The sequence below is a fragment of the Alloalcanivorax venustensis ISO4 genome, assembly GCF_015356855.1.
Taxonomy (GTDB): domain Bacteria; phylum Pseudomonadota; class Gammaproteobacteria; order Pseudomonadales; family Alcanivoracaceae; genus Alloalcanivorax; species Alloalcanivorax venustensis.
Window position 1 is genome coordinate 114080 of sequence record NZ_ARXR01000002.1, and the last position, 55616, is coordinate 169695.

At 65.8% G+C, this 55616-nt stretch carries 55 protein-coding genes and 1 tRNA gene (2 of these 56 running past the window's edge); 27 read left to right on the top strand and 29 right to left on the bottom strand.

From position 1 onward, the window contains the following. Nucleotides 1-558, top strand: the 3' end of a protein-coding gene (locus tag ISO4_RS01755; protein WP_194854940.1) for a penicillin-binding protein 1A. It extends 1980 nt beyond the left edge of the window; 558 of the gene's 2538 nt are visible here — the last part of the coding sequence; its start codon lies beyond the left edge, outside the window; its stop codon occupies nucleotides 556-558. A gap of 84 nt (nucleotides 559-642) precedes the next feature. Here ISO4_RS01755 and ISO4_RS01760 read toward each other — a convergent pair whose 3' ends face one another. Next, nucleotides 643-1917: a malic enzyme-like NAD(P)-binding protein gene (locus ISO4_RS01760; protein ID WP_142948255.1), complete on the bottom strand. Its 1275-nt coding sequence runs from the start codon at nucleotides 1915-1917 to the stop codon at nucleotides 643-645. 131 nt (nucleotides 1918-2048) lie between these two features. Next, nucleotides 2049-2270: a 50S ribosomal protein L31 gene (rpmE, locus tag ISO4_RS01765; protein WP_067612876.1), complete on the bottom strand. Its 222-nt coding sequence runs from the start codon at nucleotides 2268-2270 to the stop codon at nucleotides 2049-2051. A 142-nt stretch (nucleotides 2271-2412) separates the two neighbouring features. On the opposite strand from rpmE, the gene ISO4_RS01770 reads away from it, so the two are divergent. From ISO4_RS01770 to tatC, 13 genes are all read left to right on the top strand, one after another. Continuing rightward, complete coding sequence (locus ISO4_RS01770) at nucleotides 2413-4614, top strand: primosomal protein N' (RefSeq protein WP_194854941.1); 2202 nt, start codon at nucleotides 2413-2415, stop codon at nucleotides 4612-4614. Nucleotides 4615-4688: 74 nt separating this feature from the next. Beyond that, nucleotides 4689-6455: an arginine--tRNA ligase gene (gene argS / locus ISO4_RS01775; protein ID WP_194854942.1), complete on the top strand. Its 1767-nt coding sequence runs from the start codon at nucleotides 4689-4691 to the stop codon at nucleotides 6453-6455. After that, nucleotides 6455-7081 carry an SPOR domain-containing protein gene (locus ISO4_RS01780; protein ID WP_142948252.1) on the top strand — a complete coding sequence of 209 codons (627 nt, stop codon included), beginning with the start codon at nucleotides 6455-6457 and terminating at the stop codon, nucleotides 7079-7081. Before argS ends, ISO4_RS01780 begins: the two co-directional genes overlap by 1 nt. A 78-nt stretch (nucleotides 7082-7159) precedes the next feature. Then, on the top strand, nucleotides 7160-7696 hold the full coding sequence (gene hslV, locus ISO4_RS01785; RefSeq protein ID WP_194854943.1) for an ATP-dependent protease subunit HslV: 537 nt from the start codon (nucleotides 7160-7162) through the stop codon (nucleotides 7694-7696). Next, a complete protein-coding gene (gene hslU, locus ISO4_RS01790) occupies nucleotides 7696-9027 on the top strand; it encodes an ATP-dependent protease ATPase subunit HslU (protein ID WP_067609724.1) in 1332 nt (443 codons plus the stop codon). Before hslV ends, hslU begins: the two co-directional genes overlap by 1 nt. Before the next feature lie 208 nt (nucleotides 9028-9235). After that, nucleotides 9236-9943, top strand: coding sequence for an FFLEELY motif protein (locus ISO4_RS01795; protein WP_194854944.1), 708 nt, complete (start codon nucleotides 9236-9238; stop codon nucleotides 9941-9943). Beyond that, nucleotides 9936-10694, top strand: a complete 759-nt coding sequence (gene ubiE, locus ISO4_RS01800) for a bifunctional demethylmenaquinone methyltransferase/2-methoxy-6-polyprenyl-1,4-benzoquinol methylase UbiE (protein ID WP_194854945.1) — start codon at nucleotides 9936-9938, stop codon at nucleotides 10692-10694. The genes ISO4_RS01795 and ubiE overlap by 8 nt, the downstream gene beginning before the upstream one ends. Then, on the top strand, nucleotides 10694-11320 hold the full coding sequence (locus tag ISO4_RS01805) for a ubiquinone biosynthesis accessory factor UbiJ (RefSeq protein WP_194854946.1): 627 nt from the start codon (nucleotides 10694-10696) through the stop codon (nucleotides 11318-11320). Before ubiE ends, ISO4_RS01805 begins: the two co-directional genes overlap by 1 nt. Then, nucleotides 11320-12936 carry an AarF/UbiB family protein gene (locus ISO4_RS01810; protein WP_194854947.1) on the top strand — a complete coding sequence of 539 codons (1617 nt, stop codon included), beginning with the start codon at nucleotides 11320-11322 and terminating at the stop codon, nucleotides 12934-12936. Before ISO4_RS01805 ends, ISO4_RS01810 begins: the two co-directional genes overlap by 1 nt. A 62-nt stretch (nucleotides 12937-12998) precedes the next feature. Further along, nucleotides 12999-13337, top strand: a complete 339-nt coding sequence (locus ISO4_RS01815) for a phosphoribosyl-ATP diphosphatase (protein WP_067609203.1) — start codon at nucleotides 12999-13001, stop codon at nucleotides 13335-13337. A 2-nt stretch (nucleotides 13338-13339) separates the two neighbouring features. Further along, on the top strand, nucleotides 13340-13567 hold the full coding sequence (tatA, locus tag ISO4_RS01820; RefSeq protein ID WP_142948245.1) for a Sec-independent protein translocase subunit TatA: 228 nt from the start codon (nucleotides 13340-13342) through the stop codon (nucleotides 13565-13567). Between the two features lie 21 nt (nucleotides 13568-13588). Continuing rightward, the gene (gene tatB, locus ISO4_RS01825; RefSeq protein ID WP_142948244.1) at nucleotides 13589-13951 is read left to right on the top strand and encodes a Sec-independent protein translocase protein TatB; all 363 of its coding nucleotides are present in this window, start codon (nucleotides 13589-13591) and stop codon (nucleotides 13949-13951) included. Further along, nucleotides 13944-14726: a twin-arginine translocase subunit TatC gene (gene tatC / locus ISO4_RS01830; RefSeq protein WP_194854948.1), complete on the top strand. Its 783-nt coding sequence runs from the start codon at nucleotides 13944-13946 to the stop codon at nucleotides 14724-14726. The genes tatB and tatC overlap by 8 nt, the downstream gene beginning before the upstream one ends. On the opposite strand, the gene ISO4_RS01835 is transcribed toward tatC, so the two are convergent. The 4 genes from ISO4_RS01835 to dtd all read right to left on the bottom strand — a co-directional run bounded on the left by ISO4_RS01835 (nucleotide 14714) and on the right by dtd (nucleotide 18578). Beyond that, the gene (locus ISO4_RS01835; RefSeq protein ID WP_194854949.1) at nucleotides 14714-15670 is read right to left on the bottom strand and encodes an alpha/beta hydrolase; all 957 of its coding nucleotides are present in this window, start codon (nucleotides 15668-15670) and stop codon (nucleotides 14714-14716) included. The genes tatC and ISO4_RS01835 overlap by 13 nt on opposite strands. Further along, a complete protein-coding gene (locus ISO4_RS01840; RefSeq protein WP_194854950.1) occupies nucleotides 15655-17475 on the bottom strand; it encodes an Lnb N-terminal periplasmic domain-containing protein in 1821 nt (606 codons plus the stop codon). Before ISO4_RS01840 ends, ISO4_RS01835 begins: the two co-directional genes overlap by 16 nt. Before the next feature lie 68 nt (nucleotides 17476-17543). Next, on the bottom strand, nucleotides 17544-18023 hold the full coding sequence (locus ISO4_RS01845) for a DUF3015 domain-containing protein (protein ID WP_194854951.1): 480 nt from the start codon (nucleotides 18021-18023) through the stop codon (nucleotides 17544-17546). A 117-nt stretch (nucleotides 18024-18140) separates the two neighbouring features. Beyond that, nucleotides 18141-18578, bottom strand: coding sequence for a D-aminoacyl-tRNA deacylase (gene dtd, locus ISO4_RS01850; protein WP_194854952.1), 438 nt, complete (start codon nucleotides 18576-18578; stop codon nucleotides 18141-18143). A 106-nt stretch (nucleotides 18579-18684) separates the two neighbouring features. Between dtd and ISO4_RS01855 the strand changes: the two genes are divergently transcribed. Beyond that, nucleotides 18685-19230: a DUF3261 domain-containing protein gene (locus tag ISO4_RS01855; RefSeq protein WP_194854953.1), complete on the top strand. Its 546-nt coding sequence runs from the start codon at nucleotides 18685-18687 to the stop codon at nucleotides 19228-19230. On the opposite strand, the gene pip is transcribed toward ISO4_RS01855, so the two are convergent. Further along, nucleotides 19205-20125 carry a prolyl aminopeptidase gene (pip, locus tag ISO4_RS01860; protein ID WP_194854954.1) on the bottom strand — a complete coding sequence of 307 codons (921 nt, stop codon included), beginning with the start codon at nucleotides 20123-20125 and terminating at the stop codon, nucleotides 19205-19207. The two genes, ISO4_RS01855 and pip, sit on opposite strands and share 26 nt — an antisense overlap. On the opposite strand from pip, the gene ISO4_RS01865 reads away from it, so the two are divergent. After that, nucleotides 20124-20582 carry a nuclear transport factor 2 family protein gene (locus ISO4_RS01865; RefSeq protein ID WP_194854955.1) on the top strand — a complete coding sequence of 153 codons (459 nt, stop codon included), beginning with the start codon at nucleotides 20124-20126 and terminating at the stop codon, nucleotides 20580-20582. The two genes, pip and ISO4_RS01865, sit on opposite strands and share 2 nt — an antisense overlap. Nucleotides 20583-20633: 51 nt before the next feature. Here the strand turns inward: ISO4_RS01865 and ntrC are convergent, their stop codons facing one another. From ntrC to ISO4_RS01905, 8 genes are all read right to left on the bottom strand, one after another. Beyond that, entirely contained in the window at nucleotides 20634-22058 is a 1425-nt protein-coding gene (ntrC, locus tag ISO4_RS01870) for a nitrogen regulation protein NR(I) (RefSeq protein WP_194854956.1), read from the bottom strand. Beyond that, nucleotides 22055-23152 (bottom strand): nitrogen regulation protein NR(II), encoded by a 1098-nt coding sequence (gene glnL, locus ISO4_RS01875; protein ID WP_194854957.1) that lies wholly within the window; start codon nucleotides 23150-23152, stop codon nucleotides 22055-22057. Before glnL ends, ntrC begins: the two co-directional genes overlap by 4 nt. Nucleotides 23153-23475: 323 nt before the next feature. After that, nucleotides 23476-24009, bottom strand: a complete 534-nt coding sequence (locus ISO4_RS01880; RefSeq protein ID WP_194854958.1) for a DUF4124 domain-containing protein — start codon at nucleotides 24007-24009, stop codon at nucleotides 23476-23478. A 348-nt stretch (nucleotides 24010-24357) separates the two neighbouring features. Next, nucleotides 24358-25764, bottom strand: a complete 1407-nt coding sequence (gene glnA, locus ISO4_RS01885; protein ID WP_194854959.1) for a glutamate--ammonia ligase — start codon at nucleotides 25762-25764, stop codon at nucleotides 24358-24360. Between the two features lie 222 nt (nucleotides 25765-25986). Then, on the bottom strand, nucleotides 25987-26238 hold the full coding sequence (locus ISO4_RS01890; RefSeq protein ID WP_067610026.1) for a sulfurtransferase TusA family protein: 252 nt from the start codon (nucleotides 26236-26238) through the stop codon (nucleotides 25987-25989). Nucleotides 26239-26254: 16 nt separating this feature from the next. Beyond that, the gene (locus ISO4_RS01895; RefSeq protein WP_194854960.1) at nucleotides 26255-27364 is read right to left on the bottom strand and encodes a tRNA (5-methylaminomethyl-2-thiouridylate)-methyltransferase; all 1110 of its coding nucleotides are present in this window, start codon (nucleotides 27362-27364) and stop codon (nucleotides 26255-26257) included. An 86-nt stretch (nucleotides 27365-27450) separates the two neighbouring features. Next, the gene (locus ISO4_RS01900; protein WP_142948230.1) at nucleotides 27451-28440 is read right to left on the bottom strand and encodes an alpha-L-glutamate ligase-like protein; all 990 of its coding nucleotides are present in this window, start codon (nucleotides 28438-28440) and stop codon (nucleotides 27451-27453) included. Continuing rightward, nucleotides 28440-29978 carry an inactive transglutaminase family protein gene (locus tag ISO4_RS01905; RefSeq protein WP_194854961.1) on the bottom strand — a complete coding sequence of 513 codons (1539 nt, stop codon included), beginning with the start codon at nucleotides 29976-29978 and terminating at the stop codon, nucleotides 28440-28442. Before ISO4_RS01905 ends, ISO4_RS01900 begins: the two co-directional genes overlap by 1 nt. A gap of 375 nt (nucleotides 29979-30353) precedes the next feature. On the opposite strand from ISO4_RS01905, the gene typA reads away from it, so the two are divergent. After that, complete coding sequence (gene typA / locus ISO4_RS01910; protein ID WP_142948228.1) at nucleotides 30354-32162, top strand: translational GTPase TypA; 1809 nt, start codon at nucleotides 30354-30356, stop codon at nucleotides 32160-32162. 98 nt (nucleotides 32163-32260) lie between these two features. On the opposite strand, the gene ISO4_RS01915 is transcribed toward typA, so the two are convergent. Then, a complete protein-coding gene (locus ISO4_RS01915) occupies nucleotides 32261-32608 on the bottom strand; it encodes a putative signal transducing protein (protein WP_142948227.1) in 348 nt (115 codons plus the stop codon). A gap of 79 nt (nucleotides 32609-32687) precedes the next feature. Here ISO4_RS01915 and trmL point away from each other — a divergent pair, with 79 nt between their 5' ends. Continuing rightward, nucleotides 32688-33152 carry a tRNA (uridine(34)/cytosine(34)/5-carboxymethylaminomethyluridine(34)-2'-O)-methyltransferase TrmL gene (gene trmL / locus ISO4_RS01920; RefSeq protein WP_142948226.1) on the top strand — a complete coding sequence of 155 codons (465 nt, stop codon included), beginning with the start codon at nucleotides 32688-32690 and terminating at the stop codon, nucleotides 33150-33152. A 9-nt stretch (nucleotides 33153-33161) separates the two neighbouring features. Here the strand turns inward: trmL and secB are convergent, their stop codons facing one another. From secB to ISO4_RS01935, 3 genes are read right to left on the bottom strand one after another with little or no spacing between them, the layout of a single operon-like run. Beyond that, nucleotides 33162-33632 carry a protein-export chaperone SecB gene (secB, locus tag ISO4_RS01925; protein WP_142948225.1) on the bottom strand — a complete coding sequence of 157 codons (471 nt, stop codon included), beginning with the start codon at nucleotides 33630-33632 and terminating at the stop codon, nucleotides 33162-33164. A 24-nt stretch (nucleotides 33633-33656) separates the two neighbouring features. Further along, the gene (gene grxC / locus ISO4_RS01930) at nucleotides 33657-33911 is read right to left on the bottom strand and encodes a glutaredoxin 3 (RefSeq protein WP_194854962.1); all 255 of its coding nucleotides are present in this window, start codon (nucleotides 33909-33911) and stop codon (nucleotides 33657-33659) included. Further along, complete coding sequence (locus ISO4_RS01935; RefSeq protein ID WP_067610044.1) at nucleotides 33911-34327, bottom strand: rhodanese-like domain-containing protein; 417 nt, start codon at nucleotides 34325-34327, stop codon at nucleotides 33911-33913. The genes grxC and ISO4_RS01935 overlap by 1 nt, the downstream gene beginning before the upstream one ends. A 69-nt stretch (nucleotides 34328-34396) precedes the next feature. Here ISO4_RS01935 and ISO4_RS01940 point away from each other — a divergent pair, with 69 nt between their 5' ends. Together ISO4_RS01940 and ISO4_RS01945 are read left to right on the top strand one after the other, a co-directional pair. After that, nucleotides 34397-35581, top strand: a complete 1185-nt coding sequence (locus ISO4_RS01940) for a murein hydrolase activator EnvC family protein (protein ID WP_194854963.1) — start codon at nucleotides 34397-34399, stop codon at nucleotides 35579-35581. Between the two features lie 32 nt (nucleotides 35582-35613). Further along, nucleotides 35614-36930, top strand: a complete 1317-nt coding sequence (locus ISO4_RS01945) for a S41 family peptidase (protein ID WP_194854964.1) — start codon at nucleotides 35614-35616, stop codon at nucleotides 36928-36930. Between the two features lie 18 nt (nucleotides 36931-36948). On the opposite strand, the gene ISO4_RS01950 is transcribed toward ISO4_RS01945, so the two are convergent. The 7 genes from ISO4_RS01950 to hisB all read right to left on the bottom strand — a co-directional run bounded on the left by ISO4_RS01950 (nucleotide 36949) and on the right by hisB (nucleotide 41680). Then, the gene (locus ISO4_RS01950; protein WP_194854965.1) at nucleotides 36949-37830 is read right to left on the bottom strand and encodes a bile acid:sodium symporter family protein; all 882 of its coding nucleotides are present in this window, start codon (nucleotides 37828-37830) and stop codon (nucleotides 36949-36951) included. 80 nt (nucleotides 37831-37910) lie between these two features. After that, nucleotides 37911-38327, bottom strand: coding sequence for an alternative ribosome rescue aminoacyl-tRNA hydrolase ArfB (arfB, locus tag ISO4_RS01955; protein ID WP_194854966.1), 417 nt, complete (start codon nucleotides 38325-38327; stop codon nucleotides 37911-37913). 22 nt (nucleotides 38328-38349) lie between these two features. Next, entirely contained in the window at nucleotides 38350-38796 is a 447-nt protein-coding gene (locus tag ISO4_RS01960; RefSeq protein ID WP_194854967.1) for a YaiI/YqxD family protein, read from the bottom strand. 18 nt (nucleotides 38797-38814) lie between these two features. Beyond that, nucleotides 38815-39588: an imidazole glycerol phosphate synthase subunit HisF gene (gene hisF / locus ISO4_RS01965; RefSeq protein WP_142948218.1), complete on the bottom strand. Its 774-nt coding sequence runs from the start codon at nucleotides 39586-39588 to the stop codon at nucleotides 38815-38817. Then, on the bottom strand, nucleotides 39585-40367 hold the full coding sequence (gene hisA / locus ISO4_RS01970; RefSeq protein ID WP_142948217.1) for a 1-(5-phosphoribosyl)-5-[(5-phosphoribosylamino)methylideneamino]imidazole-4-carboxamide isomerase: 783 nt from the start codon (nucleotides 40365-40367) through the stop codon (nucleotides 39585-39587). The genes hisF and hisA overlap by 4 nt, the downstream gene beginning before the upstream one ends. 45 nt (nucleotides 40368-40412) lie before the next feature. Then, nucleotides 40413-41057 carry an imidazole glycerol phosphate synthase subunit HisH gene (hisH, locus tag ISO4_RS01975; protein ID WP_067608969.1) on the bottom strand — a complete coding sequence of 215 codons (645 nt, stop codon included), beginning with the start codon at nucleotides 41055-41057 and terminating at the stop codon, nucleotides 40413-40415. Nucleotides 41058-41074: 17 nt separating this feature from the next. Then, nucleotides 41075-41680 (bottom strand): imidazoleglycerol-phosphate dehydratase HisB, encoded by a 606-nt coding sequence (gene hisB, locus ISO4_RS01980; protein WP_142948215.1) that lies wholly within the window; start codon nucleotides 41678-41680, stop codon nucleotides 41075-41077. A gap of 90 nt (nucleotides 41681-41770) precedes the next feature. On the opposite strand from hisB, the gene ISO4_RS01985 reads away from it, so the two are divergent. Next, a complete protein-coding gene (locus tag ISO4_RS01985; RefSeq protein ID WP_194854968.1) occupies nucleotides 41771-42073 on the top strand; it encodes a GNAT family N-acetyltransferase in 303 nt (100 codons plus the stop codon). A gap of 169 nt (nucleotides 42074-42242) precedes the next feature. Here ISO4_RS01985 and ISO4_RS01990 read toward each other — a convergent pair whose 3' ends face one another. Then, the gene (locus ISO4_RS01990; RefSeq protein ID WP_194854969.1) at nucleotides 42243-44156 is read right to left on the bottom strand and encodes a sensor histidine kinase; all 1914 of its coding nucleotides are present in this window, start codon (nucleotides 44154-44156) and stop codon (nucleotides 42243-42245) included. A gap of 146 nt (nucleotides 44157-44302) precedes the next feature. Here ISO4_RS01990 and ISO4_RS01995 point away from each other — a divergent pair, with 146 nt between their 5' ends. From ISO4_RS01995 to ISO4_RS02020, 6 genes are all read left to right on the top strand, one after another. Further along, nucleotides 44303-46528: an AsmA family protein gene (locus ISO4_RS01995; RefSeq protein ID WP_194854970.1), complete on the top strand. Its 2226-nt coding sequence runs from the start codon at nucleotides 44303-44305 to the stop codon at nucleotides 46526-46528. Beyond that, nucleotides 46525-47601, top strand: coding sequence for an A/G-specific adenine glycosylase (gene mutY / locus ISO4_RS02000; protein WP_194854971.1), 1077 nt, complete (start codon nucleotides 46525-46527; stop codon nucleotides 47599-47601). Before ISO4_RS01995 ends, mutY begins: the two co-directional genes overlap by 4 nt. A 22-nt stretch (nucleotides 47602-47623) precedes the next feature. Then, the gene (locus ISO4_RS02005; RefSeq protein WP_067612674.1) at nucleotides 47624-47908 is read left to right on the top strand and encodes an oxidative damage protection protein; all 285 of its coding nucleotides are present in this window, start codon (nucleotides 47624-47626) and stop codon (nucleotides 47906-47908) included. Between the two features lie 50 nt (nucleotides 47909-47958). Next, nucleotides 47959-48034 (top strand) — tRNA-Phe (locus tag ISO4_RS02010). A gap of 354 nt (nucleotides 48035-48388) precedes the next feature. Further along, nucleotides 48389-49690 (top strand): PstS family phosphate ABC transporter substrate-binding protein, encoded by a 1302-nt coding sequence (locus tag ISO4_RS02015; protein WP_194854972.1) that lies wholly within the window; start codon nucleotides 48389-48391, stop codon nucleotides 49688-49690. 71 nt (nucleotides 49691-49761) lie between these two features. Further along, nucleotides 49762-51045, top strand: a complete 1284-nt coding sequence (locus tag ISO4_RS02020; protein ID WP_194854973.1) for a PstS family phosphate ABC transporter substrate-binding protein — start codon at nucleotides 49762-49764, stop codon at nucleotides 51043-51045. 71 nt (nucleotides 51046-51116) lie between these two features. On the opposite strand, the gene ISO4_RS02025 is transcribed toward ISO4_RS02020, so the two are convergent. Together ISO4_RS02025 and ISO4_RS02030 are read right to left on the bottom strand one after the other, a co-directional pair. Then, nucleotides 51117-51905 carry a helix-turn-helix transcriptional regulator gene (locus ISO4_RS02025; protein WP_194854974.1) on the bottom strand — a complete coding sequence of 263 codons (789 nt, stop codon included), beginning with the start codon at nucleotides 51903-51905 and terminating at the stop codon, nucleotides 51117-51119. 112 nt (nucleotides 51906-52017) lie between these two features. Continuing rightward, nucleotides 52018-55616, bottom strand: partial view of a filamentous haemagglutinin family protein gene (locus ISO4_RS02030; protein WP_194854975.1) — the end only. Its footprint extends 8515 nt past the window's final position; only the last 3599 of its 12114 coding nucleotides appear in the window; its start codon lies off the right edge, out of view; the stop codon is at nucleotides 52018-52020.

The following is a 55616-nucleotide window of genomic DNA, read 5'->3' on the forward strand; positions in this document are numbered from 1 at the left end:
GCGGTGGTCACCGCCGACAGCGAGGTCGCCGCGGAGCCGGAAACCGACGAAGACGGCAAACCGATCCAGCCACCGCCGACCATGGCGCCCCGGGTGATCGACGAAAACACCGCCTGGCTGATGCATTCCATCCTCCAGGACGTGGTCAAGCGCGGCACCGGCAGCGACGCCCGTCGCCTGGGCCGCTCGGACCTGGCCGGCAAAACCGGCACCACCAATGACCAGGTGGACGCCTGGTTCTCCGGCTATTCACCGGAGCTGGTGGCCACCGTGTGGGTGGGTTTCGACAACCCGGCTTCCCTGGGTAACGGCGAGTACGGCGGCCGCGCCGCCCTGCCCACCTGGATCGACTACATGGGCGTGGCCCTGGAAGGGGTCGAAGAGGTCCAGCCGCCGCAGCCGCCGGGCGTGGTGTCGGTGCGCATCGACCCGGACAGCGGCCTGCAGGCCCGCCCGGAGAACGAGGCCGCGATCTTCGAATACTTCCGCGAGGACAATGTGCCCGAGCTGGAAGCGCCGCACAGCGGCGACGGCCGCTCGCCGGAACAGATCTTCTAGGCGGCGGAGGCCGCTCCCACAGAAGCATAAAAAAGGGCCGGCAATGCCGGCCCTTTTCGATTGGCGCTTAGCGAGCGGTCCGCTTTACAGCTCGGGGAAGATCTCGTCGAGCGAATTGAGCGGGTAGTGGGACGGGTAACCCTTGCGGGCCACGCCGGATTCCACCGCCGCGTTGGCCACCGCCGCCGACACCCGGCCCAGCAGGCGCGGGTCGTTGGGCTTGGGAATAATGTATTCCGGCCCGAAGTTGAGCGGCTCGCCGCCGTAGGCGTCCAGCACTTCCTTGGGCGGCGCTTCGCGCACCAGCTCGGCGATGGCGTGCACCGCCGCCAGCTTCATCTCCTCGTTGATCGAGGTGGAGCGCACGTCCAGGGCACCGCGGAACATGTACGGGAAGCACAGCACGTTGTTCACCTGGTTCGGGTAGTCCGAACGGCCGGTGGCGATGATGGCGTCGGAGCGCACTGATTTGGCCACTTCCGGGCGGATCTCCGGGTCCGGGTTGGCGAGCGCGAAGATGATCGGCTTGTCGGCCATCTTCTTGACCATCTCCGGCGTCAGCATGTCCGGGCCGGAGACACCGATGAACACATCGGCGCCTTCCACGGCATCGTCCAGGGTGCGCTTGTCGGTGTCGTTGGCGAGCGCCGCCTTGTACTGGTTGAGGTCGTCGCGGCGGCTGTGGATCACGCCCTTGCGGTCGAGCACCAGGATGTTTTCCTTGCGCGCGCCCATCTCGATCAGCAGCCGCACGGAGGCGACACCGGCGGCACCGGCGCCCACGCACACCACTTTGATGTCCTGGATGCGCTTCTTCTGGATCTCCAGCGCGTTGAGCAGGCCGGCGCCCACCACGATGGCGGTGCCGTGCTGGTCGTCGTGGAACACCGGCACGTCGCACAGTTCCTTGAGCACGCGCTCGATCTCGAAGCATTCCGGCGCGCGGATGTCTTCCAGATTGATGCCGCCGAAGGTGCGGTGGATGCGCACCACGGTATCGATGAAGGCCTGCGGGTCCTCGGCGTCCACTTCGATATCGAACACGTCGATGCCGGCGAACAGCTTGAACAGGATGCCCTTGCCTTCCATCACCGGCTTGGATGCCAGCGCGCCCAGATTGCCCAGGCCAAGGATCGCGGTACCGTCGCTGATCACCGCCACCAGGTTGCCCTTGGAGGTGAAACGATAGGCCAGTTCCGGTTCCCGGGCGATTTCACGCACGGGCTCCGCCACGCCGGGGCTGTAAGCCAGGCTGAGGTCGCGGCTGGTCTTGGCCGGCTTGGTCACCTCAACGCTGATCTTCCCCGGACGCGGTTTGGCGTGATATTCCAGGGCCGCCTTTTTTAAATCCTCGGACATGGTGGTCTCCGCTTCCCGCTCTGGGACAAAGCCAGTCTAGGCTGATAAAAGAGTATGACGCGTGATTCCGAACGCAAAAAGCACCCTGGCGGGTGCTTTTTGCAGGCAAGAAACAGTGGAAGCAGACTCGCTTACTTTTTCTTGCCTGAGCTGATCACGCCGAAACGTTGCTTGAACTTGTCGACCTGGCCACCGCTCTCGGCCTGCTTCTGCTTGCCGGTGTAGAACGGGTGGCACTGCGAGCACACGTCCACCTCGAAAGAGCCGCCACGAGTGGAACGGGTTTCGATCACATTCCCGCAGCTGCAGGTAATGGACACGTCCTGGTAATCGGGATGAATCTCTGATTTCATAGCAAAGCTCCTTCAGGTGTCGCCACCCGAACCTGCGCTGGACTGCGCTCTGTCGGGCACCACACTTGCTTGCGCCGGGCAAAAGTGAGCGCGAATCATAACAGCTTGACACCGATGCGCAAGAGATAAACCGGAACCTTCCGTGCCTTCTGAGTCCATCATACAGGTCGCCCTGCCGGTGCCCCTGCCGGGATGCTTCGACTACCGCCTGCCGGCGGGATCGCCGACGCCGCCCCGAGGCGCCCGCGTGCAGGTGCCGTTCGGCCGCCGCACCCTGGTGGGGCTGGTCCACGGCCACCAGCCCAGCCAGTTCACCAAACTCAAGAACGTACAGCGCGTCCTCGACCAGGAAGCGGTCATCGACGAGGCGCTCTATACCCTTTGTGAGCGGGCCGCCCGCTACTACCACCACCCGCTCGGCGAAGTGCTGGGGTTCGTGCTGCCGGCGCTGCTGCGCCAGGGCCAGCCGGCGCTGGCCGGCGGCGAGGTGCGCTGGCGGCTCACCGACCGTGGCCACCACGTCAGCGACGACCGCCTGACCCGCGCACCCCGCCAGCTACAGGCGCTCACCGTATTAAAGGAACACCCGGACGGCCTGACCCCGGCGATGCTGGAGGCGCTGTCGGTCTCCAAATCGGCGCTGCAGGCCCTGCGCGACAAGGAATGGGTGGAACGGGTGGAGCTGCAGCCGGAGGCCGCCGGCACCCCCGCCGAAGTGCTCGCCGAGCCGGCCCTGGCCGCCAACCCGGAACAGCGCGCCGCCATCCACGCCATCGTCGACGCCCAGGGCTTCCAGCCGTTCCTGCTCGACGGCGTCACCGGCAGCGGCAAGACCGAGGTCTACCTGCAGGCCATGGCGCCGGTGCTGGCCGCCGGCAAACAGGTGCTGATGCTGGTGCCGGAGATCGGCCTGACGCCCCAGACCCTGCGCCGCTTCCGCCAGCGCTTCGCGGTGCCGGTGACGGTGCTGCACTCCGGGCTCACCGACCGCGAGCGCCTGGACGCCTGGGTGGCCGCCCGGGACGGCCGGGCGCGCATTATCATCGGCACCCGCTCGGCGGTGTTCACGCCGCTCGCCCACCCGGGGCTGATCATCGTCGACGAAACCCACGACGCCTCCCTGAAACAGCAGGACGGCTTCCGCTACCACGCCCGCGACCTGGCCACCTGGCGCGCCCAGCAACTGGCGGTGCCGGTGGTGCACGGCAGCGCCACCCCGGCGCTGGAGACCCTGCACCTGGCCCGCACCGGCCGCTACCACTGGCTGCGCCTGACGCGCCGCGCCGGCGACGCGGGCGCGCCGCCCATCGAGCTGCTCGACGCCCGCGACACCACCCCGGACCGGCCGCTGCTGCCCACCGCCCTCAAGGCGATCCGCGACACCCTGGCGCGCGGCGAGCAGGCGCTGGTGTTCCTCAACCGGCGCGGCTTCGCCCCGGTGATTCTGTGCCGGGACTGCGGCTGGCAGGACGAATGCCCGCGCTGCGACAGCCTGATGACCTGGCACCGCAGCGAACAGCAACTGCGCTGCCACCATTGCGGCCACCAGCACCGGGTGCCGCAGCGCTGCGGCGACTGCGGCTCCACCAACCTCACCGACGCCGGCGCCGGCACCGAAAAACTGGAAGCGCTGCTGGAAAAGGAGTGCGAGCAGGTCAAAGGCGGCGCGCCGGTGGTGCGCATCGACCGCGACACCACCCGCCGCAAGGGCAGCCTGGACGCCAAGCTGGCGCAGATCCAGAAAGGCGAGCCGGCGGTGCTGGTGGGCACCCAGATGCTCGCCAAGGGCCACCACTTCCCGCGCCTGAGCCTGGCGGTGATCACCAATATGGACGCCGGCTTCCTGAGCGCCGACTTTCGCGGCCCGGAGCAGGCCGCCCAGCTGCTGCTGCAGGTGGCCGGCCGCAGCGGCCGCCAGGACCGCCCCGGGCGGGTGCTGATGCAGAGCCGCCACACCGACCACAACCTGGTACAGCTGGCCGCCGCCGGCGACTATCAGGCGCTCGCCAATACCCTGCTGGAAGAACGGCGCGGCGCCGGCTGGCCGCCGTTCGGCCACCTCGCCCTGCTGCGCTGCGAGGCGATGACCATGGCCCAGGCGCTCACCTTCCTGGACGAGTGCGCCGCCGGGCTGCCGGCGCTGGACAACGTCCATGTGCTGGGGCCGGTGCCGGCGCCGATGGAGAAGCGCGCCGGCCGCTACCGCGCCCAGCTGCTGCTGCAAAGCAACCAGCGCCCGGCCCTGCACGGCCTGCTCGATGCGCTGATGGAACACGCCCGCGCCCTGCCTTCCGGGCGCCGCTGCCGCTGGCACCTGGACGTAGACCCGATCGACCTATTGTGAACGGGGCCTAGGGGGCGGCATTCCCTTTCCGATTGCCGTACAATCGCCCGTCCATCCAATGGCCGCGATGAAGCATGAAAGACCGCCTGATACCCCTGATCGAACACGCTCTGGACACCCTGCGCGACAACGGCACCCTGCCCGGCGATGCCCGGCCTCCAGTGCAGATTGATCGCACCAAGGACAAAAGCCACGGCGACTTCGCCACCAACATCGCCCTGATGCTGGCCAAGCCCGCCGGGCTCAAGCCCCGCGATCTGGCCCAGTCCCTGATCGAGGCGCTGCCCGATGACCCGGCGGTGGCCAAGGTGGAAATCGCCGGCCCCGGGTTCATCAATTTCTTCCAGGCGGCCCAGTGGCTGAACGGTCAGCTGGAAGCGGCGCTCGACGATCCCTACCTGGCGGTGCCGCGCCCGGAGAACGCGCAAACCGTGGTGGTGGACTATTCTTCGCCCAACCTGGCCAAGGAAATGCACGTCGGCCATCTGCGCTCCACCATCATCGGTGACGCCGTGGTGCGCACGCTTTCCTTCCTGGGCCATAAGGTGGTGCCGCAGAATCACGTCGGCGACTGGGGCACCCAGTTCGGCATGCTGCTCGCCTACCTGGAAGAGCAGAAAGACCAGGAGAGCGGCGAGCAGCTCAACCGGGAACTGGGCGATCTGGAGAACTTCTACCGCGCCGCCAAGCAGCGCTTCGACGAGTCACCGGAGTTCGCCGACCGGGCCCGCGCGCTGGTGGTCAAGCTGCAGTCCGGCGACGATTACTGCCTGTCCCTGTGGCGCGAGTTCAACCAGGTGTCCCTGAGCCACTGCGACGCAGTCTACCGCCGCCTGGGCGTCACCCTGGGCCCCGACGACGTGCGCGGCGAAAGCGCCTACAACGACGACCTGGCCCGGGTGGTCGCCGACCTCGACAAGGCCGGCCTGCTCACCGAGGACCAGGGCGCCCAGTGCGTGTTCCTGGACGAGTTCAAGAACAAGGACGGCGACCCGCTGCCGGTGATCGTGCGCAAGGCGGACGGCGGCTACCTGTACGCCACCACCGACCTGGCGGCGCTGCGCTACCGTGCCGGTACCCTGGGCGCCGACCGCATCCTGTATTTCGTCGACCAACGCCAGGCGCTGCATTTCCAGCAGATTTTCACCGTCGCCCGGCGCGCCGGCTTCGTCGGCGAAGGCGTGGACCTGGCGCATATGGGCTTCGGCACCATGAACGGTCCGGACGGCCGCCCCTTCAAGACCCGCGACGGCGGCACCGTCAAACTGATCGACCTGCTCGACGAAGCGGAGCAGCGCGCCTATGACCTGGTGCGTTCGAAAAACGCGGATCTGGAAGACGGCGAGCTGCGCGACATCGCCCGCTCGGTGGGCATCGGCGCGGTCAAATACGCCGACCTGAGCAAAAACCGCAGCAGCGACTACATCTTCGATTTCAATCAGATGCTCAGCTTCGACGGCAATACCGCGCCCTATTTGCTGTACGCCTACACCCGGGTGGTGAGCGTGTTCCGCAAGGCCGGGCTGGCGCTGGACCAGGTGCAGAGCCAGGTGAGCGGCGATTTTCAGCTTGAGCACGACGCGGAGCAGGCGCTGGCCGCCCGCCTGGTGCAGTTCGGCGAGGTGATCGGTCAGGTGGCCGACAAGGGCCAGCCGCACTTCCTGTGCGCCTACCTGTACGATCTCGCCGGCCTGTTTTCCGCCTTCTATGAACACTGCCCGATTCTCGCCGTGGACGACCCGGCGATCCGCGCCAGCCGCCTGAAACTGGCGGCGCTCACCGCGCGTACCCTGTCACGGGGCCTGGCGCTGTTGGGCCTGACACCCCTGGAGCGTATGTAATGGCGAAGAACACCTCGCGCCGTGGCGCCAGTCGCGGCGGCTCGAAAAAGCAGTCGCGCCAGGTACCCGGCTGGGTCTGGCTGTTCACCGGCGTCATCGGCGGCCTGTTCGTGGCGTTTCTGGTCCATCTCGCCCAGGTGCAGATGGAACAGGGCCGCACCGGCGGCGGTGACCGCACCGCGGTCGAGAAACCGCAACCCGAGGAAAAAGACAGCGACGGCGCCGCCAAGGACGACCAGCCCAAGTTCGACTTCTACGCGGTCTTGCCGAAGATGGAAGTGATCGTGCCCAAGGGCGAAGGCGACGAGCAGGAAGCCAGCCGGGGCGGCGGTGACGATACCGCCGAGGGCGAAAAGACCGCCGACAAGCCGGTGGCCGGACGCCACGACAAGCGCTTCCTGCTGCAGGCCGGCAGCTTCCGCAACGAGAAGGACGCCGACCGGCGCCGCGCGGAGCTGATCCTCAAGGGTTACCAGGCGCGCATTCAACCGGTGGACATGGACAACGGCGACACCTGGCACCGGGTGATGATCGGCCCCTATGACAACATCAACACGCTGCACCGCGCCCAGGACAAACTGGCCGCCAACGGCGTGGAGACTCTGCCGATTCAGTTGAAAGACTAACAGGCGTCTGAAAACCCGCGCTTGAAAACCTCCTGCCCCACCCGCACATCCTGTTCAAATCAGGATAAGGAGGTTTCCGTGGAGCAATATCACGGCACGACCATCGTCTCGGTTCGACGCGGCAATAACGTCGTGATCGGCGGCGACGGCCAGGTAACGCTGGGCAATACCATCATGAAGGGCAACGCGCGCAAAGTGCGCCGCCTCTACCACGGCAAGGTGATCGCCGGTTTCGCCGGCGGCACCGCCGACGCCTTCACGCTGTTCGAACGCTTCGAAGCCCAGCTGGAAAAACATCAGGGCCACCTGGTGCGCGCCGCCGTGGAGCTGGCCAAGGACTGGCGCACCGACCGCGCCCTGCGCCGCCTGGAAGCGCTGCTCGCCGTGGCGGACAAGGAAAACTCCCTGATCATCACCGGTAACGGCGACGTGGTGGAGCCCGAAGAGGGGCTGATCGCGATCGGCTCCGGCGGCCCGTTCGCGCAATCCGCCGCCAGCGCCCTGCTGCACAACACCGACCTGCCGGCCCGCGACGTGGTGGCGCAAAGCCTGAAAATCGCCGGCGACATCTGCATCTACACCAACCAGAATCACACCTTTGAGGAGATCGAATAGTGTCCTCCTTGTCTCCCCGTGACATCGTCAGCGAACTCAACCGGCACATCGTCGGCCAGGAAAACGCCAAGAAGGCGGTGGCCCTGGCCCTGCGCAACCGCTGGCGGCGCATGCAGCTGCCGGAAGAGATGCGCGCCGAAGTGGCGCCCAAGAACATCCTTATGATCGGCCCCACCGGCGTCGGTAAAACCGAAATCGCGCGGCGCCTGGCGAAACTGGCCGACGCGCCCTTCCTGAAGATCGAAGCCACCAAGTTCACCGAGGTGGGCTATGTGGGCCGGGACGTGGAATCCATCATCCGCGATCTGATGGAAGTGGCGATCAAATTGCTGCGCGAAAAGGAAATGGCCCGCGTGCGGCACAAGGCGGAAGACGCCGCCGAGGACCGGGTGCTCGACGCCCTGCTGCCCAACGCCCGCGGCGAGCAAGCCGACAATGATTCCAACACCCGCCAGATCTTCCGCAAAAAACTGCGCGAAGGCGAACTGGACGACAAAGAAATCGAAGTCGAAGTCAGCGCCAACCCGCAAGGGGTGGAGATCATGGCGCCGCCGGGCATGGAAGAAATGACCAGCCAGCTGCAGCAGATGTTCTCGCGCATGGGCGGCAGCGGCCGCAAGAAATCGCAGAAGCTGAAAGTGCGCGAAGCGCTGCGCCTGCTGCGTGACGAGGAAGCGGCCCGCTTCGTCAACGAAGACGAGCTCAAGGTGCAGGCCATCGACGTGGTGGAAAACCACGGCATCGTCTTTATCGATGAGCTGGACAAGGTGGCCAAGCGCTCCGAGACCGGCGGCACCGACGTGTCCCGCGAAGGCGTGCAGCGCGATCTGCTGCCGTTGATCGAAGGCTCCACGGTGAGCACCAAGTACGGCATGGTGCGCACCGACCACATTCTGTTCATCGCCTCCGGCGCCTTCCACCTGGCCAAGCCCAGCGACCTGATCCCGGAGCTGCAGGGCCGCCTGCCGATCCGCGTCGAGCTGAGCGCGCTCACCCCCGAGGAATTCGAGCGCATCCTTACCGAGCCCAAATGCTCGCTCACCGAGCAGTACAAGGCGCTGCTCGCCACCGAGGGGCTCAACCTGGAACTCACCGACGACTGCATCCGCCGGATCGCGGAAGTGGCCTGGCAGGTCAACGAGCGCACCGAGAACATCGGCGCCCGCCGCCTGCACACGGTGATGGAAAAGCTGCTCGAGGAAATCAGCTACGACGCCGACGACCTGGCCACCCAGTACCACGACAAACCGCTGGTGCTGGACGCCGAAGCCGTCGACCGCTACCTCGGCGAACTGGCCTCCGACGAAGACCTGAGCCGCTACATCCTCTAGCGGCTTGTAGGAGCGGGCCTGTGGGAGCGGGCCTGTGGGAGCGGGCCCCGCCCGCGAAAGGGAGCGAAGCTCCCGGCAGGATCCCAGAGACCTACCCAAGCACGCTACCAATAAGGCCTCTGGTATCCTGCCGGCCGGCTTTGCCGGCCTTTCGCGGGCAAGGCCCGCTCCTACAATTCTGCTATCATCGCCCGCCGGAGGATCCGTCATGAACGCCGGCGAGCAACTGCAAAATCATCTGGAACGTTTCTTCGCGCTGCGCCAGCACGGCGATGATGCGCTGTTCCTGGCCCGCCTGGGCCGGGTGCAGGCGTTCCAGCGCCAGCGCCTGATGGACACCCACCAGGCGTTGCTCGAGGACCCGGCGCTGCGCCCCGGCGTCACCTTCCTGCTCGACGACGTCTACGGCGGCCGCGACCTGCTGCCGGTGGCGCGCGAGATCCGTCGCGCCCTGCCCAAGGCCATGCGCCTGCTGCCGGAAAAAGTGATGGCCACCTCCGCCGACGCGCTGGAAGCGGCGATCATCACCCAGGAGCTGGACGAAGCCCTGGTCGGCGTGCTCGGCGAGCGCCTCGATTTGCCGCTGGACGACCACGCCTACGGCGAGGGCTACCGGGCCGCCGGCCACCCCGAACAGCGCCGCCGGCAACTCCAACTGGTGGCCGGTTTAGGGCATCATATCGACCGCTACGTGCGCTCGCGGATGGTCCAGACCACCTTCCGGCTGGTGCGCCGCCCGGCCCATGCGGCGGGCTTCGCGAACCTGTATGATTTCATGGATCGCAGTTTCCGAGTGATGAAACCGGTACCCAGCGTGGGCCGCCTTCTCGAGCGCATCGCCGCCCGAGAAACGCGCATCATGGACCGGCTGTTCGACCGGCATCCCGCTCCCTTCAAGGACGTCCCCAATGAGTAACAACGACGACAACAAGGTCACCCACTTCGGCTATCAGCAAGTGCCGTGGCAGGAGAAACAGCAGCGGGTGGCGGGCGTGTTCCGGTCGGTGGCGGCCAAGTACGACGTCATGAACGACCTGATCTCCATGGGCAGCCACCGGGTGCTCAAGCGCATGACCCTGGAGCTGGCCGGCGTGCGCCCCGGCCACAGGGTGCTGGATCTGGCCGGCGGCACCGGCGATCTGGCGATCAAGTTTTCCCGGCTGGTGGGCGACACCGGCCAGGTGGTGCTGGCCGACATCAACGACGCCATGCTGTCGGTGGGCCGCGACCGCCTGATCGACGCCGGTTGCGGCCACAATACCCAGGTCGCCCAGGTCAACGGCGAGTGCCTGCCGTTCGAGGACAACAGCTTCAATTGCATCACCATCGCCTTCGGCCTGCGCAACATCACCGATAAGGACGCCGCCCTGCGCTCCATGCTGCGGGTGCTCAAGCCCGGCGGCCGGCTGCTGGTGCTGGAGTTTTCCCACCCGGTGCACAAGCCGCTGTCCAAGCTTTACGACCTCTACTCCTTCGCGGTCTGGCCGCGGCTGGGCAAGCTGGTGGTCAACGATTCCGAAAGCTACCGCTATCTCGCCGAATCGATCCGCATGCACCCGGATCAGGACACCCTGAAGGGCATGATGACCGAAGCCGGTTTTCAGCGTAGCGAATACTTCAACATGCTGGGCGGCATCGTCGCCCTGCACCGGGGGTTCAAGGTCTGATGCGCGAGCCCGGTCTTATTTCCACCACCGCCATTGCCAGCGTGGAGCGCGCCATCAACGCGGCGCTGCGCTCCGATCCGGCCACCGCCGCGCGGCTCAGCCGCCACGCCGGCCGTCTGCTGGCGGTGCATCTGACGTTGCCGCCGCTGCGCCTCTATGCGCTGATCGTCGAGGAGGGCGTGGAGCTCTACCTGCGCAGTGACGCCGAGCCGGACGTGAGCGTCACCGGCAACCCGGTGGATCTGGCCGCCCTGCTGCTCGACTGGCGCCGCCAGCCCAATGTGATCGGCGGCGCCCTGCGCGTGGAAGGCAACCGGGAACTGCTGCAGGACGTGCGCGACCTGGCCGCCGACCTCGACCTGGACTGGGGCGCCCTGCTGGAACCGGTGATCGGCGGCGAGCTGGCCCAGCAGCTGGACCAGGGCGCGCGGCGCCTGTTCGGCTGGGCCCGCCAGGCGTTCGACCGCCTCGGCCACCAGATGGGTGACTACATCGGCGGCGAGTCCGGCCTGCTGGCGCTGCGCCGCGACGTCTACGAGTTCTACCAGGACGTGGACGAGCTGCGCGGCGACGTGGACCGGCTGGACGCCCGGATACAACGCCTGAAAGGGAGCCCGCGCCCCTGATGCCGCCGATCAGCCGCCTGCTGGTGGTCGCCCATGTGGCGTGCCGCTACCGCCTGTTATCCCTGCTGCCGCCCCACCCGGCCCGTCCTTTTCTGGTGCTGCTGCAGTATCTGGTGCCCTCCAGCTGGCTGGGCACCGGCCAACTCACTGAGGGCGAGCGCCTGAAGCTGGCGCTGGAGCGCCTGGGCCCGATTTTCATCAAGTTCGGCCAGCTGATGGCCACCCGCCGGGACATGCTGCCACCGGAATGGACCGAGGCCCTGGCGCACCTGCAGGACCGGGTGGCGCCGTTCGACGGCGCCCAGGCCCGACGGCTGGTGGAGGCCAGCCTGCCGCGTCCGCTGGACGAGGTCTTCGAGCATTTCGACGACACGCCGCTGGCCTCCGCCTCGGTGGCCCAGGTGCACCCCGCCACCCTGCTCGACGGCGGCCAGGTGGTGGTCAAGGTGCTGCGCCCGGGCGTCGAGCAGCGCGTGGAGCGCGACCTCAAGGTGATGGGCTTCGGCGCCCGGCTGCTGGAAGCGCTGTGGGCGGACTCGCGCTACTTCCACCCGCGCAAGGTGGTGCACGACTATCAGACCGTGATCCGCGCCGAGCTGGACCTGGAGCGCGAAGCAAGCAACAGCGAGGCCATGCGCCGGCACTTCCTGTTCAGCCCGCTGCTGTACATCCCCGCCGTGCACCTGGCGCTGTCATCGCGCCGGGTGATGGTGTCCGACCGCATTCACGGCATCCCGGTCAACGACATCGAAGCGATCCGCGCTGCGGGCATCGACCCGCGCGTGCTCGCCGAACGCGGCGTGGAGATCTTCTTCGCCCAGGTGTTCCGGCATAACTTCTTCCACGCCGACATGCACCCGGGCAACATCTTCGTTAACCCGGAGCACCCGGAGTCACCGCAGTACATGGCGGTGGACTGCGCCATCGCCGGGCGCCTCTCCAAGCAGGACCTGAACGTGCTGGGCCGCATGGTACTGGCGGTGATGCGCGAGGATTACCCGGGCCTGGTGGACCAGGTGATCCGCGCCGGCTGGGCGCGCGGGCCGGTGGACCGTCACCGCTTCGAGCAGGCGGTCACCGAGATCATCGCGCCGGTGCGCGGCGCCGACCTGGAGAGCATGGAGTTCGCGCCGCTGGTGCTGCGCCTGTTCGACCTGGCCCGGGATTACCACATCGAAGCGCCGGTGCAGTACATCCTGCTGATGAAGACCCTGGTGCACATCGAAGGCCTGGGGCGCAGCATCTACCCGCGGCTGGACATCTGGACCGTGGGCCGGCCGCTGCTGGAAGCCTGGATGATGGAGGAGTACGGCCCCGCCGCCACCGCCAACAAGCTGCGCAACCGGCTGCCGGAGTGGGCGGCGCAGCTGCCGGACATGCCGGAGCTGCTGCGCGACGGCCTGGAGAGCCTGCGCCACCAGCCCCAGCAGCAGCGGGAAATGGCGCACTACTTTGAAACCGGCCTGCGCCGCCACCGGCACAAGATGCTGGGCGGCCTGGGCGGCCTGGGCCTGGCCGCGCTGGCGGCGGTGGACGCCCTGCACGGCGCCGGCCAGTGGGCCTGGCCGATGGCCGCCGGCGCCCTGGTGCTGCTGGCCTGGGCCTGCCGGCGCTAGTCATGTCCACGTTAGGGTCTGGCGCCGGCCGGTGCTAAACTGGCGCTGTATTTGGAGACACCATGTCCGATATCCTCAACCAGCTTCACCAGGTCCTGGAACAGCGCAAAGGCGCCGCGCCGGATTCGTCCTATGTGGCCAGCCTGTACGATAAGGGCCTGAACAAGATTCTCGAGAAGGTCGGCGAGGAAGCGGTGGAAACCCTGCTCGCCGCCCGCGACACCGACGCCGGCGGAGACCCCAAGGCGCTGATCAACGAAACCGCCGACCTGTGGTTTCATTCGCTGATCATGCTGGCCCATCTGGGGCTCGGTCCGGACCAGGTCCTGGCAGAGCTGGAGCAACGCTTCGGCCTGTCCGGCCATGACGAAAAAGCCGCTCGTAGCGAGCGAGGAGACTAACCATGTTTTCCGGTATCAGTATCTGGCAACTGCTCATTATCCTGGCCATCGTGGTGCTGCTGTTCGGCACCAAGAAACTGCGCAACATCGGCAACGATCTGGGCGGCGCGGTCAAAGGCTTCAAGGATTCGGTCAAGGACGGCGAGGACGAGCAGAACAGCAAGCGCCTGGCCGACGACGACAGCGAGACGCACACCAGCAAGCAGGAAAAACACAAGGACCAGGTCTGATACGCCACGGAGCGACGGCCCATGTTTGATATCGGCTTTTCCGAACTGGCGTTGATTTCCATCATCGGTCTGGTGGTGCTGGGCCCGGAGCGTCTGCCCAAGGCGGCGCGCACGGTGGGCTATTGGGTCGGCCGGGCGCGCTCCACCTTCAACCATCTGCGCAATGAGCTGGAGCGCGAAGCGCTCAACCAGGACATGCGCGAACGGATGGAAAAGCAGATGCGCGAAATGGGCCTGGACGAAGACAGCATCCGCGAGGCCCGCGACAGCCTGCTGTCGCCGGACGAAGTGGCCCGCGCCCGGCGCCGGCCGGAGACCCTCGACCAGCCCGACAACCAGGACAACGGCCAGACGCCGGAGGCCGAGAAGAAACCGAATGAGTGAAGAGCGCCGCGACGACCAACGCCCCGATGACACCCCGCAAACCCTGGTCAGCCATCTGCTCGAACTGCGCAACCGCCTGCTGAAAACCCTGGTGGTGGTGTTGGTGATCTTCCTGGGGCTGTTCTACTTTTCCCGCGACCTCTACACCCTGGTGGCACGCCCGCTGATGGACGCCATGCCGGCGGGCACCAACATGATCGCCACCGGCGTGGCGTCGCCCTTCCTGGCGCCGTTCAAGCTGACGCTCTACCTGAGCATCTTCGTGGCGATGCCTTTCATTCTCCACCAGGCCTGGGCGTTCGTGGCGCCGGGCCTGTACCGCCACGAGAAAAAGCTGGCGGTGCCGCTGCTGGCCAGCAGCGTGCTGCTGTTCTACGGCGGCGCCGCCTTCGCCTACTTCGTGGTGTTCCCGCTGATGTTCCAGTTCTTCACCACCATTGCCCCGGAAGGGGTGGCGGTGACCACCGACATCAGCAGTTATCTGGATTTCGTGCTGGCGCTGTTTCTGGCCTTCGGCGTCGCCTTCGAGCTGCCCATCGCCATCGTGCTGATGGTGGCCACCGGCATCACCACGGTGGAAAAGCTGGCCGCGTCACGGGCCTACGTGGTGGTGGCCTGCTTCGTGATCGGCATGATGCTGACGCCACCGGACATCATCAGCCAGACCCTGCTGGCGGTGCCCATGTGGCTGCTGTTCGAGATCGGCCTGGTGTTCGGGCGCATGGTGCGCCGCCAGCAACTGGACCGGGAACAGGAAGACCCTCAGAACCGGTAGCCCGACGCCGGCGTGGCCCGGGCCTCGACGCCGGACTCCGACACCGGGGCCGGCGCCCGATCCGGCTCGGCCGGGGTGGAAGCCGGCGCCTCCGCCGGCGCCGGGGGACGCGCCGCGCATTCGTTATCCTGCATGAACGCCACCAGACGATCACGCACCGCCGGATCGCGAACGCTCTGGGTATGCCCGCCCTTCAGGGGTTGGAACGTCTTGGGTGGCCGAGCCGCCGCATAGAGCCGACGGCCCTGCTGGTAAGGCACCACCGGATCCTCCTTGCTGTGCAGGATCAACAGCGGCCGGGGCGCCAGATCCGCCACGTGGCGCTCGGGATCGTTGGCGCGCGCCGGCAAGGTGGGCAGCACCATCCAGCGCAGCGGCCAGAGCAGCCAGCTGCGCGCCATCACGTCCGAGGCCACGTCCCGGTAGCTGGCGAACGGCGCCTCCAGCATCACGCAATCGACAAAGCCGTCGTTACGCTCGCGGGCCAGCACCCCGGTGGCCATGGCGCCGCCCAGGCTTTGCCCGAACAGCACCAGCGGCGCCCCCTCCAGGCGGCGCGATTGCGCCAGCCAGTCCAGGCCCAGCTGAATATCGGCCTGGGCGCCCTTCAGATCCGGATCCCCCTCGGACAAGCCGTAACCCCGGTAGTCGAGCAGGAAGACGTTATATCCCCGCTCCGGCAACCAGTGCACGTTCATCAGATGGGTGCTGATGTTCTGGGCATTGCCGTGCAGGAAATAAACCGTCCCGCGGGCGGTGCCCCGGGCGGGCAGCCACCAGCCGTGGATACGCAGGCCGTCGGGGTGTATCAGCACCACGTCTTCATAGTCGAGCCCCTGGCGGGCCGGGTTCTGGACCCAGGGCTCCATGGGGTAGAAGAACAGGCTGCTGCAACCCTGGAGAAGCAAGGCCAGACAAACGGCCGGAATCAGTCGAAATACCATCGCCACTGTACTTTGAATTCGGTTTCGCCGTCGCCGCGCCAACCCTCGCGCTCCAGTGAGGCGCGCAGGCCGTGCTCACGGGCCAGGGCATACTGTACCGCCAAGGTGGAACGGTGGCGGTACACGTCATTACTGAAATAGTGGCCGGCACTGCTCAACTGCCACTGCCAGCGACCGGCATGATACAGCATCCCGGCTTCGGCGCCGCCGCCGGGCGTGATCAGGGGGCCGAAATCACTGTTGTTCTCCGCCCGGACGCTGGCCAGCAGATAGGGCTGCCAGGGTCCGCTGCGCCAGCTGCCGCCGGCCCCGCCCTGCACATAACGGGTCAGCCGCCGCCGTCCGGCCCAGGCCCGTTCCAGGCCGCCCTCCACATACCAGCTCAGCGGCTTGGAGAAGCGGCCACGCGGCGACAGCGAGCGAATGCTCACCAGGTCCAGCTCTTCAAGCCGGGCGGCGCCGGATTCGGTGCTGCGCAGGGTGATGCCCAGGCCCTGGATCTGGGCGCCGTCCAGAAAGCCGCGGCGGTTGTCCAAAAGGTCGTGGTAGGTAAGCCGGTAGCTGACTTCACCGAAGTCGTCACTGCCCCGCTGGCCACCGGACGCCGCCAGCATCTGCGACCCGTGGCCGGATTCCGGCGGCGCTTTATCCGGCAGCTCCGGGTCCTCCACCGAGGGCAGCCGGTTGACCAGCGTCAGCAACGCGAAGGAACGGCCGGCGATGTCCTCGGTGCGTGCCGCCTTGCGGTTAACGAAGCGCACGTAGCTGTAGGCGGTACGCGCCATCATCGCCTGCCGCCGGGGCGGCCGCGACTGAAAGGCGTCACTCTCCGCCACCGCCGGGTCCGCCGCCAGGCGCCGGGCCAGCGCCTGCTCCTGGTCGTCGAGCCGGTCACGCAAAGCGGCCAGCTCCACTTCCTTGGAGGGCCGGTAGTGGCGCTCCGTCACCAGGCCGCGCTGATCCAGCGCGCGCACCGTATTCACCGGCAGCTCGGCGAAACGCAGCTCATCCAGCAGCCCGCTTTGCGGACGCGCCACCTGAATCAGCTCGAGCAGACGGAAAGAGCAGTTCTCGTCAAAGAAGTAGTAGTCGAAGTTAATATCCTTCAGCTCCCAGAGGTGGTCGATCATCCAATCGATCTGGCTCTGGTCCAGCTTCAGGGTGTACTCCCAGATATCCCGGCTCTCCATGTTCGAGTACTGCTGGATCTTCTGAACATAGGGCACCAGGTTGAAGCGGCCCGGATAGCCGCCCGCCAGCCCCCGGTAAATATAGAACAGCGAGTTATCCTGCTCGGTGGTCACGGCGCCGAAGTTGATCGCCCAGGACAGCCACACGGCGCCGTCGTCATCGCCCTGGTCCAGCCGCAGCAGGGTATGACCGAACATCGAGGACGGGCTGTTCAAATAGGAGGCGGGGAAAACCAGCACCGCGCGCTTGGCGTGCACCGAGCGACGCCACTCCTGATACTCCGCGCAATGGGCGAACGGCTCCGCTTCCCGCCAACCGAGTGCTTCGGCGACGAAACGATAGCGGGCGGGAAAGCGGCAACGGGCCGGGGCGGCTTCCTGCTTCAGCGCCTCCACCGTGGACGCCAGCTCCGAGACCGGATTGGCGGCGCCGTCGGCGGCCAGGAAAAAGTCCGCGTCATCCACATAGCTGCGCTGGCGGTCGCGCAGGGTGGCGCCGGGGTTGATATGCAAAAGCGCCTGCCAGCGTGGCTGTTGTGCAAGCTGTTCCAGGTCCCGGGCCTGGGCGACGGTTGTGCAAAACAATACCAGGACGCACAGCAAGGCGGCACGCATGCGAATTCCATCTTCAGGTGGGGACTTAAAACCCGCCTCCGGACGGAGGCGGGCTCATGGGGCAGTTTTTATACGTACTTAGCCAGTTTTTGATCGTTCTGCATGACGGCGGTGATCTGCTGCATCACTTCACCGGCGCTGACGTCCTGACGGGGAAAGATGGACGCGAAGTTTTCGTGCATCACGCTGTTGAAATAAGCGCGGTCGTCACCGGAAACGCCGATGGAAACGGACAGCGCGGTCAGGGCTTCGCCCTCGCCGGTGGCCATGTCCTGAGCCACTTCTTCCAGCACGCCGTTCATGCTGAGCAGGCTTTCGCCGCTGTAGGTCAGCGCACCGTTGGTGTCACAACCGTTGGTGCCACTGGTCATACCGAAGGTGGCGTTACCGGAGGTGCCGTTAACGATGGTCGCCAGCAGGTGTACCGGCATGCCGGACTTGCCTTCAAAAATCAGGTTACCCCAACCACAGCCGGGACCACCCGGAGCGACGGCTTGAGCGGAAACGGAAGCGCCCAGCAGCGCTGCTGCCAATAATACTTTTTTCATAAATATCTCCATTTATTTACGCTTTCTGGTTGCGCCCCCATGCGGTTTCCCCCGGGAGCTTAAAATTCATCATAAAGCAGGGTCACGTCTTTGCAACATAAGGGGACAGCAACGGCGTCACAGATTGATAAGGAAGGTTACCGGCCCGTCGTTGACCAGGCTCACCTGCATATCGGCGCCGAATTCCCCCTCGGCGACCGGCAGCCCCGAATCACGCAGGCCGGCGGCCAGCGCATCGCACAGGCGCCGTGCCTCCTGAGGCTCCGCGGCCCGGGAAAAACTGGGCCGCAGGCCTTTCCCGGTGTCCGCCGCCAGGGTGAACTGCGACACCAGCAGCACCGAGCCGCCGACATCGCGCACGCTGCGGTTCATCCTGCCCTGCTCATCGGCGAACATCCGGTAGCCGGCGATCCGGCCGGCCATCCGTTCCACGCTGGCGTCGTCATCGCCACGCTCCATGCCCACGAACGCCAGAAGCCCGGAATCGATCGCGCCGACCACCCGGCCGGAAACCCGCACTTCCGCCGACGTTACCCGCTGCAATAAAACTCTCACCCGGCCTCCTTAATTTGCACGCCTTGAACCCGATCGCCGGGCCATCATTGCCCGTCCGTTATGGGCGCACCATAATCGGTTCTGGTTCCCACTGCTATTGAGGCCTATGCCGCACCGACCGCTGTTTCTCATCGCCCTGCTCGTGTCACTCTTCGGCTGCCAGTTATGGGCGCCGCCCGACGAAGGCAGCCGCCTTCCGGCGCCGCCGTTCGGCGAGTACCGGGAGATTCAGCGGGGCCTGGAAATGCGCGTCGGCGACGACATCCATGCCGCCCGGGCCCGCTTCAGCCTGACGCCGGACAGCACCCATATCGTGATCACCAATGAGCGTGACGAACTGATGGTGGAAATGCGCTACCAGCAGAAGCGCCTGCAGGTTCGCCGCACCCCGCGGCTGCCGCCAGCGATATCCGCCGACGATCTGATCGCCGATCTGCAGCTGGCGCTGTGGCCGCTGGAACGGCTGCGCGCCGGGCTCACGCCGGGCTGGACCCTGGCCGCCGACGACGAGGGGCGGATACTGCGGTTCAACGGCACCACCGAGGCCCAGGTGGACTACCAGAGCGACGAGCCGTCCAGCCGGCCGCTGCCGGTGTATAACGCCCGCCACGATTACCTGCTGATTCTCAGCCCCGCCGACCCAGGCGCCTGACCGCCGCCACCAGCGCCTCGGCGATGGCCGGCTCGGCGCTGCTGTGCCCCGCCGCCGGCACCCAGTTGAGCCGGCTGTCAGGCAGCGCCTGGTGCAGCAGCCAGGCCTGCTCCGGCGGGCACACCATGTCATAGCGGCCGTGCACGATCTCCACCGGGCAGGTGAGCGCGCCGGCGCGGGGCAGAATCGGGCGTTCCAGAAAGCCGCCGTTGACGAAGTAATGGGTTTCCAGCTGCGCCATGGCGCGGGCGTTGTGGTCGACGTTGATCTCCGGCGGCGGATCCAGGCTCGACAGACGCGCTTCCCAGAGCGTCCACTCGCGGGCCAGACGTTCGCCGTCCGGCCCCGGCAAGGCGCGGTGATAACGGGTGACCAGGTCGCCCTCGCCGGGCGGCAGCGCTTCCAGCAGGCGCGCCCACAGGTCCGGGTAAAAGCGCGCCGCGCCCCGGTCGGTGTAGAGCCAGTCGATGTCCTGTTGCCGGCACAGGAACACGCCGCGCAACACCAGCGACGCCACCCGCGAAGGGAAATCCAGGGCGTAGGCGAGCGCCAGGGTGACGCCCCAGGAGCCGCCCAGCACCACCCGCCAGCGGGGAATCATCAGGTGCTCGCGGATGCGCTCCAGGTCGGCGACCAGATCCGGCAGAGTGTTATGCTCGGTGCTGGCGTAGGGGCGGCTGCGCCCGGCGCCGCGCTGGTCGAACACCACGATGCGGTAGCGTTGCGGGTCGAACAGCCGCCGCAGCAACGGCGAGCTGCCGCCGCCGGGGCCGCCGTGCAGGGCCACCACCGGCTCACCGTCCGGGTTGCCGCTCTGCTCCACATACAATAAATGGTCGTCGCCCACATCCAGGTACTGGCGATGGTAGGGCTCGATTGGGGGGAATAATGACATGCGTGACATCCGCCGCTGGGCTCGGCTGACAGCATACTGTCTGCTGGTGGCCCTGCAACCGCTGCTCACCGGCTGCGAGACGCCGCCGCCGGAAGCGGCCCTGCGCGAGGCCGTCGCGGAACTGGAAAGCGGCCTGGAAGGCGGCGACGTGGGCGCGGTGATGGACCGGCTGGCGGCGGATTTCCGCTACCGGGACCTGGACCGCAAAGCGGCCGGCCGCCGTCTGGTGGGGGTGTTCCTGCGCTACCCCAAGCGCCAGGTCAGTTTTCTCAACGTGGACGTGGCGCTTGATCCGGTGACGCTGCGCGAGGCGGAGGTCACGTTCAACGCTCTGGTGTGGGGCGGTCGCGCCACGCTGCCGGAGGACGCGGACAGTTTCCGGGTGCGGAGTCGTTGGCGCGAAGCGGGTGGGGATTGGGTGTTGGTGGATCTGGAGGCGCGGGGGTTGGGCGAATAGAGGGCCCGCTCGCACAGGCCCTGCCCTCATGGGCCACTGGCATCCGAGCTGCTAGTCGTCGCCGCTGAACTCCGCTTCCATGTCCAGCTCCTTGATCTTGCGGGTAAGGGTGTTGCGCCCCCAGCCGAGCAGCGCCGCCGCGTCCCGTTTGCGGCCGCCGGTGTGCTGTAGCGCCACCTCGATCATGGTGCGCTCGAACTCCGGCACCGCCTGCTCGAGAATCCCGCGGTCGCCACGGGCCAGAGCCCGGTCGGCCCAGTGGCGCAGGAATTTCAGCCAGTCGCCACCGGTTTCCGTGGGCTTGCTGCCGCCCTGGCGCAGCTCAGGCGGCAGGTCGTCGACCAGCACTTCCCGGCCGGAGGCCATCACCGTCAGCCAGCGGCAGGTATTTTCCAGCTGCCGCACGTTGCCCGGCCAGGGCATGGCGGCCAGGTACTTTTCCGTGTCCTTGTGCAGCACCTTGGGGTCGACCCCCAGCTCCTGGGCGGCGTGCTGGAGAAAGTAGCCGGCCAGAGCGGGAATGTCCTCGCGGCGCTCGGCGAGACGCGGAATGTGAATGCGGATCACATTGAGGCGGTGGAACAGGTCCTCCCGGAAGTCGCCGTCGCGCACCAGTTTTTCCAGATCCTGGTGGGTGGCGGCGATGATGCGCACGTCCACGTGGATCGGGGTGGTGCCGCCCACCCGGTAGAATTCGTTTTCCTGCAGCACGCGCAGCAAGCGGGTTTGCGCTTCCAGCGGCATATCGCCGATCTCATCAAGAAACAGAGTGCCGCCGTTGGACTGCTCAAACCGCCCGACCCGCTGGCTGTTGGCGCCGGTGAAAGCGCCCTTCTCGTGGCCGAACAGTTCCGATTCGATCAGGTCCTTGGGGATCGCCGCCATATTCAGCGCCACGAAGTTCTTCTCGCGGCGCATGGAGTGGCGGTGCAGGGCCCGGGCCACCAGCTCCTTGCCGGTGCCCGACTGGCCGTTGATCAGCACCGTCACGTTGGAGTGGCTGAGCCGGCCGATGGCGCGGAACACCTCCTGCATGGCCGGCGCCTCGCCGATGATCTCGGTGGGCGTTTCCGCCGCCGGCGCCACGAACTCCTCGTCGTTCTCCTTGCGGTGCTTGATGGCCCGCTTGACCAGCGCCACCGCCTCGTCCACGTCGAACGGCTTGGGCAGGTATTCGAACGCGCCGCCCTGGTAGGACGCCACCGCCGAGTCCAGGTCGGAATGGGCGGTCATGATGATCACCGGCAGATTGGGGTTCTTGCGCTGCAGGATCTTGAGCATGCGCAGGCCGTCGGTGCCCGGCATGCGCACGTCGGAGATCAGCACATCGGGCTCGGCGCCGCCCTCGTCGAGGCGGTTGAGGGCCTCGTCGGCGTCTTCAAAACATACCGGCTGGTAGCCTTCCTGGCCGAGCGCCTTTTCCAGCACCCAGCGAATGGAGCGGTCGTCGTCGATCACCCAAATGGTTGCGGTCATGATCCTTTGCTCTCCGTTGTATCCACCGGTTCCATGGGCAGCAGCAGGCTGAAGCAGGTGCGCCCGGGCTCGCTGTCGCACTCAATCAGACCCTGGTGCTGGCTGATGATCGACTGGGCGATGGACAGCCCCAGCCCCGAGCCGTTGGCCCGGCCGCTGACCATGGGATAAAAAATCGTTTCCTGGAGCTCCTGGGAGATCCCCGGGCCGTTGTCTTCGATGTCCACCCGCAGCACCAGCCGGTGGCGCTGCACGCCGATGGTGAACTGGCGCAGCGCGCGGGTGCGCATCACCACGCGGGCGTCCTCGGTGCCGGCTTCCAGCAACGCCTGCATGGCGTTGCGCATCAGGTTCAGGAGCACCTGAATCAGCTGGTCCCGGTCGGCGATCACTTCCGGCAGGCTGACGTCGTAATCGCGGCGCAGCAGCACCCCTTCCGGGTACTCCGCCAGCAACAACTGGCGCACATGCTCCAGGCATTCGTGAATATTGACCGGCGCGAACGCCGGCGGCTTGCGCGGGCCCAGCATCCGGTCCGCCACCGAACGCAGGCGGTCCGCCTCGTCGATGATCACCCGGGTGTACTCCGCCAGCTCCGGATCCGGCAGCGCCCGCTCGAGCAGCTGGGCGGCGCCGCGAATGCCGCCGAGCGGGTTCTTGATCTCATGGGCGACGCCCCGCACCAGCGCGCGGGTGGCCTGGTGGGCGTGCATCAGCCCCTCTTCCCGGGTAATCCGCAGCAGCCGGTCCAGGGACTGCATCTCCACCAGCAGCGCCATGTTCTGGCCACGCTCATGGATCGGGCTGACGCTGTAATCGACCATCGCCTGCTGCCCCGGCGCCACATTGAGCCGGGCTTCGCGGCGGGTGAACGGGTGCCCCTCGTCCATGCACTGTTGCAGAGCACCCCGCGCGTCCTCGTCATCGAAAAAGTACTCCGGCAACCGCTGCCCGATTATTCGAGAGGCACTGGTGGCCAGCAGCATTTCCGCCGCCGGATTGAGGTAGCGCACGCGCAGGTCGCCGTCGAGCATCATTACCGCGGTACGGAGATGATCCAGCAGCCGTTTTTGCAGCACCGTGTCTGTCGTCATAGTTCGGGCCATAACAGGGCATAAGCAATTATCAGGCCACCCGTGAGAGCGCCTTCACAGGGCAGCAGGCGGGTGGAGGACGTGTCCTTCACGGTGCAGTCTAGGAGGTATGGCGGGAGGGTGCACACTTTTGGTGCAGAAGGGTTCAGTCGTCGGAGGGGCGGATAACGCGCTGGGCACTGCCGCCCACCGCGGCACCGCCGCCACGCTCCGCGCCGGCGCCCCGGTCGGCGCCGCTGCCGGTGGTGGCGGAGCCGCCACGTTCGGCCCGGCCACCGAAGGTGGGAAAGGCGGAGCCTTTGCCCTGGCCTTGGCCGCCGCCGCTATCGGCGGGGGTAGAACAGCACCGGCTCGGATTCGATCAGCACTGTGCCGTCACCGTCACGCACCTGCGCCACCAGGGTGTGCTCGCCGGGATTGGGAAAGTCCATGGCGGTGCCCTCGAGCGGCGTGCCGTTGTCGAGAATCACCAGCCGGTGCCCGCTTTTCAGCGACGGCGACAGCGATACCTGAACCTGGATCGGGTTGTCCTGGGGAAGGCGCAGGTTGGCGCCGGCGTCCGGCGCGGTGATCGACACCGCCTCATAGCCCGTATCCGGCGGCTCCGGCGGTTCCGGCGGCGCATCGCCCCGGGATGCGGCGCGCCGCTCCACCGGCGGACTGTCCATGGTGTTGGTGGGGCCCACCTTCACTTCCTCGGCGCGCTTCTTGTCCGGCGGGTTATCGGTGAACACCACGTTGCCGTCGGCGTCCAGCGTCCGGTAAATACCGTTTGAGCCGCTGTCCGGCCGGTCGGTGGTCTGCGCCACGGCGAGTATCGGCACGGTAAGCAGCAGTAGTGGCCACCAGGTTTTCATCAGGCTCATCCTTGTTGGGTGTTGCCTCGATTCTGACGCCGCGGCCCCGACAAAAAAAGGGGCTTCATCGCACTTTAGCGGGAAGGTCTCTCCAGCCGGGGTCGGACCTCTCTTCAGAGCCTCGTTGGCCAGTTGGCACCACTCGGGAGGTTCGGTCTCGGTGCCGATGTCCAGGACTGTGTGAGGCAGGGAGCCGAACACAAGCCTACAGGGACGTATTCACGGCGGGTCCTGGACATCGGCACCGAGACCGAACCGGCTACGGAGCCACAACACGGGCTGCCCACCAAAACAAAAAAAGCCCGGCGCGAAGGCCGGGCTTTTCGGGGACTGCGGTCGCCGTGAGGCTTAGCAGCTGTAGTACATGTCGAACTCGACCGGATGCGGGGTCATGTTCAGACGCTCCACTTCGCTGCGCTTGAGCTCGATGTAGCCTTCCAGCATGTCCTTGGTGAACACGTCGCCCTGGGTCAGGAACTCGTGATCGGCTTCCAGGGCATCCAGCGCCATGGTCAGGGTGTGCGCCACGGTGGGGATGTCCTTGGCTTCTTCCGCCGGCAGATCGTAGAGATCCTTGTCCATGGCGTCGCCCGGGTGGATCTTGTTCTTGATGCCGTCCAGGCCGGCCATCATCAGTGCCGCGAAGCACAGGTACGGGTTGGCGGCCGGGTCCGGGAAGCGGGTCTCGATACGACGCGCTTTCGGGTTGCTCACCCACGGAATCCGGATGGAAGCGGAACGGTTACGGGCGGAGTACGCCAGCATTACCGGGGCTTCGAAGCCGGGCACCAGACGCTTGTAGGAGTTGGTGGAGCCGTTGGTGAAGGCGTTCAGGGCGCGTGCGTGCTTGATCACGCCACCGATGTAGAACAGCGCTTCTTCGGACAGGCCCGCGTACTCGTCACCGGCGAACAGGTTCTTGCCGTCTTTGGCCAGGGACATGTGCACGTGCATACCGGAACCGTTATCACCGATCAGCGGCTTGGGCATGAAAGTGGCGGTCTTGCCGTAGGCGTGGGCCACGTTGTGCACGCAGTACTTGAGGATCTGCACTTCGTCGGCTTTCTTGGTGAGGGTGTTGGCGCCCACACCGATCTCGCACTGGCCCGCGGTGCCCACTTCGTGGTGATGCACTTCGATTTCCAGGCCCATCTGCTCCATGGCGGAACACATGGCGCCACGCAGGTCGTGCAGGCTGTCCACCGGGGGTACCGGGAAGTAGCCGCCTTTGACGCCGGGGCGGTGACCGATGTTGTTCTTCTCGAACTCATCGGCGGATACCCAGGCCGCTTCTTCGGAGTAGATGTTGTACATGGCGCCGGACATGTCGGACTTCCACTGTACCGAATCGAACACGAAGAATTCCGGCTCCGGACCGAACAGGGCGCTGTCGGCGATACCGGTGGACTTCAGGTATTCCTCGGCGCGCAGCGCCACGGAGCGCGGATCACGCTCGTAACCCTGCATGGTGGTCGGCTCAACGATGTTGCAACGCAGGTTCAGCGTGGCCACGTCGGTGAACGGGTCGAGAACGGCGGTTTCGTCTTCGGGCAGCAGAATCATGTCGGATTCGTTGATGCCTTTCCAACCGGCGATGGAGGAACCATCGAACATCTTGCCGTCCTGGAAGAAGTCGTCGTCGATCTCGCCGACGGGAAGGGTCACGTGCTGCTCTTTACCATGGCTGTCGGTAAAACGCAGATCCACCCACTTCACGTCGTTATCTTTAATCAGTTTCAGCGTCTTTTCAGACATTGTTGAGCATCCTCCTGGAACGGGTATGTGTCTGGCTACTCGCCTGCGCCGGAGCTACCAGCGAAGAGCCGCTATTCTCGGCCACCGGGGCCTGCATGCCAATAGGTCAGCAAATACTGTGCCAGCCCTTTTTTGGCGCAGTAGCGTGTACTGAGCCCGCTTAGCGCACTGAGAAGCGGCTGAAACGCACCAACTTGGGGCCTGCATCGAATTTATGCACCTTTACAGTGCAACGGAGGGTGCCCCAACGCGCAGAGTGACCACCACTTCCAGATCACCTTCCTCGGTGGCCAGCACTTCATGACCATTGATTCTGCACCAGGCGGGAATGTCGTTGAGGGCCCCCGGGTCCGTGCAGGTTACCCTCAGCACCTCCCCCTGCGCCAGTTCGGCGACCTTGTTCTGGGTCTTGATCACTGGAATGGGGCACAGCTGACGGCGCACATCCAGCTCATGAAGGGTTTCGTCGCTCATTGAGGGTTCCATGTGGCTAAGCCACCAACCAGTTCTTGGGGATATCATCGGGCCGCGCCGGCGCCACGCGCACCTCGCGGGCCACGCCGCCGGGGTCCTTCACTTCCACGGTGACACTTTCGTCGCCGCGGCCCTTGGAGTAGCGCGCCACGATGGCGGCGGCCTGCTCCAGCTCCGCTTCCGATTCGAAGCGCCCGTCCACCAGCGCCAGCGGGCCGGGGCAACTGACCGTGGTGAGACTGGTGAACTGGTAGCGGTAGCCCTCCAGGAAGCGGTTCTCCCCTTCCTCGCGGCTGATGATCAGTTTCAGGTGCGGCTGCGGGCGGATGTGGCGGCCCACTTTCAGCAGCATGATGTCGTCCAGCTCGTAACGGCGTTCGTTGCGGGCCTGCCACAGGTCGGCGAGCTTGCGGGAGTAGGATTCGTCGGTCAGGAAGCAGCAGCCGCCGGAGGGCTGGGCGTAGTCCTCCAGGCCGAAACGGCGCGCCAGCTCGATCTGCGGCTTGCGGTTGCGGCCGGAGAAATCGTGCAGCCGCGAGCGGTCCACCCAGCCCTCGCGCTCGGGCAAAGTCTCGGGCAGGTTGAGCGCGCTGAGCGGGCGCAGCAGGCGGTCGTCGGCGCCGGACTCGCTGCTGATGATGGGCATGGTTTCCTTGCGCTGGCTCTTGGGCCGCTGGCCCACCACCTCGCCGGTGATGATGAAATCGAAGCCCTTCTCGCCGGCCAGCTCACGGGCCTTGTTCAGCATCAAGGTGGCCTGGTTGACCATGAAGATCTTGCAGTCCAGGCAGGGGTTCAGATGGGCGCCGTAGCCGTGCTTGGGGTTGAGCACCACATCCTTGTACTCCTCGGAGATATCAATGATGTGCAGCTTGATGCCCAGCTCCTCGGCCACCCAGAGGGCGTTGTTGCGCTTGTTCTTGTCCTTGTCTTTCTTGCGGATCGCGTGGGTGTGGCCCTCCACGCAGAAGCCGGTGAAGAAGTTCACCCCTTCCACGTGAATGCCCTGCTCCTGCATCACTTTTACCGCCAGCATGGAGTCCAGCCCGCCGGACACCAGCGCGATGGCGCGGCGCTGGAGCGGGTCGGCGCTGGGCCGGGTGACGGGTGCGACTGCCTCGGACATAACAATACTCGCCCTGTTTTAAAGGAGATGGTCGGAAACGGGCGGCAGAGTATAGCAAATCACGCTTTGTTGACGAAGCGCCGGGGTCAGGGCGCTTCGGGGGCTTCCGGCAGGCGGGCCACGGCGAACTCGCGCTTGGCAAGCGTCAGCCGGCGGGCCACCGGCTCCAGCTTCCAGTCCAGGCCGTCGAGATGATCCTCGACGATGCGGCAGCGGCGCAGCAGGCCGTCGTCGTTGGCGATCTGAATGTTCAGCCCGGGGCGGGCGTTGAGCTCCAGCATCAACGGGCCCTTGTGCTTGTCCATTACCAGATCCACGCCCAGATAACCCAGCCCGGTGAGCTCATAGCAGCGCGCCGCCAGCTCCAGGCAGGCTTCCCAGTCGGGAATCTGCACGCCGGCCACCGGATGGGCGGTGTCCGGGTGCCGGTCGATTTTCAGGTTGTGCCAGGTGCCGCTCAGGGTGACACCGGTGGCGATGTCCACGCCCACGCCGATGGCGCCCTGGTGCAGGTTGGCCTTGCCGTCGGACTGGCGGGTGGGCAGGCGCAGCATGGCCGCCACCGGGTAGCCCTTGAGCACGATGATGCGCACGTCCGGCACGCCGCCGATGCTGATGCGGTCGAACAGGTCGGTGGAGCGCACCCGGTACTCGATCAGGGCGCGGTCGCGGTGGCCGCCCAGGGAATAGATGCCGGAGATGATCCCGGAAATGTGAAACTCCAGCTCCTCGGGGCTGATCATGCGGCCGGAGGCGCCCCGGTAGTAGCCCTCGAAGCGGTCCGAGATCACCATGATGCCGTCGCCGCCGGCACCCTGGGCCGGCTTGATCACGAAGTCGCCGTGGGTCTCGACGATGTGCTGGAGCTTGCTGATGCCCTGCTCGGTATCAATGATGCCGTACATGTCCGGCACCTGGATGCCGGCGTCCAGGGCCAGCTTCTTGGTGCGGATCTTGTCGTCCACCAGCGGGTACAGGCGCCGGTCGTTATAGGCCAGCACATAGTCGCCGTTGCGCTGGTTGATGCCCATCACGCCACGGCGGCGCAGGGCCCTCCAGGTGCGGATCCCGAACATCAGCGGCCACCTTCATCGGTCATCGCCCGGAAGCGCATCAGCTCCGCCAGGCGGTAACCCCGGTAATGGCCCATCAGCACCATCACCGCCGCCAGCACCAGCAATACGCCGGGGAAGGTGAACACGAAGTACACCAGCGGCTGCCAAACCATCAACAGGTGACACAGCACCGCCGCGATCAGGGTGCCGATGGCCACCTTCAGCGACTGGGTGCCGCCACGCTCCTCCCAGACGATCGAGATACGCTCGATCACCATGGTCAGAATCACCATCGGGAACAGCGCCACCGACAGGCCGGTGGAGAGCCCCAGCTTGTAGCCCACCAGGCTGATCAGCGCCATCAGGATCACCACGAAGGTGAGCACGATCGACAGCCGCGCCAGTAACTGTAATTTCAGGTGTTCCAGATAGCCGCGCACCGACAGCCCGATGGCGGTGATGAAGGTGAACAGCAGCACGCCCCAGATCACCTCGGTTTCGCGGAACGCCAGCGCGATCAGCACCGGCGTGAAGGTGCCCAGGGTCTCCATGCCGACCAGGGAGCGGATCAGCAGCACCAGCAGGACGCCCACCGGAATCATCATCAGGATGCGGAACAGCTGCTGGGACGGCACCGGCAGCTCGTAGAGGGAGTAGTCGATAAAGCTGCTCTGGTCCTGGAACCGCAGCGACTGGGCCAGCTGCAGCGCGCTCATCTCATTGCGGTGAACGCCGAAATCCACATCCGCGTTGCGGGCGCCCTCCAGCGCCAGCAACGGCTTGTCGCCGCTCCACCACACCAGCCGGTCATCGGGCAGCCCCTGGCGGCCGTCCAGCGGGTTGAAATACAGCCAGCTTTTGCCGTTGTAGGTGCGCAGCCACAGCTCCGGCTGCTGGTCGCGGCTCTCGTTGAGCTCCAGGGTGTGCACCGGCTCGGCGGGAATATGCGCCACCGCCAGCAGCAGGTCGACCACCCGAGCGCGGTTCTCCGGGCTGCGGTCGCCGGCGAGCAGCAGGCGCACGTTATCGCTTTCCATGTTGTTAACGCGCTTGATGGTCTCGCTGACGAAGGTCTCCACGTCCGCGGAGTGCTGGCGGATCGGCGCCAGCAACGCATCGGCGGCCAGCCGCTCCGGGCCCTCCAGCGGCGGCGCCGCGCGGAACTGGGGGCCGTCCTCGGGCACCGACGCCGGCTCGGCGAAGCGCGAGGTGAGCATCAACCGGTAATACAGGTTCTGCCGCCCCTCGGCCCGGCGCGCCGACCAGGTGACCACCCGGTTGCCGTTCTCCCGGTTGACGTTGACGCCGTAGTTGTTGGAAATAAAGCTTTCATTGAGGGCGGTGAAACCGCTCTCCAGCGGCGGCACGTACATGCGCGCCTTGATCGGGGTGTTCTCCCGCGCCTGGAAACTGACCTGGGCGTCCACCACCCATACCGGGTCACTCTCGCTCTCGGTGAGCGGCACTTTCTGGACCAATATCTGGTAGGCAATACTGCCGACCCCCAGCAACAACAAAAAAGCGGCGAGCAGCCGGGCGTGCAATTTCACAGAACGCATTTTTCAGCCTTATTCCAATACTTTCGTCACGGGCGGTCAGCCACGGAACGGAAGCCAGCCCTGGCGCCCGTCGACGGTTCCTCGGCCCGCGCGGCCGTTCGGCGCACGTTGCTGAGACCGGCTGACCCGTGTTTGGTTGCGACATTCTAGGGCAGTCAGAGGCCAACCGGAGCAACAAAAGTAAAACTTTGCACCGGGTCACATTATGCCATGACACACCTTCGTGTGGCTTCCGTGGGTACAAGGGCTGTACAATGCGCCGCCTAATCCGCCTCCCACTCCGTTTCACGGGCCCTTCCGGCCGGTCGCGGACGCATTTTCACGCTGGTCCGCCAACGGACGGAGAGCGACTTTTTTCCCTACGGAGCCATTTCTGTGATTGAACGCCTGCGCAATATCGCCATCATCGCCCACGTTGACCACGGCAAGACCACCCTGGTGGACAAGCTGCTGCAACAGTCCGGCACCCTGGGAGATCGCGCCGGCGACGTGGAACGGGTGATGGACTCCAACGACCTGGAGAAGGAACGGGGCATCACCATCCTCTCCAAGAACACCGCCCTCAAGTACGGCGACTACCAGATCAACATCGTCGACACCCCCGGCCACGCCGACTTCGGCGGCGAGGTGGAGCGGGTCATGTCCATGGTCGACTCGGTGCTGCTGCTGGTGGACGCGGTGGACGGCCCCATGCCGCAAACCCGCTTCGTGACCCAGAAGGCGTTCGCCGCCGGCCTCAAGCCGATCGTGGTGGTCAACAAGGTGGACCGCCCCGGCGCCCGTCCGGACTGGGTGATCGACCAGGTGTTCGACCTGTTCGACACCCTCGGCGCCAGCGACGAGCAGCTCGACTTCCCGGTGGTCTACGCCTCCGCCCTCAACGGCGTGGCCGGCCCGGAAGCGGACCAGCTCGGCGACGACATGACCTTCCTGTTCCAGACCATCATCGACCGCGTACCGGCGCCCGAAGTGGAACAGGACGGCCTGTTCCAGATGCAGATCTCCTCGCTGGACTACAACAGCTACCTGGGCGTGATCGGCATCGGCCGCATCAAGCGCGGCAAAATCAAAGCCAACTCCACGGTCAAGATCATCGACCGCGAAGGCAAGGTGCGTAACGGCCGCATCCTGCAGATCATGGGCTACCACGGCCTCGACCGGGTGGACGTGCCGGAAGCCGGCGCCGGCGACATCGTCTGCGTCACCGGCATGGACCCGCTGGATATCTCCGACACCCTGTGCGACCCCAACAAGGTGGAGGCCCTGCCGCCGCTGACCGTGGACGAGCCCACCGTGAGCATGGTGTTCCACGTCAACACCTCGCCGTTCGCCGGCCAGGACGGCAAGTTCGTCACCAGCCGCCAGATCCGCGAGCGCCTGGAAGCGGAACTCAAGCACAACGTGGCCCTGCGCGTGGAAGAGACCGGCAGCGCCGACCAGTTCCGCGTCTCCGGCCGTGGCGAGCTGCACCTGTCCGTGCTGATCGAGAACATGCGCCGTGAAGGCTTCGAGCTGGCCGTGGGCCGCCCGCAGGTGATCGTGCGCGAGGTGGACGGCAAGAAGCAGGAGCCCTACGAGAACGTCATGGCCGACGTGGAAGAGCAGCACCAGGGCGCCATCATGGAGCAACTGGGCCTGCGCCGCGGCGAGATGACCAACATGGAGCCGGACGGCAAGGGCCGGGTGCGCCTCACCTTCATCGTGCCCAGCCGCGGCCTGATCGGCTTCCGCAGCCTGTTCCTGACGCTCACCTCCGGCACCGGCATCCTCAACAGCACCTTCAGCCACTACGGTGAGTTCAAGGCCGGCGACATGGCCCAGCGCAACAACGGCGTGCTGGTCTCCATGGTCAAAGGCAAGGTGCTGGCGTTCGCCCTGTTCAACCTGCAGGAGCGCGGCCGCATGCTGATCGAGCCCAACGTGGAAGTCTACGAAGGCCAGCTGATCGGCATCCACAGCCGCGGCAACGACCTGGTGGTGAACCCCACCAAGGGCAAGCAGCTCACCAACATGCGCGCCTCCGGCACCGATGAGAACGTGATTCTCACCCCGCCGGTACGCTTCAGCCTGGAGCAGGCCCTGGACTTTATCGAAGACGACGAACTGGCGGAAATCACCCCCAACCACATCCGCCTGCGCAAGAAGCTGCTCACCGAGACCGAGCGCAAACGCGCCAGCCGCTAAGGCGGTGGACAAGAAAAAGGCCCCTTCCGGGGCCTTTTTTATTGCGCCTTGTAGGAGCGGGCCCCGCCCGCGAAAGGGAGCGAAGCTCCCGGCAGGCGCTAAAGCAGCCAGGCCATCAAGGCCGCGCCGAGAAACATCCCGATCAACAGGCCTTTGCGGAAGGCGCGGGTGCTGTCCGTCTCGGCACGCCCCGGCTCGCGGATGCGCTCGCGCAGCGTCGGCCCGGAGGGCGGCGGCTGGCTGGCCTCGTAGTCGGCGATCACCTCCAGCGAGCGGGCCTCATCGTCTTCGTTCACCCACACGCTGGCCAACCCGGAAGCGGGCAACTCGCCCACCGCGCCCTGCAGCATGTCGCCACGCACCTGGGCAACGATGCCGGACTGCTCCAGCAAGCCGGCCAGCATGTGCGCTTCCAGGCCGTCACCGGCTTCGTAGACACGCTTCATGGGTGGCTCTCCTCTGTTGCGCGCATCCCTGTCGACAACACGCTACCATTTACCCGCTTTTATAACCCGGGATCCGTGAATGCTGAATATTGCTCTGTTCGAGCCGGAAATACCGCCCAACACCGGCAACATCATGCGCCTGGCGGCCAACACCGGCGCCGCCCTGCATCTGATCGAGCCGCTCGGTTTCGAGCTGGATGAGCGGCGCCTGCGCCGCGCCGGGCTGGACTACAGTGAATACGCCAACGTCACCGTGCACCCGGACTACCCCAGCTTCTGCCGGGACTACCCCACCGCGCGCCAGTTCGCGCTGACCACCAAAGGCGGCCCGGCGCCCAGCCAGGTACGGTTTCAGGACGGGGACGTGCTGCTGTTCGGGCCGGAAACCCGGGGCCTGCCCGCCCATATCCTGGAAGGGCTGGCGCCGGAGCAGCGGCTGCGGCTGCCGATGGGCGCCAACAGCCGCAGTCTGAATCTCAGTAACGCGGTGGCGATCACGCTCTACGAAGCCTGGCGGCAACTCGGCTACCCCGGCGCGATCTGAACCAATCGATTACTGGACGGTGGACGGCTCGCCGTCGCCGCTCTGCTGCTTCTCGCGCTGCTGCTGGTAGAGCGCCTCGAAGTTGAGCGGCTGCAGGATCATCTGCGGGAAGGAGCCCTTGGCGACCAGATCGGACACCACTTCGCGGGCGTAGGGGAACAGCACATTGGGGCAGTAGGCGCCCAGCAGCTGATCGCGCTCTTCGCCTTCGATGCCGGCCAGGGTGAAAATACCCGCCTGCTTCACTTCGGCCAGATAGAAGGTCTTCTGCTCGTCCTCGGATTTGGCGGTGACGGTGACCGTCACTTCCACTTCGTATTCGGTGCCTTCGCCGATGCGGCGTGCGCTGTTGTTCAGCTGCACGTTCATCTTCGGCTTCCACTCCTGCAGGAAGATGTCCGGCGCCCCCGGGCACTCGAACGAGGCGTCCTTAAGGTAGACGCGCTGCAACTGGAAGGTTTTTTTCTGTTCTTCGGCCATGATTGTCTCCGTTGTTCGGTTCCGTCATCCGGCGAGCAGGTCGTCCAGTTCGCCCGTCCGCTCCAATGCGAAAAGTTCATCGCAACCGCCCACGTGGCGGTCCCCGATCCATATCTGCGGCACCGTGCGGCGGCCGCTGCGCGCCATCATTTGCCGACGCGCTTCCGGCTCCCGGTCCACGTCGATCTCATGGACGCGGGCGTCCTTGCCCGCCAGCAAACGCTTGGCGCGCACGCAAAACGGGCACCAGCCGGTGCTGTAAAGGGTGACGTCCGCCATCAGCCCTTGGACACCGGCAGGTTATCATTGCGCCAGGCGGTGACGCCGCCCTGGATACGGTAGAGCTCGGAAAAGCCCTTGTTGCGCAGCTGGCGCCCCAGGTGCGCCGCCTGGTTGCCCATCTTGCAGGTCAGGATCAGCGGCTTTTCCTTATATTTTTCCAATTCGCCCATCCGGTCCGTGACCTGGCTCTGGGGAATGTTCACACTGCCCGGGATATGCCCCTCGCGGAACTCGTCGGCGGCGCGCACGTCGACGATCACCGCATCCTTCTGATTGACCAGATTGGTGGCGAACTGCGGCGTGATGGCCTTGCCGCCACGGCGGGACTCAATCACGAAAAAGGCGCCCCACAGCGCTAAGAAGGCAAACACCAGGATATAGTGGTTGGTGACGAACTCGATGATACGATCCATGACTGCATTCCTGCCGGCGGAAAATCGGCGACAAGTATACACACCAGCGCTCGGTTAAGATAAGGCACCATGACGGAACCCGTGAAACCCCATTTTCGATTACTGACGCTGCTGATCGTGCCGGCGCTGGTGCTGACGAGCGCCGGCGCGCCCGCCGAAGAGCCCTCCGAGCAACAGCTGGAAGCGCTCAAGGAGCGCATCGAGGCGCTGTCCGAGGCCCAGCAGAAGGAAGCCCGCCAGCGCGACTCGGTGCAGAGCGAGCTGCGCGAGGCGGAAACCCGGGTCGGCGAGCTGACCCGCGAACGGCGTCAGCTGGAGCGCGACGCCCGCCAGGCCGAGTCGCGGCTGGCGCGGCTGGAGGCCGAGCAGGCGGAACTGGCCGAAGAAAAGAAGGTGCAGCTGCGCTGGCTGGTGAAGACGGTGCGCGCCAGCTATCAGAGCGGCCGCGAAGAGCGGCTGAAGCTGATGCTCAACCAGCAGGAGCCGGACCAGATCGCGCGCCTGCTGCGCTACCAGGAATACTTCCAGCGCGCCCGCACCGACCGCCTCGCCGACCTGGAAGACGAACTGGTGGAGCTGCGCCGGGTGGCGCAAGAAGTGGCCGACGCCCGCGCCGACCTGCTGGATCGCCGCACAGCGCTGGCGCGCAGCCAGGAGCAGTTGGAGCAGGCCGCCCGCGAACGGGAGACCACCCTGGCCAAACTGGAACGCTCCCTGGACCAGCGCGGCGGCGACATCGACCGCCTGCGCGCCGACCAGCAGCGCCTGGAAAAGCTGCTCGCCGAGATGGAGCGCAGCATGCCGGAAATGGCCCCCGCCGACCGCGGCACGCCGTTCGCCAAACTGGCCGGCGAGCTGCCCTGGCCGGTGCCCGGCGAAGTGCTGTCGAGCTTCAACTCCAGCCGTGAGGGCGCGTTGCGCTGGGAAGGCGTGGTGCTGGCCGCCGAGGAAGGCACGCCGGTGCGCGCCATCCACCCCGGGCGGGTGGTATTCGCCGACTGGATGCGCGGCTACGGCCTGCTCACCATCGTCGACCACGGCGGTGGCTACCTGACGCTGTACGGCTACAATCAAAGCCTGCTGCGCGATGTGGGCGAGTGGGTCGCGGTGGGCGACACCCTGGCCCTGGCCGGCCAGTCCGGCGGCAACAGCCGCAGCGCGCTGTACTTCGAAATCCGCAATCGGGGCAAGGTGGTGAACCCGACACGCTGGTGCGACCGCCGTGTTACACTGCCGCCCATTGCCCGAAACTAGTGTCCAATGATGCCCTTGGTCTGGGGAATTACATGCTGAAAACGTCTCACCCCCTGCTCCGCCGCACCGCACTGAGCGCCGCCCTGCTCCTCACCGTATCCGTCTCCGCCCCGACCCTGGCCGCCGACCCGGAAGTCGATGAGCAGGCCCGTCAGGATGGCGTGCCGGTCACCGAGCTGCGCGCCTTCGCGGAAGTGCTGGAGCGGGTGCGCGGCGCCTATGTGCAGGACGTGGACGAGAAAGAGCTGATCCAGGCGGCGATCCGCGGCATGTTGATGGAGCTGGACCCGCACTCCTCCTACCTGACCCCGGACCAGTTCGAGGACCTGCAATCCACCACCAGCGGCGAGTTCGGCGGCCTGGGTCTGGAAGTGACCATGGAAGACGGCTTCGTCAAAGTGGTCTCGCCGATCGACGACTCCCCCGCCAGCCGCGCCGACATCCAGGCCGGCGACCTGATCCTCAAGATCGACGACACCTTCGTCAAAGGCCTGAGCCTGGCGGAAGCGGTGGAGCTGATGCGCGGCGAAGCGGGCTCGGAAGTGACCCTCTCGGTGCTCAGCGACGGCGACGAAAAGCCGCGCCCGGTGACGCTCAAGCGCGACCGCATCAAAGTGGAAAGCGTGAAAAGCGAAGTGCTGGAGCCCGGCTACGGCTACCTGCGCGTGTCCCAGTTCCAGAACAACACCGGCCACGAAGCCAAGAAAGCCCTCAACGAACTGAAAGCCGAAGGCGAGCTGAGCGGGCTGATCCTCGACCTGCGCAACAACCCGGGCGGCGTGCTCGGCGGCGCGGTGGAAATCAGCGACCTGTTCCTCGATTCCGGGCTGATCGTCTACACCCAGGGCCGCGAGAGCGAGAGCCGCAACGACTACAAAGCCAACCTGGGCGATGAGATCGAAGGCCTGCCCCTGGTGGTGCTGGTCAACGGCGGCTCCGCCTCGGCGTCGGAAATCGTCGCCGGCGCCCTGCAGGACCAGGGCCGCGCCGTGGTGGTGGGCACCCGCACCTTCGGCAAGGGCTCGGTGCAGACGGTGCTGCCGATCAGCGGCGACAACGCCCTGAAGCTGACCACCGCGCGCTACTACACGCCGGACGGCCGTTCGATTCAGGCGGAAGGCATCGAGCCGGATATCCCGGTGCAGGTGTCCAGCGTCGAGCTGCTGAAAGACCAGCGCCCCCGCGAAGCGGACCTGCCTCACCACCTGCTCAACCAGGCGCAGAAGGAAGCGCTGGAGAAAGGCGGCGAAGAGCCCCTGGCCAGCCGTGACTACCCACTGTCCCAGGCGCTCTCGATCCTCAAGGGCATCAACCTGGCGGAACGGCGGCGCGCCGACCGCGAGGAGTAACCCGCCCGAACGCGCCGGTCAGGACGTGACCGGCGCCCGGCCGATGCCCGTAAGGCGGGCATAGCCGATCATCAGGAAGCCGAACAGGAACATCATCACCCCGTACACCGCCGCCGGCACGGACATGGCGTCCGACTGCAGCAGGGTCAGGGTCACCATCAGGCCCAGGGTGCCGTTCTTGATGCCCAGCTCAATGGCCACGGTGAACGCCTGCGGCCGGCTCAGCCCGATCAGGCGGCCACCGAACAGGCCCAGCCCCAAGCCGATCAGGTTGAGCAGTATCACCGCCGCGCCGCCCTGGCGCAGCAGCACCAGCGCCTCTCCGCCCAGGTCCACCAGCAGCATCACGATCACCGCCACCAGCACCAGCAGCCCGAACACGCTGACCAGCTTTTCGCCCTTCACCGCCCAGTCCTGGCGGAAATGACGGATGGTCATGCCGATGCTCACCGGCACCAGGATGATCACCACCAGGGTCAGGATTGTGCGCAGCACCGGTAGCTCCAGCACCAGATCGCTGTCACGGAAATGGCCCAGCGCCCAGCTGGTGAACATCGGCAGCGTCACCACCGTGACCAGGCTGGCGGCCACCGTCAGCACGATGGACAGCGCCACGTCGCCACGGCCGAGAAAGGCGAACAGGTTGGAGGTGGTGCCGCCTGGGCAGGCGGCGATGATCACCAGCCCCACCGCCAGCGTCGGGGAAAGGTCCAGCGTCATCGCCAGGCCCACGCCCACCAGCGGCAGCAGTACAATCTGCGCCACCAGGCCGTAAACGGTGGCCCGCGGGGCGATCAACACTTCGCGGAAGTCCTTGGGGGTGAGGGTGAGCCCCATGCCCACCATGATGAGAAACAGGGCGGCGGGTAAACCGATTTCAACCAGACTGGCCTGATCCATGCTGCGCTCCTTTTTTATTATCGCAAGGAGCTTAGCCTACGGGGTCCGTGGCGGCGACTCTTGTACAGAGCGCTTGCCGGTCAGCCGTCGATGGGCGGCTTGCGCAGCGCCTTGGTCTGGCCGTGGCGGGTTTTTTTGTCCATGCGCTTGCGCTTGGCGGCCTTGGACGGCTTGGTGGGCTTGCGCTTTTTCTGCTCCACGGTGGCGTCCAGGATCAGCGCTTTCAGCCGCGCCAGGGCGTCGTCCAGGTTCTTTTCCTGGGTGCGGAAGCGCTGCGCCTTGATCACCACCACCCCTTCGGTGGTGATGCGCCGGTCGGACCAGGCCAGCAGCCGCTCCTTGTAGAACTCGGGCAGCGACGAGGCGCCGATGTCGAAACGCAGGTGCACGGCGGAGGCCACCTTGTTGACGTTCTGGCCGCCGGCGCCCTGGGCGCGGATCGCCTGCCATTCGATCTCGGACTCGGGGATGGTCACATTGTTGGAGATTTTCAGCATGGGTCCTTCCTGGCCGGGGGAGTTACCGGGCTCGCGCGATAAAGCGGTCGAGCGCATTGGCGAAGGTCTGGACGTCGCTTTTGCTCAACGACGACGGGCCGCCGGTCTGCACCCCGGCGGAGCGCAGTTCTTCCATGAAGTCGCGGCGGCCCAGATGTTCGCGGATGCTCTCGCTGTCGTAAAGGGTGCCACGGGGGTTGAGCGCGGTGCCACCGCTCTCCACCACCCGGGCGGCCAGCGGGATGTCGCCGGTGATCACCAGGTCGCCGGCCTGGACCTGCTCGGCGATGTAATCGTCGGCGCGGTCAAAGCCGGCTTCCACCTGTACCGCACGGAGGTGCGGCGAGCGCGGCTTGGGGATGAAATGGTTGGCCACCAGGGTGGTCTCGATGGCGCGCCGGTCGGCGGCGCGGAACAGCACGTCGCGGATCACGGCCGGACAGGCGTCCGCGTCTATCCAGATCCGCACGTCAGGCCCCCGGCAGTATCACAGGCGCATCTCAATGCCGGCGCTGTGCATGTACTGCTTGGCCTCGGCGATGCTGTACTCGCCGAAGTGGAAGATCGAGGCCGCCAGCACCGCATCCGCGCCGCCCTGGATCACCCCGTCCACCAGGTGCTGCAGGTTGCCGACGCCACCGGAGGCGATCACCGGCACCGGCACCGCGTCGGAAATGGCGCGGGTCAGGGCGATGTCGAAGCCGTTCTTGGTGCCGTCCCGGTCCATGCTGGTGAGCAGGATCTCGCCGGCGCCGTAATCGGTCATGCGGCGCGCCCACTCCACCGCGTCGATGCCGGTGGGGTTGCGGCCGCCGTGGGTGAAGATCTCCCAGCGGTTGGCTTCGCTTTCGCCGCTCACCTTCTTGGCGTCGATGGCCACCACGATGCACTGGGACCCGAAACGCTCGGCGGCCTCGCGCACGAACTCCGGGTTTTTCACCGCCGCCGAATTGATGCCCACCTTGTCGGCGCCGGCATTGAGCAGGTTGCGGATGTCCTGGATGGTGCGCACGCCGCCGCCCACGGTGAGCGGGATAAACACCTGGCTGGCCATGCGCTCGACCATTTCCAGGGTGGTGTCACGGTCCTCGTGACTGGCGGTGATGTCCAGAAAGGTGATCTCGTCGGCGCCGGCCTCGTTATAGCGGCGCGCCACCTCCACCGGGTCGCCGGCGTCGCGGATATCCACGAATTTCACGCCCTTGACCACCCGGCCGTCGTCCACGTCCAGGCAGGGGATGATTCGCTTGGCTAGTGTCACTTTCGCACTCCACTACCGGTGGTGCCGGACATGCCCGGCCCCCGGGATTGCAGCTCGTCGGCCAGGGCCTGGCCCTGGGCGAAATCCAGGGTGCCCTCGTAGATGGCGCGGCCGGTGATGGCGCCGGTGATGCCCACGGTGCGCGCCCCGCACAGCCGACGCACGTCCTCCATGTCGGTGATGCCGCCGGAGGCGATCACCGGAATGCTGATCGCTTCGGCGAGCCGCTCGGTGGCTTCCACGTTGACGCCCTGCAGCATGCCGTCACGGCTGATGTCGGTGTAGACGATGGCCACCACGCCGTCGTGTTCGAACTGGCGCGCCAGGTCCACCACGTCGATGTCGGTGACTTCGGCCCAGCCGTCGGTGGCCACTTTACCGTCCTTGGCGTCCAGGCCGACGATCACGTGGCCGGGGAACTGCTTGCACATGTCGCGCACGAATTGCGGCTCTTTCACCGCCTTGGTGCCGATGATCACCCACTGAACGCCGGCGTCCAGGTAGGCCTGGATGGTCTCGGCGCTGCGGATGCCGCCGCCGATCTGGATCGGCAGGCCCGGGTGGGCGCGGGCGATGGCGTTGACGATCTCGCCGTTCACCGGCTCACCGGCGAAGGCGCCGTTCAGGTCCACCAGGTGCAGGCGCCGCGCGCCCTGCTTCACCCAGTGGTCGGCCACCGCCACCGGGTCCTCGGAAAACACCGTGTCATCGTCCATGCGGCCCTGCTTGAGGCGCACGCAGTGGCCGTCTTTCAAATCGATGGCGGGAATCAGTTCCATGACGATCTCGCTTGTTTAACAGGCTGAAATAAGAGGACGCGGCGCTCAGGGCCGCCAGCGCAGAAAGTTTTCCAGCAGCTTGAGGCCGGCGTCGGCGCTCTTTTCCGGGTGGAACTGCACCGCGAACACATTGCGCTTGGCGACGGCGGCGGCGAACGCCAGGCCGTACTCACAGCGGCCGGCCATCTGCTCGTCGGGCACCCCGGTGGCGCAGTAGCTGTGCACGAAGTAGAAGCGGCTGTTGTCGTCGATGCCCGCCCACAGCGGGTGGTCGTTGACCTGCTGCACCTGGTTCCAGCCCATGTGCGGCACCTTCAGCGGGCGCCCGGTGTCACCCAGGGGCGCGCCGAAAAACTGCACCCGACCGGAGAACACACCCAGGCAGTCGATGCCGTCGTTCTCTTCGCTGAAGTCCATCATCGCCTGCATGCCCACGCAGATGCCGAGCACCGGCTTGTAGGCGTCGATGGCGTCGAGAATCGCCCGGTCCAGGCCGGTTTCGGTGATCACCTTGATGCAGTCGCGGATCGCGCCGACGCCGGGGAACACCACCCGGTCGGCGGCGCGCACCTGCTCCGGGTCGCCGGTGATCACGATCCGCTGACCGTCGGCGGCCATCTTTTCCAGCGCTTTGCCGGCGGAATGGAGATTGCCCATGCCGTAGTCGACTACGGCCACGGTTTCGCTCATGGGGCGCCTCGAGTGGTTTACGGGTTTTCGGTGAGCGTGCCCTTGGTGCTCGGGGTCACGCCGTCCATGCGCGGATCCGGCTCCACCGCCATGCGCAGGGTGCGCCCGAACGCCTTGAACACGGTCTCGGCCTGGTGGTGGGCGTTCTTGCCGCGCAGATTGTCGATGTGCACGGTGATCATGGCATGGTTCACCAGCCCCTGGAAAAACTCATAGAACAGGTCCACGTCGAACCCGCCGATCATGCCGCGGGTGAAGTCCACGTGCATTTCCAGGCCGGGGCGGCCGGACAGGTCGATCACCACCCGCGTCAGGGCCTCGTCCAGGGGCACATAGGCGTGGCCGTAGCGGCGCACGCCCTTCTTGTCGCCCCAGGCGCGGGCCAGGGCCTGGCCCAGGGTGATGCCGATGTCCTCCACCGTGTGGTGGGCATCGATGTGCAAGTCGCCCTTGGCCTCAATGTCCAGGTCGATCAGACCGTGGCGGGCCACCTGGTCGAGCATGTGTTCCAGGAACGGCAGGCCGGTATCCAGCTTGCTCACTCCGGTGCCATCGAGATTCACGCTGACGCGAATCTGGGTCTCCAGGGTGTTTCGCTCCACGGTGGCGCGGCGTTCGCTCATCGGTACCTCCAGAAAACGGAACCCCGTATTATACGGCCCTCGGCGCCCCCTCACCAGCGCGGCGGCCATTTACCGGTTAGCGGAGACACTATGCCGATCAGTCTTGAATTTCATTCCCCCGACGCGGAACTGGCGCAACGCTTCAGCAAAGTGTTGCGCGACGACCCGGACTACGCCGCCGAACTGGGCCAGGCCCTGGACGCCGGGCGCCCGGTGGCCGCCGCCCATTTCAACGGCGCGCCGGTGGCGGTGGCGCTGCTCGACGGCGACACCCTGGCGTGGATGGTGGTGCACCCCGCCACCCGCGGACGCGGCGTGGGGCGGGACTTTCTGCGGCTGCTGGAGAAACATCACGGCGGAGCGCTCGCCCTGCCGGAGAAATGCCGCCGCTAGCGACTGTGCGAGCGGGCCCTGCCCGCGAAAGGGCGGTATAACCGCCCGGCAGGATTCCAGAAACGGCTATTGGTCGCGCAATCCGGCAGGTCTCTGGAATCCTGCCGGCGGCTGGCGCCGCCCTTTCGCGGGCGGGGCCCGCTCCCACAGGGAGATCCGCTCCCACAGGTCAGGCCAGCGGCAAGCGGATCACCAAGGTGAAGCCGCGATCGAGGCCGGCGCTCTCGGCCCAGATGCGGCCGCCGGCCTGTTCGATCATCACCCGCGCCATGGCCAGTGACAGGCCGTAGCCCTCTTCGTGGTGGCGCGAGCCCATCACGAAGAACGGCTCGAACAGGCTCTCCAGCTGGTCCGGGCCGGCGCCCCGGCCGCGGTCGCGGATGCGCAGCTCCGCTTCGCCCACCATCACCTCGCTGGTAACGGTGATCTCGCCGCCCGGCGGGCTGAAGCGGATGGCGTTATCCAAGGCCATGGCCATCACTTCCTGCAGCTCGGTCTCATTGGCGCGCACATACAGATTCGGCGAGATACGGTTGACCACCCTCAGCGCCAGGCTTTCCAGCGCCCGGGCGCGGGTGGCGAGCAGCGCGTCCAGCATCCACAGGGGCCGGCAGCGGGCCACCAGCGGCGGCGTGCTGCGGTCGGCCAGGTCGAAGTAGCGCAACGAGGTGCTGACCATGCCCATCAGCCGCTGCTGCCCTTTGCGCACCAGCGCCCAGACATCGCTCTGGTCGGCGCCGGTTTCGCTGTCGTCCAGGGAATTGGCCGCGCCGATCCAGTTGATCGGCGTGTTCAGCTCATGGCTGACGTACTGCAAAAATGTGGATTTGTCCCGGTTCATCTGCTCGATCTCTTCCACGTGACGCTCCAGGTTCTCACGCGCCTCCAGGAACAGCTGGTTGCGCTCACGCTCCAGGAAGCGGATGCGGTCGCCCAGCGCCAGGGACAGCATCATCACCACCCACAGGGCGCCGAGATGGGGCAACATGCTGATAACCGAGGCGTAGGGGATCCAGTCCAGATTGCCGAGCACGAAGAAGAAGATCAGCACCAGGAACACGCACCAGGCCGCCACATACAGCCGCGCCGCCCGGTAGCCGCGCGACCACACCATCCAGCCCAGCCAGCTGAACAGCAGCACGGTGATCAGCACCAGCAGCGTGGACAGGTAATAGGACCAGGGCGGCGCGATCAGCAGCTGCACCACCAGCAACACGGCGACACCGGCCAGGTAGTGGCGGATCACCCGGTCATAGCGCGGAAAGCGCTGCTTGAGGCCGAGGAAGTGGCGCGAGTACATGGCCAGCGCCGGCGTGCAAATATAGATGCCCAGCCAGTAGTACTCATTGAGCCGGGGCACCTCCGGCCACACGAACTGCAGCCCGAAGCCGTTGACGTTCAGGTTGAACACCGTGATGCCCACCAGGAACAGCACGAAATACAGGTAGACCGGCTCCTTGAGCGACAACGCCAGCAGCGCGTTGTAGACCACCATGATCAGCAGGCAGCCGTAGAACACCCCGTACAGCAGGATGTCCCGGTAGGTGTATTCCACCAGCCCGGCGGCGCTGTAGAGCATCGGCGACAAATTGATGGCGCCCTTGCCGCTGACGCGCACATAGTAGGTGTTGGCGCCGGCCAGGTCGGTGTCGAGGGGGAAGATAAAGGCCCGGTGGTCCATCAGGCGCTGATCGAACGGCAGGGTATCGCCCAGGTCCACCCGCCGGTAGCCGCCGTCTTCAGTGGGCGCGAACAGACTGATATGGTCAAGGATCGGATAGCGTTCCACCAGGTACCAGCTCTGCCCCCGGACACGGCTGGTATCCAGGGTGAAGCGCAGCCAGATGGTGCTGCTGGTGAAGCCGAAATTGGGCTCGGTGGCGGTGTTGCGGACGAAGCGCCCGGAAAAGCGGTCGCTCACCTGGCTGAAATCCCAGTGCCCTTCGGGGTCCACCAGCACCTCCATGGAACGGGCCACGGCCACCTGCTCCTGGTCCGGCTGCGGCGTCACCACCGGCTCGGCGCCGGCCAGCGCGCACCACAGCAACCCTATGCAAACCAGGAAATTACGGAACTTTAACAAAACCGGCTCCCCAAAGAGCGATACTTATTATCATGCTTTATCATGCGTTCTAACCGTCGATCCCCGCCACGGTCTTCACGTTCGGTTGGGTACATTCTATTGCTATAATCCCGGCCCTCGGCCCGGGGCGCAAGGAGAGCTGTTCTATGGCACGCGCGATCAAAATTTTCCTCATCGTCATCGCCGCTCTGGTGGTCCTGCTGGCGGCGACCGTGTTCGTGGTCACCCAGGTGATCGATCCGAACGATTTCAAGCCGCAGATTCGTGAACAGGCCATGACCCAGGCCAACCTGGATCTGGAGATCCCCGGCGACCTGGCCTGGCAGTTCTGGCCGTCACTGGGCGTCAGCCTGGGCCGCACCGAGGCGCGTATCGCCGGCGAGGAAGAGCTGTTCGCGGGCATTAACAGCGCCAGCGTCGGCGTGGCGGTGTGGCCGCTGCTGTTCGGCCAGGTGGAAATGGACGGCGTCACCCTGGACGGCCTGGAAGTGAACCTGGTGGAAACCGCCGACGGCGCCAACTGGGAGAAGATCGGCCCGCAGGACGGCGCCGAGGAGGAGACCGCCCCCGCCGAGGAAGAGCAGCCCGGCGAGAGCGGCGGCATGGACATCCCGCTGACCATTCCCAGCGTCGCCATCACCGACGGCAAAATCCGCTACCAGAACACTACCGACGGCACCGACATCCGCGTTGAGCACTTCAACTTCAACGCCCAGGACGTGAGCCTGGAAGAGCCGTTCCCGATGCAGATGTCGCTGCGCTACCAGGATCAGAGCGACATGCGCGTGGACCTGAACCTGGACACCACCCTGGCCGCCGATCTCGACAACAACCACTTCGTGCTCGACCCGATGACCCTGGACGCGGACATCGCCGGCATGACCACCAACCCGGTGAGCGTGCACCTGGAGCAGAAGCTGGACGTGAACCTGGATGAGGACCGCGCCCAGATCACCGACCTGCTGCTGGAAGCGGCCGGCACCCGCACCACCGGTAACGCCACCGTCACCGGCCTGACCGGCGAAATGAAAGTGGCCGGCCAGATCGACACCGAACCGTTCGACGCCAACGCGGCCCTGGAAGCGATCGGCGAGGAGCCCATCGCCACCAGCGACGACAGCGCCCTCAGCAAGGTGGCCCTGAGCGCCACCCTGGACGGCCCGGCCAACAGCGTCATGGTCAACCCGCTCAAGGTGACCCTGGACAGCAGCACCCTGAGCGGCAAGGCCGGCCTGGAAAACCTGGAGACCGGCAAGATCGTGTTCGATCTGAACCTGGACAAGATCACCCTGGACGGCTACCTGCCGCCACAAAGCGACGAGGAAGACAGTGCCGCGGCCAGCGGTGCCGGCGGCGGCACCGGCGGCAAGGAAGGCGGCACCACCCAGCTCTCCGAAGCGGAGCTGATCCCGGTGGAGAGCCTGCGCCCGCTGCTGCTCGACGGCAGCCTCAAGATCGGTGAGCTGAACTACGACACCCTCCAGGCCAGCAACATCGTCTTCAACGTCGATGCCAAGGACGGGGTGCTGCGCCTCACCAAGGCCTCCGGCGACACCCTGCAGGGGGGCTTCAACGCCAGCGGCCACCTGGACGTGTCCGGCAACACGCCGCGCATCAGCTTCAAGCAGAACGTGTCCAGCATGCAGCTGCAGCCGGTGGTCGCCATGGCCCTGGATAAGGACCTGGCCAAGGGCATCTTCTCCATGGACCTGGACTTCAGCGCCTCCGGCAACAGCGAAAAAGCGCTGGTCAATTCCGCCAAGGGCAACGCCAGCATGAATCTGGCCGACGGCACCGTGCGCGGCCTGAACCTTTACGGCACCCTGGTGGGCGGCGTCAACGACATGCTGGGCCGCTTCCAGGGCCTCAGCGCGCTGATCCCCAACCAGGAATCCGGCAAGCTGCCGGCGGCGCTGTCCGAGGACACCAAGATCATCGACCTGACCACCAAGGCCAGCCTCAACCAGCAGGTCGCCAACCTGGACAGCCTGGAAGCCAAGCTCGACAAGGGCACCCTCTCCGGTAACGGCTGGATGAACATGCTGACCCAGGAATTCGACCTGAAAATCGGCATGCAGTCGCCGGAACTGGGCGGCAGCAAATACCTGGAAGACGTCACCTGGCCGCTGCGCTGCCAGGGCAGCCTGGCCGGCAGTCCCGCCAAGTGGTGCGGCCCGGACCGCGAAGGCTTCGCCAAGATCGCCCAACAAGCCGCCACCAACGCGGCCAAGGGCAAGCTCAAGGAAAAACTGGGCATCGACGCGGAAGGCGACACCACCGAGGAAGTGCTGAAAAACGCCGCCAAGCAAAAAGCCGAAGAGAAAATCAAGGAAGAGATGGGCGACAAGCTCAAGGGGTTCTTCAACCGTTGAGCACCGCCCCGAACCGCACCACCTTCAGTGACGCCGTGCTGGCCTGGTACGACCAGCACGGCCGTCAGGACCTGCCCTGGCAGCATCCGCGCACGCCCTACCGGGTGTGGGTATCGGAAATCATGTTGCAGCAAACCCAGGTCAGCACCGTGATCGGCTACTTTCAGCGCTTCATGGACAGCTTCCCCGACGTGCGGGCCCTGGCCGACGCCGACGCGGACCAGGTGCTGCATCTGTGGACCGGGCTGGGCTACTACGCCCGCGCCCGCAACCTGCACAAGGCCGCCCGGCAACTGGTGGACGAATACGGCGGCGACTTCCCGGACACCGTGGAAGACGTCGCCACCCTGCCCGGTATCGGCCGCTCCACCGCCGGTGCCATCCTGGCGCAGAGCCGCGGCGTACGCGCGCCGATTCTCGACGGCAACGTCAAACGCCTGCTCAGCCGCCTGCACGCGGTGCCCGGCTGGCCCGGCAAAAAACCGGTGGAGAACCGGCTCTGGGAACTGGCCGAGCACTACACCCCGGACCGGCGGCTGGCGGACTACACCCAGGCGGTGATGGACCTGGGCGCCACCCTGTGCACCCGGCGACGACCGGACTGCCCCCGTTGCCCGGTGTCGGCCTGGTGCCAGGCGCGCGCCGACGGCAACCCGCAGGACTACCCGGGCCGCAAGCCGGCCAAGGAAAAGCCGGTGCGCCAGACCCGCATGCTGATTCTGCAACACCCGGACGGCCGCGTCTGGCTGGAGCCGCGCCCGCCCAGCGGCATCTGGGGCGGCCTGTGGTGCTTCCCGCAGCTCGATCCCGAAGACCGGCAAAGCAGCGCCCTCGCCGAGCGCGGCCTGGACGCCCACGACCAGGAAGCACTGACACCCTTCCGCCACACCTTCAGCCACTTCCATCTGGACATCGAGCCACTGCTGATCCGGGTGGACACCACCGGCGCCGGTGTGCAGGATGCCCAGGGCCGCTGGATCAGCCCCGCCGACCCCGGCGAGCTGGGCCTGGCGGCACCGGTCAAAAAGCTACTGGAGCAGTTGCACGGCCCGCGTCAGGCCGGCCTGCTCTAACCCGCATCGGAGGTGCACCGCCATGACCCACACCGTCTTCTGCCGCAAGTACCAGCAGGACCTGGAAGGCCTGGAAAAACCGCCCTTCCCCGGCCCCAAGGGCCAGGACATCTACGACAACGTGTCCCGGCAGGCCTGGCAGGAATGGCTGCAGCACCAGACCCTGCTGATCAACGAGAAGCACCTGAACGTGATGGACCCCAAGGCCAAGGCCTTTCTGGACGAGCAACGTGATCGCTTTTTGAACAACGAAAGCGTCGAAAAAGCAGAGGGTTACGTTCCTCCCACAAAAGACGCCAACCAATAGCCAAGCGCGCTTGACGGGGCCGGGTCGAGTCGGTTTAATACGCGCCCAACGCCCGGATAGCTCAGTCGGTAGAGCAGGGGATTGAAAATCCCCGTGTCGGCAGTTCGATTCTGTCTCCGGGCACCAGACTCAAGAAAGCCTCGCCTCCCGGCGGGGCTTTTTTATAAGACAAACTTTTTTTAGGGACAGACCTGCCGGCCCACGCAAGCCGGCGCCCGCCACTGTCACCGTCCGGTCACGGCGCTTGCCGTTTCAGTGTCCGCCATACCCTCGCAAAATCAGCGCCTTACCTTCGACTTCGTTCCAACCACTCACTCGTCTTGCCGATTCCGGCAAGTGCTGACAAATCAATGCCGCCAAACCGACCAGCAAATTTATTCGTATTGGAACCAAAACGAAATGCGCTCTCGATAGCGTGATTTGTGCGGCACCCGCTGCGGGGATTCATCACAAATCACACCCAACATCGAGGGATTGAACATGAACACCATCATCAAGAAGGCGGCCCTGGCCGCCGCCATCATCAGCGCACCGCTGGCCGCTTCCGCCGCCAATCTGGTAGGCGGCGGCGCCTCTCTGCCCGCTCTGGCTTACGTGGGCACCAACTTCACTGGCACCGACCCGCAATCTCGTCTGTCTACTACCTTCTCAGACACGCTCCTGACCGCAGGTGACGACAGCTTAGGCGATCCGTACAAGCAAGCGGAGCTCACCCAAGGCTCTATCTTCCAAGTGTTCCAAAGCAATAATTCCGGGGACAACGCCTCCTACTGCCAGACCGGCAGCGGCACCGGCAAGCGGGTTCTGGTAGGCGCCAACGCCCTGAACGCCGACGGCGACTGCCGCGACTACAGCGCCAGCCCGGTGGGCTTCAGCGCACCGGCCGGCCAGACCGATCCGGACTTCGTGGGCTCCGACGCCCCCCTGACCGCCGACGACGTGACCGCCTTCCTGAACGGCCCGCGCGCCAACCGCCAGGATTTGTTGCAGGTGCCGGCTCTGGGCGCGCTGATCGCGCTGCCGCTAAAGCTGGGCAACGACGTGTTCGGTAACCCGATCAGCCGCCCCAACCTGAGCAACGCCCAGGTGTGCGACATCTTCTCCGGCGACGCCACCAGCTGGGACCAGATCAACCCCACTTGGCCGAGCCAGCCGATTAACGTGGTCTACCGCTCCGACGGCAGCGGCACCACCTTCGCCTTCACCCAATACCTGGCCGCCAACTGCAACGGCTCCCAGGTCATCTTCAACACCGATGAAGACTTCGCCGCCGCCGCGCCGGTCGGCGACTACGCCGTCGGCACGCCGGCCAGCGGCAACGGTGGCATCATCACCGAAGTATCCAGCACCGACTGGTCCGTGGGCTTCGCCAACCTGGCCAACGTTCTGGCCGAGCAAGATCTGGACTACGCCGATGTGGAAGGCGAAAACCCGGCCAGCACCACGCAAATCGCCTACGACGGCAATGACCTGCTGACCGGCCAGGTACTGGGCGATGTCAACCCGTTCACCGGTCTGCCGCAGCCCGAGCCGGTATCCGGCATCGACAGCAACTGCGTCCTGGTGATTGACCCGGCCGCTCAGCTCACCGGCGCCTACCCGATCGCCGCCGTCACCAACCTGCTGACCTACACCGAAGGCCACACCGATCCCCAGGCGCTCAAAGACCTGGTGGACACCGTTGTCAACGGCAACAGCACCCTGCCCACCGGCTTTGCCCGCCTGGCCACTGGCGCCACGGCATCCAGTAAAGCAGACACCTGCATCAAAACTGATGCCTAACCACCGATTCGCTCGGTGAGGAGGGCGCCCCCTTGGGGCGCCCTTTTTATGTATAAAAAGGAGAAATAATCATGAAAACCATCATCAAGAAGGCAGCCCTGGCCGCCGCGATCATCAGCGCACCTCTGGCCGCTTCCGCGACCGACCTGGTAGGCGGCGGCGCCTCTCTGCCGGCCCTGGCTTACGTGGGCGATAACTTCACTGTCACCAACCCGCGGTCTCGCCTGTCCACCGATGCAGGCCTGTTCGCAGGTTTCGATAGCAGCTTTAACCCCTATCAACAAACCACTATCACTAGCGGTTCTATCTTTGACGCTTTCCAAATCATCAACCCCTCACACACCGCCTCTTACTGCCAGACCGGCAGCAGCACCGGCAAGCGGGTTCTGGTAGGCGCCAACGCCCTGAACGCCGACGGCGCCTGCCGTGACTACAGCGCCAGCCCGGTGGGCTTCAGCGCGCCGGCCGGCCAGACCGACCCGGATTTCGTCAGTTCAGGTGCTCCCTTGACCGCCAACGAAGTGACCGCCTTCCTGAACGGCCCGCGCGCCAACCGCCAGAATCTGGTGCAGGTCCCCGCCCTGAGCACTCTGATCGCACTGCCGCTGAATCTGGGCAACGATGTGTTCGGCAACCCGATCAGCCGTCCCAACCTGAGCAACGCCCAGGTGTGCGACATCTTCTCAGGCAGTGCCACCAGCTGGGATCAGATCAACCCCACCTGGCCCAGCCAACCGATCAATGTGGTCTACCGTTCCGACCGCAGCGGGGTCACCTTCGCCTTTACTCAGTATCTGGCTGCCGTCTGTAACGGCTCCCAGGTCATCTTCATTACCCATGAAGACTTCACCACCGCCGCACCAGTGGGTAACTACGCCATCGCCACGCCGAAATATGGAGAATTCAATATCACTGATCAACTGTCCACATCCAGTTGGTCCATCGGCTACGCTGGGATAGGCAGTGTGCTGGCCGAGCAAGGCCTGGACTACGCCGACGTGGAAGGCGAGGACCCGGCCAACACCACGCATATCGCCTACGACAGCAGTGACCTGCTGACCGGCCAGGTACTGGGCGACATCAACCCATTCACCGGCCTGCCGCAGCCCCAGCCGGTCTCCGGCATAGACAGCGACTGTATACTGATGATTGATCCATTCGCTCAGCTCACCGGCGCCTACCCAATTCACGCCGTAATCAATTTGTTGGTTTACACCGACGGCAACACCGATCCCCAGGCGCTGGAAGATCTGGTGGACACCGTGGTCAACGGCAGTAGCACCCTGCCCACCGGCTTTGCTCGCCTGGCCGTCGGCGCCACGGCATCCAGCACCGCCGCTTCCTGCATCAACTGATCGCAAGATCAACGCACGCCAGTGCGGAGGGCGCCCACCCGGCGCCCTTTTTTATTTTGTGCGGGTAAGGTTTAAGAAACCGGGCCCGCTTCGTTACCCAGCGGTAGTGTGCAAGCGTAAAGCTGGCGGGAAAGCAGCGCTTTGGTGATGGCGTGCTGGCGGTTGCGGGCGTGGAGTTTTTCGCAGGCGCGGTGGATATGGTTGGAGACGGTGCGTTCGCTGATGCCCAGCAGTGCCCCGATTTCGGCATTGCTAAGACCTTCGCTAGCGCCACGCAGGCAGGCCCGTTCCCGCTCATCAAGGGGCTCCGAGGAAACGTCATCCGCGGACAACGGCTTTTTGCCCAACCTCCGGGTCTTGTCCAGCACCACCCGCCCCAACAGGGTGGCGTAGGGCAGGTACTGACGAATGTGCGCCCAGGCGGACTCGTCATCGCGGTCCAACGCCAGATCCAGCCAGGCCAGGGCGCCGTAGCCTTGCAGTAACGGCACGGTACAGCCGCTGCGCATGCCGCGCCGGACCCGCCGGTTCATCGCTGCCCGGAAGATACGGCCCTGGTATTCAGGGCGGCTCATTAGCGAACGCCAGTCCATCGGCAGGGTTTCATTGATCGCGTATTGAGCGAGCGGGTCGTTGACGATCACGTTATCAACGGAAGCCGGTGCGGCCTGCTTGCGGGACGGCAGGTTGTGCAGCACCGCCGTGCAGGCGCCGTCGGACTCCACGGTGTGGCAGGTAAATACATAGTAGCGAAAGCCGTGGGCTTCCAGCAGATAGCTCAGCCCGGCCCGCAGCCGGCCCAGGGTGGTGACCCGCGCCAGGGAGAGAATCTGGTCGGTGGTATCGCGCTCGTAGAACATCCTTGTCGTTCCCTTTTTATTGGCCCGGTTCTTTTAATGAGTACCGGTCGCGCGTCTCCGCCGACGACGCTTGGGCCGTCGGCGGAAAGAACCGGTGTACCGGGCGGATGAATCAAAGCATGCTGCGGCGCTCCGCGTCGGTGAGGGCCGCGCCCTGCTCTTCGGACAATTCGCCGGCGCCGAGCACCCGCACCACGCCGTCAGGCCGGTAGTCGGGCGCGCCGGCGTTGCGATCCTGTTCCGGCACCAGCCGCTCCTGGCCGTAGCCGAGAATTTCGACCGTGATCACCGAGGGGCGATTACCCCGGTCGCCGCGGCTCACCTGCTCCGCCGCCTGCACCGCACTGTTGGCGGCGTTGGTGGCATTGGTGAGCGCGCCCACATTGACGCTGGCCACCGCCGGAAGGCCGGTGGATTCCCCCTGTACCTGGATGTTTTCCGCGTTGACCACCTGCAGGGCGGCGATGTTCACGTCACCGGAGACGCGAATACCCGCTTCGCCGGCGTCGATCACGCCCAGCGGCGCGATCAGGTCGATGTCGCCGGGCGGCACCTCGGGAATCGGCGCCAGGGTGGCGATGCCGGCGCCGGTGGTGGGCGCCACCGGCGACAGGCTCACATTGCCGATATCGTCATAGACGCGGCGCGGCGGCGTGTACACCAGGGTGGTCTTGGCGCCACGGCCGGCGTTGATATCGCCGGCGGCGGACCAGGCGAAGATGTCCCCACCATAGGTGGTGAAAATGCGCGACAGGCCCAGGGCGATGTCGCCCTGGCTGTACATCTGGATGTCGCCGCTGCCCTGGGTGAGCACGCCGTTGTCACCGCCCGCCGGGCGCACCCCTTCCACGCCCACGATCAGGTCGCCGCCGGGCACCAGCATCCGGATATCGCCGCCGCCCTCGGTGCGCACCAGACCGGAGTTCTGGCCGGTGGAGAACATGGTGTAATCACCTTCGTAGCCGGAGGTGCCCGCCTCGCTGTCCGCTCGGGGCAGGAAGGTGGCGATGGCCCGGCGGCCGCGCAGGTAGCTGCCGGTACGGTCGCCGTCCGGGTCGTTGTACTCCCGGCCGCCGGCGCGCAGTTCCGCGTAGTACAGCTCGCGCAGGAAGATGCGCTGCTGCTCCGGCGACAGCGCCTCGAAATAGGCCAGGGCGGTGGTGCCTTCCAGGGCCGTGTCGCCGTAGCGAGCCTCCAGCCAGTCGCGCAGCTCCTGGTCGTAGACCTTGACCACCTTGTCAGGCTGGTCCGCCAGGGGCCGGCCCGGATCGGCCAGATTAGCCGGGTTCAGGTAGGCGTCGATCAGGGACTGGTAGTCCGGGCCGTCCGCGCCCATACCCACATTGATGGCGATGTCCGCACCGCTGCCCACATTGTCGGACTGGCCGGCCATGCTGCGCACCCAGCCCCGGTCCGCCTGGTAGAAGTTGCGACCGGCGGTCACTTCCAGGGTGCCCGGGCCCACGGCCACGGCGTCGATAAAGATCAGGTCCCTGCCAGCTTCGATCAAAGATATGTCCGTGGCGGCATTGTGGCCGAGAACCGATGCCCTCTCATGCCCGATGGAGCCAGAGGTATTCTGACCGAAAGCCACGATGTCGCGACCGGCACGAACCCAGGCGGGACGCCCCAACAGCGACGGCAGGTTGTCATCGGGATTGCTGAGATAGCCGTACATCAGGTTATAGATGTCCCCCTCCACGGCGTAGAAACGGGCGGGCGCCAGCCCGGCCACGCCCCGGGCGTCCGGGTGAGCGTCGATGCCCAACCCCAGGTGGTAGATGGAATCCGCCGCCAGCAACTCCACGGCTCCCTCAAGGGAGGCGCGCACCACCGCATCCTGGGCCGTGGGACTACTACCGGCTCCATAAAGGGAACCTTCCCCGGCCACCAGACTCAGGGTGGAGGGCGCTTGACCTCCGGTCAGTGTCACGTCGCCGCCGGCGGAGAAGGCGGCGATCCCGCTCTGGTCCTGCCGGATGTCCACGCCCATGCTCGCCAGCGGATCGCGGGTGGAAAGCACCTGGTCCCCCACGCTGAGCAGCCGGGCCGAGGCGTCGCCAACAGCGACGTTAAGACGACCGTAGGGGTCTGTCGGAGCCCGGGCGATCAGATCGTCCGGCCTGGGGTCGACATTGTTTGACGACGGCGACTCAAAGGTCTGCCAGGTCTGCCCGATTCCCCCGGCCCGCACCTGAATATCGCCGCGAAGGTTATTCACGCTGCTGGCACCCGACGTTCCTCGCACCGGGTTGACGGAGCCGCCGGCGTCAATACGCAGCTCCCCGCCACCAAACTGGGTGATGCCGCCGTCCGCATCACGCCAACCACTGGCGCCCACCGCCACGTTCAGGCCACCGTTAATACTGGTCTGATCCCGGTTGGCGCCCAGATGGCGGCCGGCGGCCAGGGTCACATTGCCGCCGCCCAGGGCGCCAATGCCTTGGAAAACGGCCAGCACCGGCTGGGATCCGTTGAAGGAGAGATCGGAAGGCATATAGGTCCCGGAGTGCATCCACCAGGCGGCCTGCTCGCCGGAGGCGGGGGCGTCGTCCGCCCACAGCCAGCGGGACGCGGGCAGGTCACCACTGCTGTGCCCGATCAGATCGCGGCCGGCGCTGACCAGGACGTCACCGCCGCCGGTGAGGAAGCCCGCCTGTACCTCGGTGACCGCCGCGGAACTTTCGTAATTATCGTAGCCATTCCGCAGATCGCCACCATCCGGCCGACCGACCTGGGGCGTCTCATCAGTGGGCAAGGCGCCACCGGCAGTGTAGACCGCGAACGCGGAATCCTGGCGATAGTCCCGGGCGGCGATCAGCTCCAGGTCGCCGGAGCCGGTGCGGATCACGCTGACGGCCTCGGTCGCTTCGCTGGTGTTCCGCAACACTTCCGGCGACGCGGTGTTATCCAGTATCAGATCCCCGGCCACGGCGCCGGCCCGCACCGCCCGGCGGCTGGCGGAGGCCAGATCGGCGCCGCCCACCAGACGGATATCCCAGGATTCACGACCCCGTTCCAGCACCGGGGCCAACGCCGGAACATTCTGGGTCTCTTGCTCAGCGGTCTGGAGCCCCGTGAGATACGTGCCCTGAGGCAGAACCGTACCTGCGGGCAGTCGCTTGGCCACCCTGTCCTCATTGGCGATATTGACAGTGTAGATAGAAAGATCCGTTCCGGCGGGCATAGGCCGAGGTTCAATGCGAACCGCGCGGGGAAATACAAAACCAGGGGCAAACCGGGTCCCCGACGGAGCTGTAAAATTAGAAAGGGAAGTGCCCGCTGGCACGCGCCCCGGGCCATACACAATACCCGTTCGGGCATCCATGACCTCGTAAGGCAGGAACATATCAGCCGTTAGCGTATGATTAATCAAGCGGGGAGAGCTAAGCGATATGACCTCTTCACTGACGGATTGTCCGCTCTTGATGTATAACGTTGACGGGACCACATCAAAGGGCAGCACCCCTTCCACGTAGCGATCGAAGGTCCAACCGGCTTTCAATATTAGCTCTTCCGGCAACATAAATGAGCGTGCCAGCCTGCCGTCGCTGGTGACCAGTCCCGGCTCAAGCTCGTAGTCGAGATAATAGGCGGTATCCGGACTGCTCAACGGCACACCGAAGCCGTCGCTGATCGTGCCGTTCACGGTAAGGTCGCCGCCGGCCCGCAGAGTGAACACACCGGCGGTACCGGAACCTCTTACATTCG

What these genes read in the sequence shown, in the direction of transcription:
- tatC (WP_194854948.1), top strand. Translation starts at nt 13,944, where the DNA reads ATGAGTGAAGAGCGCCGCGACGACCAACGCCCCGATGACACCCCGCAA.
- ISO4_RS02015 (WP_194854972.1), top strand. Translation starts at nt 48,389, where the DNA reads ATGAACACCATCATCAAGAAGGCGGCCCTGGCCGCCGCCATCATCAGC.
- glnA (WP_194854959.1), bottom strand. Translation starts at nt 25,764, where the DNA reads ATGTCTGAAAAGACGCTGAAACTGATTAAAGATAACGACGTGAAGTGG.
- ISO4_RS02025 (WP_194854974.1), bottom strand. Translation starts at nt 51,905, where the DNA reads ATGTTCTACGAGCGCGATACCACCGACCAGATTCTCTCCCTGGCGCGG.
- glnL (WP_194854957.1), bottom strand. Translation starts at nt 23,152, where the DNA reads ATGACGACAGACACGGTGCTGCAAAAACGGCTGCTGGATCATCTCCGT.
- ISO4_RS01805 (WP_194854946.1), top strand. Translation starts at nt 10,694, where the DNA reads ATGCGCGAGCCCGGTCTTATTTCCACCACCGCCATTGCCAGCGTGGAG.
- ISO4_RS01840 (WP_194854950.1), bottom strand. Translation starts at nt 17,475, where the DNA reads ATGCGTGCCGCCTTGCTGTGCGTCCTGGTATTGTTTTGCACAACCGTC.
- ISO4_RS01905 (WP_194854961.1), bottom strand. Translation starts at nt 29,978, where the DNA reads ATGCGTTCTGTGAAATTGCACGCCCGGCTGCTCGCCGCTTTTTTGTTG.
- ISO4_RS01890 (WP_067610026.1), bottom strand. Translation starts at nt 26,238, where the DNA reads ATGAGCGACGAAACCCTTCATGAGCTGGATGTGCGCCGTCAGCTGTGC.
- ISO4_RS01835 (WP_194854949.1), bottom strand. Translation starts at nt 15,670, where the DNA reads ATGGTATTTCGACTGATTCCGGCCGTTTGTCTGGCCTTGCTTCTCCAG.
- ntrC (WP_194854956.1), bottom strand. Translation starts at nt 22,058, where the DNA reads ATGACCGCAACCATTTGGGTGATCGACGACGACCGCTCCATTCGCTGG.
- hisA (WP_142948217.1), bottom strand. Translation starts at nt 40,367, where the DNA reads ATGGAACTGATTCCCGCCATCGATTTGAAAGACGGCCACTGCGTGCGC.
- tatB (WP_142948244.1), top strand. Translation starts at nt 13,589, where the DNA reads ATGTTTGATATCGGCTTTTCCGAACTGGCGTTGATTTCCATCATCGGT.
- ISO4_RS01880 (WP_194854958.1), bottom strand. Translation starts at nt 24,009, where the DNA reads ATGAAAACCTGGTGGCCACTACTGCTGCTTACCGTGCCGATACTCGCC.
- grxC (WP_194854962.1), bottom strand. Translation starts at nt 33,911, where the DNA reads ATGGCGGACGTCACCCTTTACAGCACCGGCTGGTGCCCGTTTTGCGTG.
- trmL (WP_142948226.1), top strand. Translation starts at nt 32,688, where the DNA reads ATGCTGAATATTGCTCTGTTCGAGCCGGAAATACCGCCCAACACCGGC.
- ISO4_RS01945 (WP_194854964.1), top strand. Translation starts at nt 35,614, where the DNA reads ATGCTGAAAACGTCTCACCCCCTGCTCCGCCGCACCGCACTGAGCGCC.
- ISO4_RS01935 (WP_067610044.1), bottom strand. Translation starts at nt 34,327, where the DNA reads ATGGATCGTATCATCGAGTTCGTCACCAACCACTATATCCTGGTGTTT.
- ISO4_RS01900 (WP_142948230.1), bottom strand. Translation starts at nt 28,440, where the DNA reads ATGTTCGGGATCCGCACCTGGAGGGCCCTGCGCCGCCGTGGCGTGATG.
- ISO4_RS01995 (WP_194854970.1), top strand. Translation starts at nt 44,303, where the DNA reads ATGGCACGCGCGATCAAAATTTTCCTCATCGTCATCGCCGCTCTGGTG.
- ISO4_RS01795 (WP_194854944.1), top strand. Translation starts at nt 9,236, where the DNA reads ATGAACGCCGGCGAGCAACTGCAAAATCATCTGGAACGTTTCTTCGCG.
- ISO4_RS01760 (WP_142948255.1), bottom strand. Translation starts at nt 1,917, where the DNA reads ATGTCCGAGGATTTAAAAAAGGCGGCCCTGGAATATCACGCCAAACCG.
- ISO4_RS01985 (WP_194854968.1), top strand. Translation starts at nt 41,771, where the DNA reads ATGCCGATCAGTCTTGAATTTCATTCCCCCGACGCGGAACTGGCGCAA.
- ISO4_RS01815 (WP_067609203.1), top strand. Translation starts at nt 12,999, where the DNA reads ATGTCCGATATCCTCAACCAGCTTCACCAGGTCCTGGAACAGCGCAAA.
- secB (WP_142948225.1), bottom strand. Translation starts at nt 33,632, where the DNA reads ATGGCCGAAGAACAGAAAAAAACCTTCCAGTTGCAGCGCGTCTACCTT.
- arfB (WP_194854966.1), bottom strand. Translation starts at nt 38,327, where the DNA reads ATGCTGAAAATCTCCAACAATGTGACCATCCCCGAGTCCGAGATCGAA.
- ISO4_RS01895 (WP_194854960.1), bottom strand. Translation starts at nt 27,364, where the DNA reads ATGTCCGAGGCAGTCGCACCCGTCACCCGGCCCAGCGCCGACCCGCTC.
- tatA (WP_142948245.1), top strand. Translation starts at nt 13,340, where the DNA reads ATGTTTTCCGGTATCAGTATCTGGCAACTGCTCATTATCCTGGCCATC.
- ISO4_RS01855 (WP_194854953.1), top strand. Translation starts at nt 18,685, where the DNA reads ATGCCGCACCGACCGCTGTTTCTCATCGCCCTGCTCGTGTCACTCTTC.
- argS (WP_194854942.1), top strand. Translation starts at nt 4,689, where the DNA reads ATGAAAGACCGCCTGATACCCCTGATCGAACACGCTCTGGACACCCTG.
- ISO4_RS02020 (WP_194854973.1), top strand. Translation starts at nt 49,762, where the DNA reads ATGAAAACCATCATCAAGAAGGCAGCCCTGGCCGCCGCGATCATCAGC.
- hisH (WP_067608969.1), bottom strand. Translation starts at nt 41,057, where the DNA reads ATGAGCGAAACCGTGGCCGTAGTCGACTACGGCATGGGCAATCTCCAT.
- ISO4_RS02005 (WP_067612674.1), top strand. Translation starts at nt 47,624, where the DNA reads ATGACCCACACCGTCTTCTGCCGCAAGTACCAGCAGGACCTGGAAGGC.
- rpmE (WP_067612876.1), bottom strand. Translation starts at nt 2,270, where the DNA reads ATGAAATCAGAGATTCATCCCGATTACCAGGACGTGTCCATTACCTGC.
- ISO4_RS01950 (WP_194854965.1), bottom strand. Translation starts at nt 37,830, where the DNA reads ATGGATCAGGCCAGTCTGGTTGAAATCGGTTTACCCGCCGCCCTGTTT.
- ubiE (WP_194854945.1), top strand. Translation starts at nt 9,936, where the DNA reads ATGAGTAACAACGACGACAACAAGGTCACCCACTTCGGCTATCAGCAA.
- ISO4_RS01865 (WP_194854955.1), top strand. Translation starts at nt 20,124, where the DNA reads ATGCGTGACATCCGCCGCTGGGCTCGGCTGACAGCATACTGTCTGCTG.
- ISO4_RS01810 (WP_194854947.1), top strand. Translation starts at nt 11,320, where the DNA reads ATGCCGCCGATCAGCCGCCTGCTGGTGGTCGCCCATGTGGCGTGCCGC.
- pip (WP_194854954.1), bottom strand. Translation starts at nt 20,125, where the DNA reads ATGTCATTATTCCCCCCAATCGAGCCCTACCATCGCCAGTACCTGGAT.
- ISO4_RS01780 (WP_142948252.1), top strand. Translation starts at nt 6,455, where the DNA reads ATGGCGAAGAACACCTCGCGCCGTGGCGCCAGTCGCGGCGGCTCGAAA.
- hisB (WP_142948215.1), bottom strand. Translation starts at nt 41,680, where the DNA reads ATGAGCGAACGCCGCGCCACCGTGGAGCGAAACACCCTGGAGACCCAG.
- ISO4_RS01845 (WP_194854951.1), bottom strand. Translation starts at nt 18,023, where the DNA reads ATGAAAAAAGTATTATTGGCAGCAGCGCTGCTGGGCGCTTCCGTTTCC.
- ISO4_RS01915 (WP_142948227.1), bottom strand. Translation starts at nt 32,608, where the DNA reads ATGAAGCGTGTCTACGAAGCCGGTGACGGCCTGGAAGCGCACATGCTG.
- ISO4_RS01940 (WP_194854963.1), top strand. Translation starts at nt 34,397, where the DNA reads ATGACGGAACCCGTGAAACCCCATTTTCGATTACTGACGCTGCTGATC.